Annotated in this window: 55 protein-coding genes, 1 tRNA gene and 1 pseudogene (1 of these 57 running past the window's edge); 23 read left to right on the top strand and 34 right to left on the bottom strand. The window is 66.2% G+C overall.

What is annotated here, in order from left to right; all coding sequences use genetic code 11:
* Together AWC08_RS29485 and AWC08_RS29480 are read right to left on the bottom strand one after the other, a co-directional pair.
* Positions 1–276 carry the 5' portion of an integrase gene (locus AWC08_RS29485; protein ID WP_142283883.1) on the bottom strand. The gene continues 114 nt to the left of window position 1, outside the view, so only the first 276 of its 390 coding nucleotides appear in the window; its start codon is at positions 274–276; its stop codon lies beyond the left edge, outside the window.
* On the bottom strand, positions 277–516 hold the full coding sequence (locus AWC08_RS29480) for a hypothetical protein (RefSeq protein ID WP_065135705.1): 240 nt from the start codon (positions 514–516) through the stop codon (positions 277–279).
* A gap of 78 nt (positions 517–594) precedes the next feature.
* Here AWC08_RS29480 and AWC08_RS29475 point away from each other — a divergent pair, with 78 nt between their 5' ends.
* A complete protein-coding gene (locus tag AWC08_RS29475; RefSeq protein WP_065135702.1) occupies positions 595–1776 on the top strand; it encodes a TDT family transporter in 1182 nt (393 codons plus the stop codon).
* 20 nt (positions 1777–1796) lie between these two features.
* The gene (locus AWC08_RS29470) at positions 1797–2489 is read left to right on the top strand and encodes a GAP family protein (protein ID WP_065135703.1); all 693 of its coding nucleotides are present in this window, start codon (positions 1797–1799) and stop codon (positions 2487–2489) included.
* Between the two features lie 18 nt (positions 2490–2507).
* Here the strand turns inward: AWC08_RS29470 and AWC08_RS29465 are convergent, their stop codons facing one another.
* On the bottom strand, positions 2508–5735 hold the full coding sequence (locus AWC08_RS29465) for a patatin-like protein (RefSeq protein WP_083271190.1): 3228 nt from the start codon (positions 5733–5735) through the stop codon (positions 2508–2510).
* A gap of 195 nt (positions 5736–5930) precedes the next feature.
* On the opposite strand from AWC08_RS29465, the gene AWC08_RS29460 reads away from it, so the two are divergent.
* The gene (locus AWC08_RS29460; RefSeq protein ID WP_065133310.1) at positions 5931–8135 is read left to right on the top strand and encodes a serine/threonine-protein kinase; all 2205 of its coding nucleotides are present in this window, start codon (positions 5931–5933) and stop codon (positions 8133–8135) included.
* A 12-nt stretch (positions 8136–8147) separates the two neighbouring features.
* Here the strand turns inward: AWC08_RS29460 and AWC08_RS29455 are convergent, their stop codons facing one another.
* Positions 8148–8552, bottom strand: coding sequence for a hypothetical protein (locus tag AWC08_RS29455; RefSeq protein ID WP_065133311.1), 405 nt, complete (start codon positions 8550–8552; stop codon positions 8148–8150).
* A 190-nt stretch (positions 8553–8742) separates the two neighbouring features.
* Between AWC08_RS29455 and AWC08_RS29450 the strand changes: the two genes are divergently transcribed.
* From AWC08_RS29450 to AWC08_RS29430, 6 genes are all read left to right on the top strand, one after another.
* Positions 8743–9180 carry a hypothetical protein gene (locus AWC08_RS29450; RefSeq protein ID WP_232007909.1) on the top strand — a complete coding sequence of 146 codons (438 nt, stop codon included), beginning with the start codon at positions 8743–8745 and terminating at the stop codon, positions 9178–9180.
* A 91-nt stretch (positions 9181–9271) separates the two neighbouring features.
* Positions 9272–9427, top strand: coding sequence for a hypothetical protein (locus AWC08_RS37215; protein WP_167544998.1), 156 nt, complete (start codon positions 9272–9274; stop codon positions 9425–9427).
* Positions 9428–9484: 57 nt separating this feature from the next.
* Positions 9485–10357: an alpha/beta fold hydrolase gene (locus tag AWC08_RS29445; RefSeq protein ID WP_174900798.1), complete on the top strand. Its 873-nt coding sequence runs from the start codon at positions 9485–9487 to the stop codon at positions 10355–10357.
* 74 nt (positions 10358–10431) lie between these two features.
* Positions 10432–11901 (top strand): WS/DGAT/MGAT family O-acyltransferase, encoded by a 1470-nt coding sequence (locus tag AWC08_RS29440; RefSeq protein WP_065133313.1) that lies wholly within the window; start codon positions 10432–10434, stop codon positions 11899–11901.
* Between the two features lie 2 nt (positions 11902–11903).
* Positions 11904–12683: an enoyl-CoA hydratase gene (locus AWC08_RS29435; RefSeq protein ID WP_232007910.1), complete on the top strand. Its 780-nt coding sequence runs from the start codon at positions 11904–11906 to the stop codon at positions 12681–12683.
* A 101-nt stretch (positions 12684–12784) separates the two neighbouring features.
* Entirely contained in the window at positions 12785–14509 is a 1725-nt protein-coding gene (locus AWC08_RS29430) for a PE domain-containing protein (RefSeq protein ID WP_069433979.1), read from the top strand.
* A gap of 5 nt (positions 14510–14514) precedes the next feature.
* Here the strand turns inward: AWC08_RS29430 and AWC08_RS29425 are convergent, their stop codons facing one another.
* The 4 genes from AWC08_RS29425 to AWC08_RS29410 all read right to left on the bottom strand — a co-directional run bounded on the left by AWC08_RS29425 (position 14515) and on the right by AWC08_RS29410 (position 19136).
* On the bottom strand, positions 14515–16482 hold the full coding sequence (locus tag AWC08_RS29425; RefSeq protein WP_065132391.1) for a serine/threonine-protein kinase: 1968 nt from the start codon (positions 16480–16482) through the stop codon (positions 14515–14517).
* A 144-nt stretch (positions 16483–16626) separates the two neighbouring features.
* Positions 16627–17568 carry an alpha/beta fold hydrolase gene (locus AWC08_RS29420; RefSeq protein ID WP_082986106.1) on the bottom strand — a complete coding sequence of 314 codons (942 nt, stop codon included), beginning with the start codon at positions 17566–17568 and terminating at the stop codon, positions 16627–16629.
* Positions 17569–17667: 99 nt separating this feature from the next.
* The gene (locus AWC08_RS29415) at positions 17668–18474 is read right to left on the bottom strand and encodes an SDR family NAD(P)-dependent oxidoreductase (protein WP_069433980.1); all 807 of its coding nucleotides are present in this window, start codon (positions 18472–18474) and stop codon (positions 17668–17670) included.
* Complete coding sequence (locus AWC08_RS29410) at positions 18471–19136, bottom strand: hypothetical protein (RefSeq protein ID WP_065132386.1); 666 nt, start codon at positions 19134–19136, stop codon at positions 18471–18473. Before AWC08_RS29410 ends, AWC08_RS29415 begins: the two co-directional genes overlap by 4 nt.
* Positions 19137–19240: 104 nt before the next feature.
* Here AWC08_RS29410 and AWC08_RS29405 point away from each other — a divergent pair, with 104 nt between their 5' ends.
* Both AWC08_RS29405 and AWC08_RS29400 read left to right on the top strand, forming a co-directional pair.
* The gene (locus AWC08_RS29405; RefSeq protein WP_065132393.1) at positions 19241–19921 is read left to right on the top strand and encodes a TetR/AcrR family transcriptional regulator; all 681 of its coding nucleotides are present in this window, start codon (positions 19241–19243) and stop codon (positions 19919–19921) included.
* 10 nt (positions 19922–19931) lie between these two features.
* Positions 19932–21176 carry an HNH endonuclease signature motif containing protein gene (locus AWC08_RS29400; RefSeq protein WP_065132385.1) on the top strand — a complete coding sequence of 415 codons (1245 nt, stop codon included), beginning with the start codon at positions 19932–19934 and terminating at the stop codon, positions 21174–21176.
* Positions 21177–21213: 37 nt separating this feature from the next.
* On the opposite strand, the gene AWC08_RS29395 is transcribed toward AWC08_RS29400, so the two are convergent.
* The 3 genes from AWC08_RS29395 to AWC08_RS29385 form a co-directional block, all read right to left on the bottom strand.
* Positions 21214–23124 carry a PE domain-containing protein gene (locus AWC08_RS29395; RefSeq protein WP_085088619.1) on the bottom strand — a complete coding sequence of 637 codons (1911 nt, stop codon included), beginning with the start codon at positions 23122–23124 and terminating at the stop codon, positions 21214–21216.
* Positions 23125–23274: 150 nt separating this feature from the next.
* Positions 23275–24528 carry a ferritin-like domain-containing protein gene (locus AWC08_RS29390; RefSeq protein WP_065134280.1) on the bottom strand — a complete coding sequence of 418 codons (1254 nt, stop codon included), beginning with the start codon at positions 24526–24528 and terminating at the stop codon, positions 23275–23277.
* A gap of 15 nt (positions 24529–24543) precedes the next feature.
* Positions 24544–25674, bottom strand: a complete 1131-nt coding sequence (locus AWC08_RS29385) for a ferredoxin--NADP reductase (protein WP_159460033.1) — start codon at positions 25672–25674, stop codon at positions 24544–24546.
* 155 nt (positions 25675–25829) lie between these two features.
* Here AWC08_RS29385 and AWC08_RS29380 point away from each other — a divergent pair, with 155 nt between their 5' ends.
* Entirely contained in the window at positions 25830–26459 is a 630-nt protein-coding gene (locus AWC08_RS29380; RefSeq protein WP_065134278.1) for a TetR/AcrR family transcriptional regulator, read from the top strand.
* Between the two features lie 180 nt (positions 26460–26639).
* Here the strand turns inward: AWC08_RS29380 and AWC08_RS35950 are convergent, their stop codons facing one another.
* Both AWC08_RS35950 and AWC08_RS35945 read right to left on the bottom strand, forming a co-directional pair.
* Entirely contained in the window at positions 26640–27017 is a 378-nt protein-coding gene (locus AWC08_RS35950) for a hypothetical protein (protein WP_142283882.1), read from the bottom strand.
* Complete coding sequence (locus AWC08_RS35945) at positions 27017–27616, bottom strand: hypothetical protein (RefSeq protein WP_142283881.1); 600 nt, start codon at positions 27614–27616, stop codon at positions 27017–27019. The genes AWC08_RS35950 and AWC08_RS35945 overlap by 1 nt, the downstream gene beginning before the upstream one ends.
* Before the next feature lie 99 nt (positions 27617–27715).
* Here AWC08_RS35945 and AWC08_RS29370 point away from each other — a divergent pair, with 99 nt between their 5' ends.
* On the top strand, positions 27716–28315 hold the full coding sequence (locus AWC08_RS29370) for a hypothetical protein (protein WP_069435165.1): 600 nt from the start codon (positions 27716–27718) through the stop codon (positions 28313–28315).
* A gap of 816 nt (positions 28316–29131) precedes the next feature.
* Here AWC08_RS29370 and AWC08_RS29365 read toward each other — a convergent pair.
* The 8 genes from AWC08_RS29365 to AWC08_RS29330 form a co-directional block, all read right to left on the bottom strand.
* A complete protein-coding gene (locus tag AWC08_RS29365) occupies positions 29132–29602 on the bottom strand; it encodes a maleylacetoacetate isomerase family protein (RefSeq protein WP_069435164.1) in 471 nt (156 codons plus the stop codon).
* Positions 29603–29671: 69 nt separating this feature from the next.
* Positions 29672–30520: a phage major capsid protein gene (locus tag AWC08_RS29360; protein ID WP_069435163.1), complete on the bottom strand. Its 849-nt coding sequence runs from the start codon at positions 30518–30520 to the stop codon at positions 29672–29674.
* Between the two features lie 128 nt (positions 30521–30648).
* Positions 30649–31227: a hypothetical protein gene (locus tag AWC08_RS29355; RefSeq protein ID WP_069435162.1), complete on the bottom strand. Its 579-nt coding sequence runs from the start codon at positions 31225–31227 to the stop codon at positions 30649–30651.
* On the bottom strand, positions 31224–31529 hold the full coding sequence (locus tag AWC08_RS29350; RefSeq protein ID WP_069435161.1) for a hypothetical protein: 306 nt from the start codon (positions 31527–31529) through the stop codon (positions 31224–31226). The genes AWC08_RS29355 and AWC08_RS29350 overlap by 4 nt, the downstream gene beginning before the upstream one ends.
* Complete coding sequence (locus AWC08_RS29345) at positions 31526–32113, bottom strand: hypothetical protein (RefSeq protein ID WP_069435160.1); 588 nt, start codon at positions 32111–32113, stop codon at positions 31526–31528. Before AWC08_RS29345 ends, AWC08_RS29350 begins: the two co-directional genes overlap by 4 nt.
* Complete coding sequence (locus AWC08_RS35940) at positions 32110–32496, bottom strand: hypothetical protein (protein ID WP_142283880.1); 387 nt, start codon at positions 32494–32496, stop codon at positions 32110–32112. Before AWC08_RS35940 ends, AWC08_RS29345 begins: the two co-directional genes overlap by 4 nt.
* A 444-nt stretch (positions 32497–32940) precedes the next feature.
* Positions 32941–34461 (bottom strand): AAA family ATPase, encoded by a 1521-nt coding sequence (locus AWC08_RS29335; protein WP_069435158.1) that lies wholly within the window; start codon positions 34459–34461, stop codon positions 32941–32943.
* Positions 34462–34572: 111 nt separating this feature from the next.
* Positions 34573–34839 (bottom strand): helix-turn-helix transcriptional regulator, encoded by a 267-nt coding sequence (locus AWC08_RS29330; protein ID WP_069435157.1) that lies wholly within the window; start codon positions 34837–34839, stop codon positions 34573–34575.
* Positions 34840–35508: 669 nt separating this feature from the next.
* Here AWC08_RS29330 and AWC08_RS29320 point away from each other — a divergent pair.
* Positions 35509–36624, top strand: a complete 1116-nt coding sequence (locus AWC08_RS29320; protein WP_069435155.1) for a tyrosine-type recombinase/integrase — start codon at positions 35509–35511, stop codon at positions 36622–36624.
* Positions 36625–36673: 49 nt separating this feature from the next.
* Here AWC08_RS29320 and AWC08_RS29315 read toward each other — a convergent pair.
* Both AWC08_RS29315 and AWC08_RS29310 read right to left on the bottom strand, forming a co-directional pair.
* A tRNA-Thr gene (locus AWC08_RS29315) sits at positions 36674–36745 on the bottom strand.
* Between the two features lie 27 nt (positions 36746–36772).
* Positions 36773–37495: a hypothetical protein gene (locus AWC08_RS29310; protein ID WP_065134277.1), complete on the bottom strand. Its 723-nt coding sequence runs from the start codon at positions 37493–37495 to the stop codon at positions 36773–36775.
* 154 nt (positions 37496–37649) lie between these two features.
* On the opposite strand from AWC08_RS29310, the gene phoP reads away from it, so the two are divergent.
* Positions 37650–38378, top strand: coding sequence for a two-component system response regulator PhoP (gene phoP, locus AWC08_RS29305; RefSeq protein WP_174900797.1), 729 nt, complete (start codon positions 37650–37652; stop codon positions 38376–38378).
* Position 38379: 1 nt separating this feature from the next.
* Entirely contained in the window at positions 38380–39825 is a 1446-nt protein-coding gene (locus AWC08_RS29300; protein ID WP_065134276.1) for a sensor histidine kinase, read from the top strand.
* Positions 39826–39891: 66 nt separating this feature from the next.
* Here AWC08_RS29300 and AWC08_RS29295 read toward each other — a convergent pair whose 3' ends face one another.
* Together AWC08_RS29295 and AWC08_RS29290 are read right to left on the bottom strand one after the other, a co-directional pair.
* Positions 39892–40296: an HIT family protein gene (locus AWC08_RS29295; RefSeq protein ID WP_065134275.1), complete on the bottom strand. Its 405-nt coding sequence runs from the start codon at positions 40294–40296 to the stop codon at positions 39892–39894.
* A 30-nt stretch (positions 40297–40326) separates the two neighbouring features.
* On the bottom strand, positions 40327–40635 hold the full coding sequence (locus AWC08_RS29290; protein WP_065134274.1) for a hypothetical protein: 309 nt from the start codon (positions 40633–40635) through the stop codon (positions 40327–40329).
* Between the two features lie 73 nt (positions 40636–40708).
* Between AWC08_RS29290 and AWC08_RS29285 the strand changes: the two genes are divergently transcribed.
* Together AWC08_RS29285 and AWC08_RS29280 are read left to right on the top strand one after the other, a co-directional pair.
* Positions 40709–41626, top strand: coding sequence for a C1 family peptidase (locus AWC08_RS29285; protein ID WP_142283879.1), 918 nt, complete (start codon positions 40709–40711; stop codon positions 41624–41626).
* Positions 41627–41727: 101 nt separating this feature from the next.
* Entirely contained in the window at positions 41728–43170 is a 1443-nt protein-coding gene (locus AWC08_RS29280) for a hypothetical protein (RefSeq protein WP_069435345.1), read from the top strand.
* Between the two features lie 84 nt (positions 43171–43254).
* Here the strand turns inward: AWC08_RS29280 and AWC08_RS29275 are convergent, their stop codons facing one another.
* The 9 genes from AWC08_RS29275 to AWC08_RS29235 form a co-directional block, all read right to left on the bottom strand.
* Positions 43255–43671: a ketosteroid isomerase family protein gene (locus AWC08_RS29275; RefSeq protein WP_065134271.1), complete on the bottom strand. Its 417-nt coding sequence runs from the start codon at positions 43669–43671 to the stop codon at positions 43255–43257.
* 15 nt (positions 43672–43686) lie between these two features.
* Positions 43687–45678, bottom strand: a complete 1992-nt coding sequence (locus tag AWC08_RS29270; protein ID WP_069435344.1) for an NAD(P)/FAD-dependent oxidoreductase — start codon at positions 45676–45678, stop codon at positions 43687–43689.
* 12 nt (positions 45679–45690) lie between these two features.
* Positions 45691–46818: an NDMA-dependent alcohol dehydrogenase gene (locus AWC08_RS29265; RefSeq protein WP_065134269.1), complete on the bottom strand. Its 1128-nt coding sequence runs from the start codon at positions 46816–46818 to the stop codon at positions 45691–45693.
* Positions 46819–46974: 156 nt separating this feature from the next.
* Positions 46975–47520, bottom strand: coding sequence for a nuclear transport factor 2-like protein (locus AWC08_RS29260; protein WP_065134268.1), 546 nt, complete (start codon positions 47518–47520; stop codon positions 46975–46977).
* A gap of 1 nt (position 47521) precedes the next feature.
* Positions 47522–47728 (bottom strand): ferredoxin, encoded by a 207-nt coding sequence (locus tag AWC08_RS29255; protein ID WP_065134267.1) that lies wholly within the window; start codon positions 47726–47728, stop codon positions 47522–47524.
* Positions 47729–47733: 5 nt separating this feature from the next.
* Positions 47734–49092, bottom strand: a complete 1359-nt coding sequence (locus tag AWC08_RS29250) for a cytochrome P450 (protein WP_065134266.1) — start codon at positions 49090–49092, stop codon at positions 47734–47736.
* Positions 49089–49913, bottom strand: a complete 825-nt coding sequence (locus AWC08_RS29245; protein ID WP_069433814.1) for an SDR family oxidoreductase — start codon at positions 49911–49913, stop codon at positions 49089–49091. Before AWC08_RS29245 ends, AWC08_RS29250 begins: the two co-directional genes overlap by 4 nt.
* Positions 49913–51130, bottom strand: coding sequence for a cytochrome P450 (locus tag AWC08_RS29240; RefSeq protein WP_065134264.1), 1218 nt, complete (start codon positions 51128–51130; stop codon positions 49913–49915). The genes AWC08_RS29245 and AWC08_RS29240 overlap by 1 nt, the downstream gene beginning before the upstream one ends.
* A complete protein-coding gene (locus tag AWC08_RS29235; RefSeq protein ID WP_065134263.1) occupies positions 51127–51753 on the bottom strand; it encodes a TetR/AcrR family transcriptional regulator in 627 nt (208 codons plus the stop codon). The genes AWC08_RS29240 and AWC08_RS29235 overlap by 4 nt, the downstream gene beginning before the upstream one ends.
* Before the next feature lie 218 nt (positions 51754–51971).
* On the opposite strand from AWC08_RS29235, the gene AWC08_RS29230 reads away from it, so the two are divergent.
* The 5 genes and pseudogenes from AWC08_RS29230 to AWC08_RS29215 all read left to right on the top strand — a co-directional run bounded on the left by AWC08_RS29230 (position 51972) and on the right by AWC08_RS29215 (position 55569).
* The gene (locus AWC08_RS29230; RefSeq protein ID WP_069433813.1) at positions 51972–53441 is read left to right on the top strand and encodes an aldehyde dehydrogenase; all 1470 of its coding nucleotides are present in this window, start codon (positions 51972–51974) and stop codon (positions 53439–53441) included.
* 11 nt (positions 53442–53452) lie between these two features.
* Complete coding sequence (locus AWC08_RS29225) at positions 53453–54202, top strand: SDR family oxidoreductase (RefSeq protein WP_069433812.1); 750 nt, start codon at positions 53453–53455, stop codon at positions 54200–54202.
* 1 nt (position 54203) lies between these two features.
* Positions 54204–54272, top strand: a pseudogene (locus AWC08_RS38755) (16S rRNA (guanine(966)-N(2))-methyltransferase RsmD); the annotation flags it as partial.
* A gap of 2 nt (positions 54273–54274) precedes the next feature.
* The gene (locus AWC08_RS29220) at positions 54275–55132 is read left to right on the top strand and encodes an NAD(P)-dependent oxidoreductase (protein ID WP_069433811.1); all 858 of its coding nucleotides are present in this window, start codon (positions 54275–54277) and stop codon (positions 55130–55132) included.
* Entirely contained in the window at positions 55132–55569 is a 438-nt protein-coding gene (locus AWC08_RS29215) for a carboxymuconolactone decarboxylase family protein (RefSeq protein ID WP_065132035.1), read from the top strand. The genes AWC08_RS29220 and AWC08_RS29215 overlap by 1 nt, the downstream gene beginning before the upstream one ends.
* The last annotated feature ends 20 nt before the right edge of the window (positions 55570–55589 follow it).

The raw sequence follows: 55589 nt of genomic DNA, 5'->3' as shown, positions 1-55589 counted from the left end.
GAAGCCGGGTGGATCCCAGATGACCGACTGCGGGTTGGCCGTCAGGTCGGGGGTGCACCCCGCCTGCTTGGCGACGTAGCCGTCGATGACCCGTCGCTCGGCGGTGGTTTGGTCGCCGCCGTCGGGAGCGGGATCCGCCGGGCACACCGAGCCGACTCCGCAAATGCTCTCCTGAGCGGTGACGAGCGCGATATCGGTCACCGGGACCGACGCGATGGCACCGCCGATCAACATCGCCGAGACGACCAATGCTGCTAGGCGCGCATGTCCTGCCATTCAGCGGACCCTCTCGATTTCCTCGCCGGACGTGTAATACAACGGGATATTCGAACCAGTAACACTTTCGATAAGGAATACGCCGAACGGCTCGACTTCGTAGAAATAGTGTACGTCGCCATTGGCGTCGACCGCGGTGGCGCAGGAGCGGCCCGGGGCCCCGCATCGTTGCTTGATCGGCATGGCCAGGGCAGCGATCACCACCAGTACGGAGATTCCGATGACCAGCGGCTTTGTCATCGAAGCGCGGAACCTCGCCATAGCTGCACCCCCGGGAGTGTAGGCGGTGACCGACCATCGGCAGTAGGTTGCTCAGCTATGGCCACCCCCAGTCCGGACGACGCGCCGCCGCTACCGAACGAGTCGCACACCCGCGTCGAGGTCCTGGGCAACATCGGGCCCAACTGGTTCGCCTCGGTGATGGGCACCGGCATCGTCGCCATCGCGGGTGCCACCCTGCCCGTGCACGTGCCCGGGCTGCGGGGGTTCACCTCGGGTGTCTGGGTGCTCGCGGCGGCCCTGCTGGCGATGCTGATCGTGTTGGTCGGCGGCCATTGGCTGCGTAACCCGACGGTGGCGCGCACCCACGCCCGCAACCCGCAGATGGCCCACTTTTACGGCGCGGCGCCGATGGCGTTGATGACCGTCGGCGCCGGCGCCGTGCTGGTGGGTAAGGACCTGATTGGCCAGCGCATCGCCGTCGATTTGGACTGGGTGCTGTGGACGGCGGGCACGGTCGGCGGGTTGTTCACCGCCGTCAGCATCCCGTTCCTGATGTTCACCCAACTGCGCGTCGAGCCCGACGCCGCATTCGGCGGCTGGTTGATGCCGGTGGTGCCGCCGATGGTGTCGGCCGCGACGGGCGCGCTGCTGCTGCCGCACATGCCGCCGGGCACCGGCCGCGAGACCATGCTGTACGGCTGTTATGCGATGTTCGGCCTGTCCCTGATCGCCTCGCTGAATATCATCGCGATGATCTGGAGCCGGCTGGTGCTCTACGGCACCTCCGGCTCGGCGCGGGTGCCGACGCTGTGGATCGTGCTGGGTCCGCTCGGTCAATCCATCACCGCCGCAGGGCTTCTTGCGACGGCGGCGGCAACCGGTGCCGTCGGTCACCAGCTGGCGGAGGCGATGGACGACTTCGCCGTCATCTTCGGCGTGCCGGTGTGGGGGTTCGCGGTGCTGTGGATAGCGCTGGCCACCTCGCTGACGGTGCGCACGCTGCGGCGCGGTATGCCTTTCGCCCTGACGTGGTGGAGCCTGACGTTTCCGGTGGGCACCTTCGTCACCGGCACCTCCCAGCTGGCCGCGCACACCCACCTTCCGGCGTTCAAGGTGGCGGCTGCCGTCGCCTATGTAGGACTGTTGCTGACCTGGGTCCTGGTCACCGTCCGCACCGCGCGTGGCAGCCTGCGCGGCAACCTGCTCACCCTGCCGCCGAGCTCGGCTCCGGTCAAAGCCCGCAAAGAAGACCCGATCGCGCGCGCACACCCGGTTTGACGGGTGATGGCGCGCGTTCAATGCGAAGATTGCTGCCCGTGACAGGAAATTGGGGCACGCTGCTTGCCACGCTCATTCCGCTGGCTCTGGTCATCGCGGTTTCTCCGCTGACGATCATCCCGGCAGTGCTGGTGTTGCACGCGCCGCGGCCACGGCCGACGAGCTTGGCCTTTCTCGGCGGTTGGATGCTGGGACTGACGGCGCTGACCGGCATCTTCGTCGCCGGATCGGGCCTTTTCGGCGGTTTGCACAAGTCCCCGCCGGGCTGGGCGTCCTGGTTGCGTGTGGTGCTGGGTTCGGCATTGATCGTGTTCGGTATCTATCGGTGGGCGACCCGCCACGGTCACGGCGAGGCGCCGCGGTGGATGCGGGCGTTCGACACCATCACCCCTCGGCGTGCCGGGATCACGGCGCTGGTGCTGACGGTGGTGCGGCTCGAGGTGTCACTCCTGTGTCTGGCGGGCGGCTTGGCGATCGGCACCAGTGGGCTGGGGGTCGGAGGCAAGTGGCTCTTCGCGGCGGTTTTCGTCGTTCTGTCCGGGTCGACGGTGGCCATCCCCATCCTTGGCTATGCCAGTGCCGGCGAGCGGCTGGATGAGCCGCTGAACCGCTTGAAGGAATGGATGCAGCAGAATCACGCGGCGATGCTGGCCGCCGTCCTGGTGCTGATCGGTGTGATGGTGGTCTACAACGGGATCAGCGCGCTGAAGTAACGCGGCGCTCTAGCGCAGTCACCGTCGGCCGGGTCTGGCGACCGCCGCCAGGGTGAAGGCCAGCCCGATCACGCCCACGGCGGCCAGCGGGTGCCACCACTGAGCACCCAGCCAGTAAGCGTGGGCACCTACCCAGCCGGGATGGGTCGCGTCGCCGAACAGCCTCTCGCGGACCGCTGGCGCAGCCAATGAAAGTGTCGCTCCCACAAGCGTTGTCGACAACAACGCGAACAGCGCCCGGCCGGAGAACTGCCAGGTGCCCAGGACCACCAGGTAGGCGCCGACGCCCGCCGCGGCGAGCCCCAGCCCCCCGAATGTGCCGGCCGACGCCATCGCGGCTGCCGTTCCGAGAACCAGCAGCACCGCGCCGGCGATCAACGTCCACTTAGCCACGCCGCGGGTCAGCGACACCACCCGGTATCCACCGAGCGTCAGCGTCCGCAGTGTGGCCAGCGGCGGCTTGACCACACCGGGCACTTGCCGGATCGAGCCGGCCGCCCCGGACGCGGTCGCCGCCGCCTTGGACACCGTATGGGCCATCAGCGGCGAACCCCGGTCACTGACGAAGGTCTCGCGGGCCACCGGATCCTCGTTCAGCAGAGCGTATTTCGCCGGGCCGGGCTCGGCGGCCAGGACCTTCTTGGCCCACTTTCGCGAGGTCGCCGGACTCCAGTCGGGCCGTTCGCCCGGCTCGGTGTCAATCACCGTGGCGGCCAGTTCATCCAGCTCTTCGTCGAGGACGTGCTGCTGCCACGCCTGCGCCAGCCACAGCGACGTCCGCGGCAAGCTACTCGGCACGGTCGCGGACGCGTCGTCGAGGAAGGCCAGTTCGGCCAGCAGCATGTCCTCGGTCAGCCGCTCCGATTCCGTACCGCCGACCGCAAGCCGATAGCCGGACTTCGGGAACGCCGGCGCGCCAAGCTCTTTGAGGCGATCGAGGAACCATCGCGCGCCGCTGCCGGCACGTTGCGCATCGTCGCCGGCGCGCTTTGATGGCGCCGCTCCTCCGCGCAACGCTTCACGTTGCGCATCGTCGCCGGCGCGCTTTGATGGCGCCGCTCCTCCTCGCAACGCTTCACGTTGCGCATCGTCGCCGGCGCGGTGGCTCACCATCCACCGCACCCGACGTGGGTCCAGCAGCGCGTGAACCAGCCAGCCGGCGCCGTCGAGCCGACCCCACATCCAGTCGTTGGCCCGCCACGACCGTTTGTAGAACGCTCCGAAATGGTGGAACTGCATACCAGTGAGCTTCTGCTGAGCGGTCTGCCAGTCCGGTGCGAGCAGGCTGCGCGAATCGGCGCTCACCTGCACGAGCTCCACCGATTGTTCGATGTCGGCCTCAGCGGGAAGCATCGCACGCTGCGTCGCGGCCAGGTCGAACAGCGCCACCGCGGTGGTCTGCGCATCAGTCGCCTTGTCCAGATACCGCAGATAGGTGTGCAGCCGGCCCTCCCCGTCCCCGGCGGCTGAGCCGTTGGACGCCAGCCTGGACAGCGTTGCGAAGCTGCCGAACAGAACTCGGCCGAGGTTGCTCCAGCTGTCGGCGGGCACCGTGATCTGCTGCAGATAGTCCGCGGCGATCAGGGCGGCCGCGCTCGTCAAGGACCCCTGCCGGACCGTGGCATTGGTGCATACGGCGCGCACCAGCACACCGAGATCGACCGGCGCCGGAGGCGGCCACGCCGCATGAATTCCGCGGGTGAGTTCGGCCAGTGCGGCGACATCGGCATCGGACCGGGCCTGCTCGTAGGCGGCCAGCACGACTGCCAGCGCGCAACTCTTGCCAAGGTCGTACGCAGGTTGCCCGAACCGGGCCAGGTCGCTGGTCCCTTGCGGCAGTGTCTGATGATTCGGCAGAGTCCAGCGGCTCACGATCGCCCCGGTGATCCGGCGCCGGCACGCCCGGTCGGAGTCACCGCCGACGGCGAGCTCGGGTTCCCAGTTGCGCGGAATGCTCTCGGCGAGATCACTGGGCGCTGCCGGCGCGGGCGGCCACGTACCCAGCTGGCGAAGAAACGCATCCGTCAGCATCTGTGCGAGCCGGGTGGCTTCCCGGGCCGCATAGTCGGCGAGCAGGCGAGCGGTGAGCAACCGCGAACCATGCGGCAGCGTCGCCGCCAGTTCGGCCAGTCGCAGCTTGGTGTCCGTGCGCGCTTCCATCCGGTCCTGATGGGCCCGGATCGCGCGCAGGTCGGCAGCGATCGACTGCGTCGTGATGGCGGCCAGGTCCTTGAGCAGTCCGTCGACCAGTCCCGGTGGCGCATTGACGTCGTCGGGAGCGGGCTCGGCCACCAGGTCCGGTGCCGGCCCGGCGGACGGCACGACGAACAGCAGCACCCGTCGCACCGGACGCCGGGCAGGCCGGTCGAAGATGCGCTTGAGCAGCACGTCGATCGGCCGGTTGTCGAGCAGGCCCCCGTCCGCGGCCCAGTGTGGCCGGGTGATGTTCGTGAACGGCGCCATCGCCGGCCGCGCCGGCACCTTCCCGGTGGCCGGAGTGCCCTGGGTGAAGGGCAGAAATGACGGTTCGAACGCGATAGGGAAGGAGGCGGAGCTGCGCGCGGCCAGCGCCAGGGCCGAAACGGTGCCAGGCCTGGCCAGGTCGTCCTCGGTAAAGGTGAACAGCCCGCGCCGGTCGACGTCCTGGACGAGGGTCCCGAAGGAGTCGGTGAACCGGCTGGCCTCGCCGGTCAGCAGCGTCGTCGTCACATACAGCGTGGTGGACGGGGCGCGCGCGCCGTGGGGAAACTCCGCCGGCGGAAAGGGTCCGGTAGCCAACTTGGGGATCTGCGTAGCCAGTGCGGCGAACATCCGCTCGTCGCCGTACAGCAGCGACGGGGTGTACTTGTCGCGCGGGTCGCGCAGTAGGTCGGTCAGGGCTCCCAGGTCGAGCCAGAGCTCACGCAACCCGCCCAGGTCCGCCCCCGACACTCGGGACGACGCCAGCAGCGCCGCGTTGATGCCGCCCGCGCTGGTCCCGGACAGGATGTCGACGTCGACAATCACGTCGAGCAGATCGATGAGGCCCGCGTAGAGCCGCAGCGACGCGGCTGCCTCATCGCCGAGGCTGCTGTCGGCGGGGAACGGGCCGCCCTCCCGGCGCCACTGCGACGCCTGCGCGAGCAGGTTGATTTCGCGGGCCACCCCGGCCATCCAGACGGCCAGGCTCACCCCTCCGGTCATGGTGGTCGCAAGGCGCAGTTCCTGCGTCAGTTCGGTGACCGGTGACGGTGTAGCGAATGTCATGTGCGCACCCCCTGGACCTACATCGGGAGTTCCCGGCTCCCCGTTTCAGTCTGCGCTTGTCCAGCCGTGCCGCGCCTGGCTATCCCGGCGTCAATCGTTTCGTGATTAGCTAGGCAATACTGCCGTGCATCCCCGCTGGTGCGGCTTTAATGTTTTTGCTGAGTATCCACCGAGACTTTCGCTGAGGGGGGCGGAGTGCAAGGTACGACATTCGGCCGCTACCAGTTCATCGAGTTGCTGGGTCGCGGCGGTATGGGTGAAGTGTGGCGTGCCTACGACACCGAGACCCAGCGTGTCGTTGCGGTGAAAGTGCTGCCCGCCAACCTTGCTAACGACCCGACGTTCGAGCAGCGTTTCCGCCGGGAGGCGCTGGCGGCGGCCGGGCTCAACGACCCCCATGTGGTGCCGATCCATCATTTCGGCGAAATCGAAGGCCGCTTGTATGTCGACATGCGACTGGTCGTCGGTCGCGACTTGCAGGCCATCATCGCCGAGGGCCCGCTCGACCCCGAACGCGCGGTCAACATCATCGAGCAGATCGCCTCGGCGTTGCGCGCCGCCCATCGGATCGGCTTGGTGCATCGCGACGTCAAGCCGTCCAACATCCTGGTCACCGAAGACGATTTCGCATATCTGATCGACTTCGGCATCGCCCGCGCCGCCGGCGATTCGCATATGACCGGCACCGGCAACGTCATCGGCACCTGGGCCTACATGGCGCCGGAACGCGTCACCACCGGCCAGACCGACCCGAGCGGCGACACCTACGCCCTCGGTTGCGTGCTGCACGAGTGCCTGACCGGCAGCCAGCCCTTCCCCGGCAACAGCCTCGAGCAGCAGATCGGCGGACACCTCAGCCTGCCGCCGCCGCGCCCGTCGGCCATCCGGCGCGGCATACCTGAAGAGCTCGACAATGTCGTGGCCACCGCGATGGCGAAGACTCCGCAGCAGCGCTATCCCACGGTGACCGACATGGCCGCGGCCGCCCGGGAAGCCGTCACCGGGACCCGGCCGATTCCGTTGCGCCGGCCCGAACCCGTGCAGCAGCGAACTCAGCTGGCGCCGCCGCCCAAGCACCCGCCGCCGGGTCCGCCGCCGCCGAGGCAGCCTCCACAGCGGCGCGGTGGCCCCGGCTATGTCGACCCGTCGCAGCGTCGGCCGCCGCCCGAACCGCAACGGCGCCCTGCGCCGGAGCCGACTCCGTACCGCCAGCCGTCGGACCCGAAGCTGTACCGGCCGCCCGTGGAGCCCAGCCCGCAGCGGCCCGCCACCGACCCGACCCAGCGTCGGCCCAACCTCGATCCCCATCAGCCGCGCCACCCCAACGAAGAGCCGACCCAGTTCCGGGTGAGCGGGGAGCCCGCACCACCGGCCGCCCCGCCGTCGGCGTCGGAAACACCGCCCGCCAAACCGGGCAATAAACGCCGCACCCCGTTGATCCTCGCGGGCGCGGGGGTGTTGCTGGTGGTCATCGCCGTCGTCGCCGGCATCGCGCTGAGCGGCGGAAACAAGAGCGGCGACAAGCCGGCGACCGATCATTCGGGCACCGGCGAGAGCTTCGCCGCCCCGAGCAACGGTGGTCCTTTCACCGGCACGTATACCGCCGACTTCGGCCCGAAGCTCTCGCTTGCCGGCAAAGAAGTGGCGAATTCCGAGCCGCCGGCCAAGGAGACCTGGGTGTTGCGGTCGGCCTGTACCGGCAACAACAACAGCGGATGCGTGGCGACCGCGCAGCGTACCGACGGGCCGTACAACCACACCCCGAAGCTGGTGTTCGACGACGTACGCGGACGCTGGATAGCGGTGGCACTCGAGGGCGGCAACTGCAACGACAAGCCGATCGAGAAGTGGAACTACGTCTGGCTGCAACCGCACGCGGACGGAACCATGGTCGGTGAATGGATCACCGATTCCCTGGATTGCTACAGCAAGCGGTCAGTGACATTCACCCGGGTCGGAGACGGCGACCTGGCCGACCTGCCCGACCCCGCCGAGCAGTCCGCCCGCGAGATCTCCCCGGCACAGGCGCTGCACGGCTTCTACCACTTGGTCACCACCTACACCGGGCCCAACGCGCCCAAGCCGCAGGAAGCGGACTACAACGTCGACACCATCTGTCTGCGCACCGGCGATCGTTGTCTGAGCCGGTTCGTCCGCAACGGCAGCAGCGGCACCCAACTGTTGTTGTTCGCCAACAACGTGTGGACGCGGGACGACGAGTATGACGCGTCTTGTCCGGCGGGCGGGACGTCGCACGTCAGGATCAAGGGCACCTTCCCGCTTCCGGAGCCGCAGCAGGACCCGATCATGGTGCTGACGGGCAGTGGCACCAAGGACGAGTCGGGAAGCGCCTGCAAAGGTGGACCCTACGACATGAAGTTCAACCGCACCGGCGGGTGATACCCGGTCGTCTCAGGACACGATGTTGGCCTGGACCAGGTTCTCAACCGCGTCCGCGCAGCCCCGGATGAAGTCGGGACCGGTGAGTTCCGGTGTGTCCACGACGGACTGGGCTTCATTGGCGCACACGGCAGCTATGCGGCCCGAAATGTCGATGTCTTCCAGAGCAAATCCCTCGGCGCGCATGCGGCTGGCGAGGATCTCGTAGTCGGTGAACGTCTGGTGGTAGCCGAGCTGATAGGCCGGGCTCGAGTTGCCGGCGCCGTCGGCGCGGGCGGTTTCAGCGGGGTCGGCATTCGCGCTGCTGGCCGCCATGACCGCTGCTCCTACCGAAGCGACCGCCAGGATCGTCAGCCGCCTGACGATGGGGCGCTTCGAAGACGACTGGGTGCGGCCGTCGCCGGAACGGTTCTGCATGGTGCCTCCCGCTGTGTGGTCCAGTAGTGGTCTGTCGTGCCGAAATCAAATCCTTGCTAGCAATATATAACATCTAGTTCCAAAAATGAAACAGTATGAGCAAAAAAAGTTAGAAGATCCGATCCGCGGTGCACATAGATCGCTGTAGGGCCCTTTGACTGCTTTCTGGCCGGGAGGTAGCGTTTTTGAGATGCCCAGGACGAACAAGGCCGGCAAGGACCTTCGCCGCGTCCTGGAGTGGTTGCTGAACCGGGATGTCCCCGACGGCGAAATCGGCGCGGCCCTCGACCTCGCAAAAGCCACCTACTCGCGGCGCAAAGAAGCCGCCGATTTTCCCAGCTACGCCGAGTTGATCGCGGTGGGCGAGGCCTTCGGCCTGTCTGCCCGGGTTCTGCAAATCGCCTTCGGCTGGCGCGGTGAGGACGAGCTGGTCCTGCTCGACACCGACGAGATACGGCAGTTCATGGACCAGGCCGGCGCGGCTTTGTTCGCCAACGAACGCGTCCGTCGCTACATCGAGTCACGCACGGACGGCGGCGACTACCCCCTGGCCAGCGTGGTGCTGAAGATGGGCGAGCCGCACGTGAAGTCGGACCCGGTTGTTTTGGACGACGGGCGCGACGGGTAGGCATCCGTAAGGCCCCGGCAGTGTCATGACGAGGCGCGCGGGAACGTCGAGGCCGTCATGGACACGCCACTACCAAGAACGGAGGCCGAGGATGCGCGCTGAAGAGGGCGACGAAAGCGTCAAGGACTATGCCATCGAGGGTGAGCAGACGCTGAACAGAATCAACGATTCACGGCGGTCCACGGGCAATCCGTTGGCCCGCATCGGCCGGCGCCTGCTGAAGCTGTTGCCCGGTTCGCGCGGCTGATCCGCGACCACCCCGGCGGCGACGCCGTCAGTCGGGCGGGCCTTAGGATCGCCACTGATGGCCATCGAACCCGAGCCGTTCGCCACCGAGGGGGCGGGTGGCGTCCGCATCGTCGCCGATCGCCACGGTGATCCGGCGGCGCGCGCGGTGGTTTTCCTGCACGGTGGTGGGCAGACCCGGCGGTCCTGGGGCCGGGCGGCCGCCGCCGTCGCCCGGCGCGGATATCAAGCGGTTACGGTCGATCTGCGTGGTCACGGCGAATCGGACTGGTCCAGCGACGGCGACTATCGGGTCACCAGCTTTGCCGCCGACGTCGTCGAAGTGCTGCGCGGCCTGCCACCCCAACCGGTGTTGGTGGGCGCCTCGCTGGGCGGGTTCACCTCGATGCTGCTGGCCGGCGAGATCGCGCCGGAACTCGCCAGCGCCGTCGTGCTCGTCGACATCGTGCCGAACATGGAGCAGTCCGGGGCGAACAGGATCCACGCCTTCATGTCGGACCGGGTCGAATCCGGGTTCGGGTCGTTGGAAGAGGTCGCTGATGCCATCGCCGAATACAACCCGCACCGCCCTCGCCCTACCGACCTCGAGGGGCTGACCACCAATCTGCGCCGGCGCGGTGATCGCTGGTACTGGCACTGGGATCCGCAATTCATCAGCGGCACAGCGGCTTTCCCGCCGTTCGAGGTCACCGACGCCGACCGCATGCATACCGCCGTCGCGGCAATCCTGCGAAATGGGTTGCCCATGTTGCTGATTCGGGGCCAGATGAGTGACCTGGTCAGCCAGGAACGTGCCGAGGAGTTCCTGGCCCGCTTTCCGCAGGTCGAGTTCGCCGACGTCCGGGGTGCCGGGCACATGGTCGCCGGTGACCGCAACGACATCTTCGCCGGAGCCGTGCTCGAGTTCCTGTCCCGTCATATCGGTGACTGAAATCGGTGGGTCCATAAAGCTGAGTTTGGGCTACGGTCACATCACGCCGTGAATCGCCAGACAAGGAGTAGTCCGTGAGCAAGACCGCCCGGCGGCTGGGTCCGCAAGACATGTTATTCCTCTACGGCGAGACCTCCAGCACGATGATGCACGTCGGTGGGCTGATGCCGTTCACCCCGCCTCCTGACGCACCGCGCGACTTCCTGCGCCAGCTCGTCGACGAGAGCAAGGCCAACGACGTCGTCGAGCCGTGGAATCTCAAGCTCAGCCATCCCGACCTGCTGCTCAGTCCGATTCAGTCGTGGGTGTATGACGACAAGTTCGACCTGGACTATCACGTCCGGCGCTCGGCGCTGGCCAGTCCCGGTGACGAGCGTGAACTCGGAATCCTGGTGTCGCGCTTGCACAGTAATGCGTTGGACCTGCGCCGCCCGCCGTGGGAGATGCACTTCATCGAGGGCCTGGAGGGCGGACGCTTCGCGATCTACGTCAAGATGCACCACGCGCTGATCGACGGCTACACCGGGCAGAAGATGCTGGCCCGCAGCCTGTCGACCGACCCGCACGACACCACGCACCCGCTGTTCTTTAACATCCCGACACCCGGCCGGGTCTCGGCGGTGAAGGCGGATGCCGGCGGCGGTATCGCGGGCGGGCTGCTCAACAGCCTCGGCGGTGCGGTGGGCAACCTGGGTGGTGTCATCAGCGGGGTGGGCAGTGTGCTCGGTTCCGTCGCGGGTGCGGGGCGGTCCACCTTCGACCTCACCAAGGCGCTGGTCAACACTCAGCTGCGCAGCGACAACGAGTACCGCAACCTGATCGGCTCGGTGCAGGCTCCGCACAGCATCCTGAACACCCGAATCAGCCGCAACCGCCGCTTCGCAACCCAGCAGTACGAACTTGATCGACTGAAAAAGATTGGCTCAGTTAATGATTCGACCGTCAATGATGTCGCGCTGGCCATCTGTGGCGGCAGCCTGCGGCGATTCCTCGACGAGCTGGGGGAGTTGCCCGGAAAGTCGCTGATCGCGATGCTGCCGGTCAACGTCCGCCCCAAGGACGACGAGGGCGGCGGCAATGCCGTCGCCGCGATCCTGGGTTCGCTGGGCACCAATATCGCCGACCCGCTGGAGCGGTTGGCGGCGGTCACCGCGACGACCCGCATGGCCAAGGCCGAACTGTCGAAGATGAACAAGGATGCCATCCTCGCCTACACCGCGGCGTTGATGGCGCCGTTCACCATGCAGGTGGCGAGCGCGCTGAGCGGGGTGAAAACGCCACTGCCGCACGCTTTCAATCTCTGCATCAGCAACGTGCCCGGCCCGCAGGACGTGCTCTATCTGCGGGGCAGCCGGATGGAGGCGTCGTACCCGGTCTCACTCGTGGCGCACAGCCAGGCGCTCAACATCACGCTGCAGAGTTACGCGAGCACGCTGAACTTCGGGTTCATCGGTTGCCGCGACACGCTGCCGCACCTGCAGCGGCTGGCCGTCTACACCGGCGAGGCACTCGACGAGTTGGAGGACGCCAGCTCCGGCGGATGACTATGACGGAAAGCAGCTTCGTCCGGCTCGGTCACCAGGCTGGCGTGTCGACCATCGAGCTGATCAATTCCAAACCGTTGAATATCATTGGCAGCCCCGCTATTTCGGAGCTTACCGAGGTGTTGCACACGGCCGGACAGGACAGCGAGCTGCGCGTCGTCGTGTTGCGCGGCTCGGGTGAGAAGGCGTTCATCGGCGGGGCCGACATCAACGAGATGGTCAACCTCGACCAAGCCAGCGGTGAAGGGTTCATCCGGCGGTTGTCGGGCCTGTGTGAGGCGATCCGCGAATGCCCCGTTCCGGTCATCGCCCGTCTCGCCGGCTGGTGTCTGGGCGGTGGACTGGAAGTCGCGATGTCCTGCGATCTGCGGATCGCCGAGTCCGGCGCCAAGTTCGGGATGCCGGAGGTCGCCGTCGGCATCCCCTCGGTGATCCATGCGGCGCTGATGCCGGCGCTGATCGGGGCCGGGCACTCGGCGTGGATGCTGCTCACCGGCGAAACGATCGACGCCGGTACGGCTCTCAGCTGGGGTCTCGTGCACGAGGTGGTCGCGCCCGACGAGCTCGATGCCCGCGTTGCGCAGCTCACGACGAGGCTGAGTGGGTTCGGGCCGGCTGCGGTCCGGCAACAGAAGCGGCTGCTCAACAAGTGGTTCGAGATGTCGGTCCACGCGGCGGTCGAAGACAGCGTGCAAGAGTTCGGAAGGGCGTTTCTGACCGGCGAGCCGCAGCGACATATGCAGTCGTTCCTTGACCGCAAGGGCCGAAAACCGCAGGCGTAACCGCGCACTCATCGTCTGTTCACGCAATTTCCCGATACGCGCTCTTTTTGCCGCGCGGTTCGCGATGATGACCCTAAGCGCGATACCAACGAGGGTGGGCGATGTCATATGTGACCACGGCGCCGGGCTTGTTGACGACGGCGGCGACAGACCTGGCACAGATCGGTGCGGCCCTGCGGGCCGGAAACCTCGGGGCAGTCCTCCCGACTACCCAGCTGGCGGTCGCAGCCGCCGACGACGTGTCGGCGGCCGTGGCGGCGCTGTTCGGCACCCATGGTTTGCAGTACCAGGCGGCGGCCGCTGCGGCGGCTTCGTATTACGAGCAGTTTCTGCAGCACCTCAGCGTTGCCGCGGCGTCGTACACGGGTGCCGAGGCCGCCGCCGCCCAGACCCTCGGTGGTCTGGATTCGGTTGTCGCACAAAGCTTTCAAAGCTTCGTCTACGGTCCGATCCACACCGCCGGCGACGCCTGGATCGCCAGCCCGGTGGGGCAGACGCTGGACCCGATCATCAACGCGCCCACGACGCTGCTGCTGGGTCGCGGGCTCATCGGCCATGGGGCAGCAGGCACGGCGGCCCGCCCCACCGGCGGGGCCGGCGGCATCCTGTTCGGCGACGGTGGCACGGGTTATTCGCCGACTGCCGGCGTGACACCGGGCGGGGCCGGTGGGAACGCCGGCCTGATCGGCAACGGCGGCGCCGGTGGTGCCGGCTTCGGTGGCGCGATCGGCGGCACGGGCGGCGTCGGCGGCTGGCTGATGGGCAACGGCGGTCTGGGTGGGGCCGGTGGCACCGGAGGTGCGGGCGGGCAGGCGCTGTTCTTCGGCAACGGCGGCGACGCGGGCGGCGGCGGGTTCGCCGGTCGTGGCGGGTTGTTCGTCGGCGCATCCGGCGCGGGCGCGCTTCCTGCTGCCGGTCCCAACACGCTCATCCAGATCGACTTCGTGCGCCACGCGCAGTCGATTGCCAACGCGCAGGGCTGGATCGACACCGCGGTCCCGGGCGTGGCGCTCACCCCGGAGGGTGTGCAACAGGCTCAGGCGATCGCCGCTGTTCTGGCTCCGCCGAATCAGTACGCCGGCATCTTCGCCTCCGAGCTGCTTCGGACCCAGCAGACCGCCAGTTACCTCACCGCGCCGGGGAACCCCGTCATACTTCCCGGTCTCAACGAGATCAATGCCGGGCTCCTGGAGGGCTTACCCCAGGTGCCCTTCGGCTTGCCTTATCTCGTCGGCCCGGCGGCGTGGGTGCTGGGGTTCCCCCTGGTCCCGATGTTGGCGCCGGGTTCCACCGACGTCAACGGCATCGTGTTCAACAACGCCTTCAACCAGTCGATGCAGACGATGTACAACACCGCGATGGCCAACCCGGTCGTCTCCCCGGCTACCGGCCACATCACCGAGGTGGCGTACTCGAGCGCCTTCACGATCGAGGCCGGCACCCTGATGAACGTCAACAACCCCAACCCCTTGCTGCTGCTCACCCATCAGCTCAACAACACCAGCGTCGTCGTCGTGCAGGGTGACCCCGAGGGCGGCTGGAACCTGGTCAGCTGGGACGGTGTTCCCGTGGGACCGGCGAACCTGCCGACCAAGCTGTTCGTCGACTTCCGGAACCTGATCGTGCCGCCGCAGGTCGCGGTGTGGAACGCGTTCGCAGGTCTGCTCTCCGGTGATCCGACGACGTTCGCGATCGCCGTGCGCGACGGTCTCGAAGGGGTGGGCACCGCGACGGCGAACTTCCCCATGGCGGTGGCCGAGGACTTCATCGATTTCCTGACCCACCCCAGCCTCAGTGGTCTGACCGGCCTGCCCGTTCCGGTCTAGCCGGCTCAATCCCGGATGCGGGTGAAGACCTGATCGTATGGGCCACCCTTGCACGCACTGCCCGAGACGTCTTCCATGCCGTGGCCGGAGAGCGACGTGACGGGGTCCGGAGCGGGCTTGGGCAACGGGAACACGCCGGTCATCCGGACGTGACTGGTGCCGCCGGCCGGGCAGGGGACGTCCTCCTCGGAGTTCTCCGTCCAGGCGTTGTTTGCAAAGATGAAGAGCTGGTGGTCGCTGAAATCGGTCAGCACGAAACGGCTCAGGCACCGGTCCCCGGCGCGCAGGCAGAACGTGTCCACACTGAAGTCCTGGTCGCCCAACTTGGGTTGGCCGGTCGCTGTTGTCACTCGCGAGCGATAGAAGCCGCGTAGTCCCAGTGCCGGGGACGCGACCCGGGCCGGCAGGGTCGCCGGGTCGGGCAGACCGGCGACGTCGGCGTCACCGGTGCGGGTGAAGGTCACGCTGCGTTTGCTGTAGCACTTGACGGAGTCGTCGATCCACTCACCGGCCAAGCTGCCGTCCGGACGCGGCAGAAGGTAGATCCAATGCCACTCTTCGATGTCTTCGTTGCCGCATCTCTCGGTGTCGAGAGCCACCGCGATCCAGCGTCCGTTGATGTCGTCGAACACCAAATTCGCCGGGTGTTTGAAGGACCCGGCATTTCTGGCCGCCGTAGCCACGCACCCCTTCGCGCCGCACACCGACCGCAGCTTCCACGTTTCCTGCCCGGGTGGCTCCGTGCCGGGTTCTGGCTTGCCGGACAGGCCGATGCTGGGGCCGAAACTGACGTTGTAGGTGCCCGTTATCGGTCCGGAATTGGCGAGCGGTGTAGTCGCGGGGCCGGTCTTGTCGTCTGGGATCAACGCGAAGACAGCGACCAGGGCGATCACGGCGATCGCCGCGACAATGCCGCTTGCCACGATTGCGCGGCGACGTTTTCGGTTCGGCGGTGGGGACGATGTCGTCGCTGGCGACCGGGGCGGGCTGCCGGGCGGTGGACTGGGGCTGACCGGCACATCGGAACCGGCCGGCGGCACATACTGCCGGTACTGGGTCGCATCGGTGTTGGAAACCGGCGCTGCGGGATAGTAGTTCCGCGGCACGCTGGCCTGCACCGGCGCCGGGGTGTGGTGTTGGGCGGGCGCCTTGCCCGGTTGGTTGATCGCCGCACGGGCCGCTGCGGCCATCTCGATGGGGGTCGAGTAACGCTGGTCGGGATTCTTGGCCATCCCGATCGCGATCACGCCGTCGAGTTGGATAGGCAGGCCTCTGCGGAAAGCTGAGGGCCGTGGCGTCGGCAATCCGAGATGGCCGCCGATCTGTTGTTCAATACTGGTTCCCGGGTAAGGCTGGCTGCCGGTCAAGCACTCGTGCAGAACGCAGGCGAGCGAATAGGTATCGCTGCGCGGGTCCGTCTGCCCTTGGTTAAGCCGTTCGGGAGCCATATAGGCCCAGGTCCCGATCACGCTGCCGGTATGGGTCATGCGTGCTTCCCCTGCGGCGCTGGCGATGCCGAAGTCGATCAGGTAAGCGAAGTCGTTGGCGGTGACCAGGATGTTGGACGGCTTGACGTCACGGTGGACCAGCCCGATCTGGTGCGCGCTGTGCAGTGCCGAGGCGATCTGTTCGATGATGGTCACCGCGCGTCCCGGATCCATGACGCCCTCTGCGATGATGCTCTGCAGATCACGGCCGTTGATCAGGCGCATGTCCACGTAGAGGCGGCCGTCGATTTCGCCAAAATGGTGAATCGGGATGACATGGGGGTCGTTGAGCCCGGCCGCGGCCAACGCCTCCCGTCGAAACCGCTGCACGAAAGTCGGGTCGTTGGCGAGGTTCGCCGACAGCACCTTGACGGCGACCACGCGTTGGGTCTCTGTGTCGAAGGCCCGCCAGACCTCACCCATGCCACCGCGGCCAATCAGCTCGATCAGCCGATAACGACCGAACGGCGTGCCTTCGTCGTCCACAACACTCCCTGAACCGAACGTCACGATCTTGCCAACAGATTGAAGCCGCAAAGTGAAGCCACTGCGCCGTAGCCGAGGGAACTCAGAGAATAATCATATGTTGCACACACGACTGGCTGCCGCCGAGGGGTGGGCGGAAGGTGCTCAGCCGCAGAGGGATTCGTCCGGCGCAGGCACCGCCTGCAGATGCCGGCGCGCGCGTCGCCGGCTGGCCCGCGGCGCGGCCGACCACTGCGTCAGCGACACGGCAGCCTCGGCGGGCTGCTCGCCGGACCCGAGGAAGTCGTCGATCAGCCCGGCCACCGTCTGGCTGCACTCGGTGTGCGGATGATGCGCGACGCCCGGGATGATGTGCAGCCGGCTGTGCGGCATGGCTTCGTGGGCGGCGTAGGCGTGCTCGACCGGGATCACCGGGTCCTGATCGCCGGTGATGATCAGCACCGGCCGGTCGGCATTGGCGTGCAAACGGTTCAGCGCGCAGACCGCCTGTCCGCGGCCGTCGACGACGGCGCGCAGCGTGCGCAGAAACGCCTGTCGGTTCTCCCGGTTGGCCAATGCGGTGTGGGCTTCCCAGTGGTGGCTGAGGTCTGACCGATTGCCGAGCGCCGCAAGGGCCATCCGTGCTTTGATCACAGGCTTGGCAGAGGCCAACTGCAGCAGGACACCCGAACCGGGCAGCGAGACCAGGCGCAATGTCCGGTTCACCTCGTTGCCCAGCCCGCCACTGCTGATCAGGATCAGCCGTTCGCAGTAGTCGCGGTGCTGGTGGGCGAACTGCATCGCGATGCCGCCGCCCAACGAGTGTCCGACGATCGTGACCCGCGGAATGCCAAGTGCGTCAAGGAAATCGCGCAACCACACCGCGAAGGCGCCCAGCGAGTAGTCACCCCGTGGCTTTGCGGTCTGACCGTGACCCAACAGGTCCGGTGCGATGACGCGGTACTTCTTGGCCAGGGCGGGGATCAGCTCGCGCCAGTTGTTGGAGTTGCCGCCCATCCCGTGGATCAGCAGCAACACCTCGCCGGTCCCTTCGTCGCGGTATGCGACACGGTCGCCGTGCAGATCGATGGTTCGAAGAGTGGTCATGTTGGCCTGCTTGTTCACTTCGGTGTGGACGGATTGTTCCTGGTGAAGTGAGTCTGTGGCGCAGGCCTTGTGCCTTTCTTGCTTCCTTCTAAAAGCTTTCTAACCGATGCGGTCGAGGTAGCCGCGGCGTCGCTGCTCGTCGAAGTGCCCGGGCGGTTCGTTTCGGGTCGCGAGCCGTTTGAGCCGTTGCATCAGAGGTTCTGGCGTCAGTTCTTCAATGGCTCCGAACGGCGCCAGCCACCACGGCACGGTGATCTCCCGCCCCGGCCGTCGCGCGCTGTCGACGATCGCCGCGGCGATCTGTTCAGGTTGCCGGGTAGGCAGCAGTTCCAGCGACACCCCCGCGGTCAGCTCCGTGTGCACGGCCGTCGGCATCAGCGTGGTGATGGTGACGGCGCTGTCGGCGATCTCGGCCCGCACCGCTCGCGAAAGTGCCGCTACCGCGTACTTGGTCGCGCAGTAGACCGAGATTCCTGGCGTGGTGACCTTCGCCGCCATCGACGCCACGTTGACAATGTGACCGTGGTTGCGCTCGAGCATGCCGGGCAGGAACTCGTGCATCCCGTTGATGACGCCCACCAGGTTCACCGCCACCTCCCGGTGGTACGCCGAAAGCTGTTGCTCGACAAAGGGGCCCATGTACTGAATGCCGGCGTTGTTCACCAGCATCGTGACCGGGCCGTCGGTGGATGCGGCGCGAGAGAACGCGGCGACGCTGGATTCGTCGGTCACGTCCAGATGCGCTGCTTTGGCGCCGATTTCGCTTGCGGTGCGCGCGCACTGATCGGCATCCACATCACCGATCCACACTGTGGCTCCCCGGGCGGCGAGCGCGGCGGCGGTCGCGCGTCCGATGCCTCGCGCGCCCCCGGTGACGCAGACGACGGCGCCGTTGAGCTTGATCATCGCGTCGCGCCTTCGTCGGCGAATTCCCGCAGCGCGAAGTAGGCGACAAGGCGAACTTCGCCGCTGCGCATCGTCAGCAACGCCCGCCCCAGGTACAGGCCGGGCAGCAGTTCCACGATCTCGTCGCGGGTCCGCTTGATCGGGAAGGTTCGCACGCTCGGATTGCGGTATTCGGCGGGGCTGTAGTCGAGTGCGCGCACGGTGTTGAACGGCGAGATGGCGGCCGTCTCGATGCGGTGATTGAACCCGAAGCCCACCATCTCCGACCCTGCGCGGCGCAGACCGCGGTAGAGCGGGGCGATCACCGGCATGGCGAACTTCGCCACTGGGGCCAGGCGATTGAAGCCGGTGTCTGCATCGAAAGTCTTGCCGCGCCAGGTCGGATCGATCTTCAGCAGCGGGTTGGCCAGATGCGCCTCCGGGATTCCGAACAGGTTGCCGACGATCAGGCCTTCCAGCGCGCCGCGTGGCCCGTCCGGGGCCTCACCGCGGGCGAACAGCGCGGCCAACTGGTCCCGCTTACCGCTTTTTCCTAGCTCGCGCAGGTAATCCCAGCCCTGGCGGCGCGCCAACGCGGGCGCGGTGACCGCCAGCTGTCGAAGGTCGCTGAGTACCGATGTAGTTAGTTCCCGCGTCTTTGAGTTTGTCGCCGCTTTGGTCATGGGCCTTCCAATCGCCGTAATTCAGGTACGAAATAGTGCCAGATATCTGGTACGGAAACGTGCCAGAGTTTGTGGCTGTTGTCAACGGCTGCGAGGATTTGACGATGTCCGAGTCAGCGCAGCGTGCCTACGGCGGGCAGTCCGCGCAGCAGCGCCGCCGGCAGCGTCGCAGGCGTCTGGTGGACGCGGCGATGGACGCGATGGCGCGCAACGAATGGCGCAGCGTCACGGTCGACAAACTGTGCGCCGCAGCCGGTTTGAACAAACGGTATTTCTACGAAAGCTTCGGCGACCTCGATGCGTTGTCTGCTGCGGTGGTCGATGACATCGCCGACGAGGTGCGCGCGGCGACTTTGGCCGCCGTGGACGCCGTGATCGAGCAGCCGTTGGAGGCGCAGGCGCTGGCTGCCGTGGCCGCCGCGGTGCGCATCCTGGTGGACGATCCCCGCCGGGCGCGGGTCCTGCTCGGTGGGGTCGCGGCCTCGCCCGAATTGCAGGCGCACCGCACCACGGTGATGCACCGGCTCACCGACCTGTTGATCGACCACGGTCGCGCGGTGCACGACGTCGAGCTGGAGGCGGATCCGTTGGCCAAGGTGGCGCCGTCGTTCATCGTCGGCGGGACGGCCGAGGCCATCCTTTCCTTCGTCAACGGTGACGTGGACCTGTCGGTCGACGAGCTGATCGGTCAGCTCGCCACGCTCTGGCTGATCACCGGCAACGGCGCAGTGCAGGTGGCGCGGGCACGAACTCACACCGAATCAAAATGTCAGACCCCCCTGTGATGATGGGGTTATGTCTTCGTCCGCTTCATCGGGCTCTGCGGTGCTGATGCCGAAGGAGCGGTTGGCGGAGCTGTTCGAGGAGTTGGGGGAGTTGGCCGGTCAGCGTAATGCGATCGATGGGCGCATTGTGGAGATCGTCGCGGAGATCGATCGTGACGGGTTGTGTGGGATGACCGGTGCCCGGTCGGTGGCGGCGTTGGTGGCGTGGAAGTTGGGGGTGTCTTCGGCCAATGCGCACACGATCACCGCGGTCGCGGAACGGGTGGAGGAGTTTCCGCGCTGCACCCGGGGTTTGCGGGAGGGGCAGCTGTCGCTGGATCAGGTGGGGGTGATCGCCGCCCGCGCGGGGCAGGGCTCCGACGAGCATTATGAGCGGTTTGCGCGGGTGGCCACGGTCAACCAGTTGCGCACGGCGCTCAAGCTCGAACCCCGCCCGGCGCCCGGGCCGCGGCCGCGGCCGCCGGCCTCGGTCACCAAAACCAGCGGCGAGGAGTCCACGACGTGGCGGATTACCCTGCCGCATTCGCAGGCCGCAGGTTTTGAGGCGGCGCTGTCGGCGCATCGGGAGGCGCTGATCGCGGAGTGGAAACGCGATCGTGGTGATAGTGCCGCCGAGACCGCGCCGCCGTTTCCGAACACGGTGCAGGCGTTTCTGCGGCTGGTGGAGACGGGCTGGGATGTCGAGGCGGCCGCGCGCCCGCACGGCGCGCACACCACGGTCGTCGTGCACCTCGACGTGGACAAGCCAGCCGCCGCACTGCATCTCGGCCCGCTGCTGAGCGAAGCCGAGCGCCAGTACCTGACCTGTGATGCCACCTGGGAAGTGTGGTTCGAACGCGACGGCGACGTCATAGGCGCCGGCCGCACGACCCGCCAGATCAGCCGACGGTTGCGGCGCGCCTTGGAGCACCGTCACCCGAGCTGCGTCGTGCCCGGCTGTGGCGCCACCCGAGGCCTGCACGCCCACCACATCCGGCACTGGGAACACGGCGGCCCGACCGAGCTGCTCAATCTTGTGTTGGTTTGCCCGTACCACCACCGACTGCACCACCGCGGCGAAATCACCATCAGCGGCGACGCCACCCACCTCGTCGTCACCGACGAATCCGGGCAAACCCTCAGTGCTGGATCACTGGCCCGGCCACCGACCCAGCCCCCGCCCGACGTTCCGCCCCGCAGAGGGCCCCTCGGCGAACGCGCCGACTGGTGGTGGTACGACCCCTTCCAACCAAAAGCACCACCCACCACCAACTGACTTCGGCTGCGCGGGGCCGCAGGCGCCGTGGCGATCCCTAGGAATAGAAGGGGTTGAGAATCGGCGGGATGATCTGGTTTCCGGTTACGCCGGTCAACCGGCACCAGATCTGGGCCGGGATGTTCAGGGACTGATAGATCCCGGCGCCAACCCATGAGACCGGCAGCTGCAAGAACTCGGGCACCGCATCGACGATGTTCTGAATCGGGCCGTACACCAGATAGGGTATCGTGGCCGCGACCGTGCGCGAGTCCAGAGCGTAATTGGTCACGGGATCGGGGTAACCCTGCGCCGCAAAGGTGGCACTGAGCACCCTGAACAGATTGTTGTCCGGATCGACGTAGGTGCTGTCGAATACGGGGGCGGTCAGCGGCGCGCCCTGCATATACGAGGGCGGCATCAGGTTGAATTGCTGCAGAATCGTCGGCGTCGTACTGACGGTCTGCCACGAGTTGTTGATCCAACCGTCGCGCACATCGTTGCCGGCCTGATCGAAAATCAGGAAAGTCGCTGTCTCACGCGGGGATTGGAAGCCGTGGCCGCGGCCGAACTGGTCGGGCCCGATCTCGCCGTGGTCAGTGACCACCAGCGTCGACCATTGCTCGCCAGGGTGCGCGGCCTCCCAGTCTGCTACCGCTCCCAGCAGACCCGAACCGCCCATGTTGGTGGGAAGTTGCTTGCCGAGGTTGTAGTCCAGGTTCCGCAAGGCCGCTGCGTACTGCGGCGAGTCACCGCCGTATTGATGGGCGTTGTTGTCGACACCCGCGAACGACGCGAAGATCAGATTGCCCTGGCTGGACGGGGCGGCCAAGATCGCGGCCTGCGTCTTGATGCCGACCAGGTTTTGTGTGGCGATCCAATCCGTGTCGCCCGGGACCTGCGGGACGAATTCGATGTGGTCGGCGGGGAATGCACCGGCGCCGGCGATTCGAGTGTTGATCCCGCTGGTGCTGCCTTCCCCGTTGGCGATGACCGTCGTGTTGATCTGGTCGCCCCAGGTCGCCTCGAGTTGGTTGTAGACGGTCGGCCAGGTGTCGTAGGTCCAGGGGGTGAACACGTTGTTGCTCACACCGGCCGTCTCCATCCAGACACCGGTCTGAATGGTCGTCCATGAGGGATTGGAGATGGTGGTGTGTCCGACGATCGTCGAGGCGGAGGTGACGCTTTGTTGCATGAAGGCGTGGAAGTTGGGGGTGCCGGCAGGGTCGGCCAGGATTCCGGCCAAGTTGGTGCCGTCCGTGCCGATCAACAGGAAATTCACGTCAGGTGCTGTGGTGAGCAGATCAAGGGCTTGCTGTTGAGACACTTGCAACACGGCCGGATGCTCCCCGACGCTGCCGGTGGCTCCCGGGGCGCCGAAGAGCGACAGTGCCCTCCCGCCGATCCCACCGCTCCCGGCGGCGATGGGCCCGAGGCCAATCCCTCCGACACCGCCGGCCCCGCCATTGCCCAGCACCCAGCCACCCGCGCCGCCGGTGCCCCACAGAATCCCGCCCGCTCCGCCGGCCTGCCCGGTGCCGGGCGCGCCGTTGGCCCCGTCGCCGATCAGGGGGCGCCCCAGCATAAAGTTCGTCGGCGCGTTGACCACGTCCAGGATGTCGTCGGTCACGGCCCGCAACGGGCCGGCCGCCTCCGCGGCTCCGATCGGGCCCCGCACTGACGCCGTGATCGCGGCCTCGGTGTCGGTGTAGGAAGTCTGCGCAAAGCTCAGCAGCTGCGCGAACCGAGTCTGCGTTTGCGCCACCCAGTCACTCGTCGAGATATATGCCAGCCCGTGATCACCGAAGAACCGCGCGATCGCCGCCGACACTTCATCTTCAGCCGCAGCCAACAACTCAGTCGTCGGTGGTGCCGCGGCGATGTTGGCTCGCGTGACCGCCGTCCCGATGCTCGTCACGTCTGCGACCGCGGCCGCGATCTGTTCGGCACCTGCGACGACGAATGACATCCGGCTTCCCCTGCCTTGCGACTGACGACAGGAGCATCTTGCCAGCGGGACCAGCCTAAGAACAGCTCATCGGGTTCCGGGTGGGGTCAGCGCCCTGGCCAACCCCTGTTGCAAACGCGAGGACTGAGCAAGTGGGCCACGCCCGGGTGGCTAGCTCGGTGATCCGGCCGCCACCTCCGCGAGTTCGCTTGGCAGCTCATCGTGCTCGTAGCCGGTGTCGGCGGTCAGATCGTCCTCGGTGAGCTGGGTGGCGTTTCTGCCGCCGAGATACCTTGTCAGTCCGGACTTTTCGTAGTGGCCCTTGATCCGGTCGCTCATCAGTCCGATGTATTCGAGGTTGGGGATGAGCCGCTCGAACATGATGTTGCGGAACTTGACCATGCTGGGCGAATCCATCATCTGTTCGTCCCACACCTTCAGCGGCACCTTGTGTGAGAACCACTCTTCATACACTTCGTGCATCAGGAAGCGGTTGCGCATCAGCAGTGCTACCTCGTACACCCAGTCTTCGCGCTCCCGGCGCTCTTTCTCCGAGATGTTCTGGGTGATGTGATCGCGCAGGGCCAGCACGCCGTAGTGCACGTGGCGGGCTTCGTCCTGAATCACCATCTTGAGCAACTCTTTGAGCAGCGGCTCACGCGTTTGCTGGTAGATCGTGGTGAACGCGCCGAGCGCCAGTCCCTCGATCATGATCTGCATCCCGAGGAACTTGAAATCCCATCGGCCGTCGGTCATGAGCTCGTCGATGAGGACGAACAGGTTGTCGTTGACGGTGTAGATCTTTTCGAGCTTGGTGTCGAGGTAGCGCAGGAAGACCTCAAGGTGCCGGCCCTCGTCCATGACCTGGGTCGCTCCGTACAGCTTGGCGTCCGTCCAGTGCACGCACTCCGTCACCTGCGCCGAAGCGAACAGCGCCCCCTGCTCACCATGCATGAACTGGCTCAGCAGCCACGCCGCGATGTCCCAAGTCAGCTGGCGCTCTTCGAGCGCCGTCAGTCGGATACCGAACCCCTCGATCTCGTCGAACGGCACGAAGCTGCGCGGAAGGATCTGCGTGGCGGGGTTGTCCGGGGTGACGTCGAGCTCCCACGGCAGATCACCTTCACCGTCCCACTGCTTGGACACCGCACGGCGGTACAGGTCATACATCTCGCTGAAGTCGCTCTGGTAGTTGAGCCGGAAGTGGGCGCTGTGGTGGGCGGGCATGTCCACGTGATCTCCGTGCCTGCCCCGTCCCAGTATCAGCCCGCGTACCGCCGAGGGGGCCATGGACGCGGCGACCTTGGGGTTCTGCACCGACAACATCAGCCCCACGCTGTCGAGGGTCTTGTGAATCCTGTTCTGCGCCTTGATCGGTAGGCCGCGCAGCATCGACTCAACGGACGTTTTCACTACGGTGGTCATCGCGAACCTCCTGGTTTACGCGTCGAGGACGACGCTGTCTTGGGCGTAGGCCGAGCAGCCGAGGATGTAGCCGTCGGAACGTTCGTGGTCGCTCAGGCAGTTCGGTTCGTCGACCGCCACCGCGCCGCTGATCACTTTGAGCTTGCAGGCGGCGCAACCGCCGACGGTGCAACTGAAGTTCAGGGCCAGTCCGCTGCGCAGGCCCGCCTCCAGGATTGTTTCGCCCGGCTGCTGGGTGATGGTGCGACCTGACACGCGGAACTCCACGTCGTGCGGTTCGGTCGGCAACGTGCGGCGGTGCTGCGGTGCCGCATAGAACCGTTCCCGATGGATCCGCTCCGGGTCGAGCCCCGTGCCCATCAGCGCGTCGGTGGTCGCGTCCATCAATTCCGTTGGGCCGCACAGGAACACGTGAGTGCCCCGACCAGTCGCCAGCAACTCGGCGGCGCGCTGGCCGGTGAGCCGGCCCGTCTCGCCTGGCCATCCCGGGTCCGGCTGGGTCAGCACATGCACGACCCGCAACGACGGGTGTGCCTCGGCCAAGGCCGACAGTCGGCGCCCGAAGATGATGCCGCCCTGGTGGCGTGAGGCATAGATCAGCGAGATCTCGCGCTCCGGCCAGCGCCGCAGCGCGGTCTCGATCATGCTGATCACCGGGGTGATGCCACTGCCCGCCGCCAGGAACGCCAACGGCGATGAATCCTCGTCGGGAAGAACGAAGTCGCCCGACGGCCCGAGCACCGTGTACTCGTATCCCGCAACGACATTGCGGTGCACGAAACCCGAGGCGACACCGCCGTCGATGGCCTTGACGGTGCACGCCAGTCGATCGCCCTCGGCGGCACAGATCGAATATGCGCGTTTGACGGTCACGCCGTCGATGTCGAAGCAGTGGGTCAGGTACTGCCCAGCGCGAAACGCGAGCGGCCGGCCGTCGAGGACCTCCAGGACCAGCGTCACCGCCTCATCGGTCTCCTTGACAACCTCGACGACGCGGACGGGGCGGCGCGCCGACGCCGTCCGGGACGGCCCCCAGCGCCGCGACGGGCCGTCGGTGCGCGGCAAGGTGGGGGAGTCGGGCTTCCTGCTTCGCAAGCCGGCAACCCGCGCGGCGAGCGACCGCGGTGTGGTGGGAAGGCTCAGCATCGGGTTCCCCTGCCGCAAAGTAGGAACTGGACGGTTCCAAGTATGTTGACAGGTGTCATATCCGGTCCGTAGGGCCGAAAGTCCCCAACGCAACGGGCCAATGGCCACCCGGTTGCCGAAGCATCCTGAGCGCCAGGCTGTGTCAAGATTGCCTCGTGACCCGCGTCGTGCGGCCATTTCGCGGAGTCAGCGCAGACGAACGACGCGACCTGCGCCGCAGTCAGTTGCTCGAGGCGTGCCTGGAAATCGCCGGCACTGCCGGATTGGCTGCCGCCACCGTCGAAGCGGTGAGCCGGCAGGCCGGTCTGTCGAAACGGTACTTCTACGAAAGCTTCCGGGCCCGTGACGAACTTTTCGTCGCTCTGGCGCAGAGCCTGCTCGCCGAGATCACCGGCGGCGTGCTCGATTCGATGGCCGACTCGGGCTCGGAGTTGATCGACCGCGCGCGCATGGGCATCGGCCGGGTCATCACGGTGCTGACCGATGACCCACGCAAGGCGCGGGTGTTCACCGAACTCGTGGGCAGCGAGATGCTCAACGACACCGTCGGCGGGGCCGAGCATGAACTCGCCGAACTGCTCACTGCGCTGCTGCTGGCCGGAACCCAGAGCGACGAGCGGCAATATCATCGCCTGCGGCTGGCCACCCTGGTGATCGTGGCCGGCACCACCAAGGCCGTCACCAGCTGGCTCGACGGAAAGCTGACGGTCTCCAGGGACGACTTGATCGACGAGATTGCGCAGATGTCGGTCGCCGCGGCGCGCACCGTGCGCAGCGATCTGTGAGCATCGGAGCCCCCTGTCAGGATTGAACTGTATTTGAGGCCCAATTCAGGGGGTTGAAAACCGCTCTAGCTGCATATTGTCGTTAGTCGACGTTAGTGAAAGTTAGTGTAACTGTGGGCAAAATGTGGGCAGAAAGAGGGCAACGGCCGGAGCCGCACGCATCGCGTACCTCGACGGCGGTCATTCGTCAGGATCAGTTAATTCGGCTGCCGTCTCGGCCGTGGCGGTCAGCGAACCAGGTTTTCCCGGCGGGGAAGGTAGAGGCTCCGCCTTCCCAGGCCCTGTTTCGTCCTTCTCTATCCAGGCTTTCTCAAGCGCATTCGCGACTGTGTCCAATACTTGCCAACTGCTTAGGCCAGGTGGCACTTTAAGGAAATATCGACGTTCTTCCTCCGGCACCACAACCACGACGCGGATAGCTGTCTCAGACTCGGAGTCAGGCAGATTTTTCCGGAGACGGCGAGCATTCCGATAAGTGATGAACGCGGTAAGCATGCCCAGCACGGCAAGGGCTGCACCAGCAATCGACAGCCATGTTGCGAAGTCAAGAGTGTTCATCAACTTGCCACCAATCCGATGATTGCGCCGCAAGGAACGAGTGTGAGCAGAAAAAACCACTCGGACGCGTCCCGCACTGTGTGTGGGTCCGCCTGTGTCATGTAGCCCGCTGTGTTGGCGAACAGGCCCAAGACTGCACCGAAGCCCGCCAAGATCGCAGCCAATTTAAACCCGGTGGCCTTAGTGCTGAAATCTTGCGCCAAGAACGCTGCGACTAACTCGCCTAGTGCGCCGCCAGCGATTACGGCTCCCACAATGAACAGTTCGCCGCGCCCAAGCACCTCTGTGAGATCGAGACCGTGGGCCGACATGCCACTCTTGATGGAGTTTGCGATCACAGGCCCGAGTCCAAAGACTACGCCGAAGGTGGCCCATAGTGACATGCGAATAGCAATGATGCCCTTGCGAGACTTAAGTTTTGGGAGCTGCTGCGTCTGGACGCCGGTTGCTGCGGACGTCAGGTCGCCAGTGGACGTTCGGTTTCCTGTGTCGACTGCGTAATGCCGAAGCCTCGCCTCGAATGCATCGAACGCGCTCTGTACTGGCTGAGACCGGCCAGGATTTTGAGCCGGTTCTTGTGCACTCGGCTCACGTTGCATGGATTGAAAGTCTAGGCGGAAAGCCGAACGGCTGGATAGATTCCCCCCGGGCTGGCGTGGCTACCCTGGCTAGCCCAGCGTCGCCGTTATCGTGCCGGTGTGGTCGATTGGTCGGCTCTCGTCACGGGCGGCAGCGTTGCGGCGCTGATCACGTTCGGACTCAACACATGGCTGACCCGACCGCGCGCCGATCTGCGGATGGCACTGTTTGGCGAGACGCTCGAAGTGGCCGACCAGATGTACCGGGCAGAGAAGGACGGCGAAGCGGGCCGGGTCCGCCAGCACTGGGACCGGCGCGGAGTCGTGCGCCTGACCAATTTCGGCGACGGCACCGCCCACGACGTGCGAGTGTCTGGCAGCGATTGCCGACCGCGCGTATGGCTTGCCGATATGGGCATCGCGCAGCTGAATACGCGAATCGACGACGACGGCAAGACTCATCAGGAACCCATCCCGCCGATAGTCGGGTGGCCGATGTGGAGCGACAAACTCGCCGCGTTGAAGCCCGGTGAATCGGTCGACGTGATCGTGATGAGCAGTCCTGACGAGTCGCGGCCGAAGCCAGTGCTTGAGGCGTCGTGGGCGGGACCGCTGTCGAACCGGCGCTTCAGCCGTCGCCGCACGCGCAGGTACGACCTTGCGACAGCGCGTGCAATTGAGGTCGGCTGGCCGGGAAAACGGGACATCGCTGGTGACTGAATGCGACCCGGCCGCCAGCGTGAGCCAATGGGCGCTGGCGGGGCCGGGCCGCCTCCGGCGGTTCCGAGCTGCGGCGAAGCCCGGCCGCCGTCCGAGCGCAAAGCCCGTGTGCAACAACGCGCCGCTACCCGGTGCGCGCCGACGCCGCATCGGCACGCGCGGCGCTGGCAAGCATATCGGAAGTTTGCTGCCGGGGTCGCGCCAACCACAGCGAACAGGCACGACCGACCAACGCCGGGAGTTGCCGGTGTCATCGGCACTGGTCACAGTGGGCGGTGTGCGCGAAAGTTGTTATGCAGCAATGCATTCAGTGCGCACGAAAGTCGTTGGTGCGCAGGGGGTCTCGCACGCAGCCGCATCGCGAAAGCCACACTGCTGCAACGCAGTTCGCCATCTCAAAGCTGGGAATTGAGCCTACCGGCAGCGCGACGCAAGCGGCCCGGCGTTGCCAGCAAAGGGGAGGGCTGCCCCCCAGGGGTAGTCAGCAAGTTTGCTGTAGCCATACCCGCAGGTCAGCGCAATCTCCACGACGCGCAGCTAAGTCCGCTGACCGTTGCCAGGATACGATAGCTAACTATGCCGAGCATCGCTAACGACGCTGGGACGCACTGCACCGCAATGACTTTCGCATGTGGCGAGTGCTGGTAATCGACTGTCTAGCAACCACATTCGAGCACTTATGCCGATGCATTGCATGATGGCGTAACCGTTGGCGCACAACGCATTTCAGGTTCGGCCCAACGTCCGGCGGTTGAGGTTGTGACACCAGGCCCGACCAGGTGACGGATAGGTGGGGCGACCCGCCGGACGTGGGGTCTACGCGGGACGCATCTCCCACCAGCGCCCCGGCGGTACCGGCGGGCATGATCGTTCGGGCTGCATCGACACGTGCACGATGCGATCTGCGCTACCAATGCCGTCCAAGATCATTTTGTCCTGACGGGTCAGCCAGACACCGCCACCCATCACGTCCTGCCTGACGTGCTTGGTATGACTCATCGAGCCCATCGCGCTGGCGTAGCTGTCGAACCGGGGATCGGCGTCCGGCGTGACCACAGCGCGGGCCACGGCCCGGCGGCACACGATCCGCGCGGGCTCCGGCACCGGATTGGGGTCGGTCGGATTGGCAGGTGGATCGGGATAGCTGCGTTCTAGATATCCCTCGATCAACACCGATGCGTCCTCGATCAGGCCGGGCACCTTGGCCAGCTCCGCGCTCGGCAGGCTCACACCGGCAAGGGTTGGGTGCAGCAGGACGAACGCGGTCGTCACCATCTTGAGCGTCATAGCGGCCTCTCAATGCGCCGTGGGCAGCCCGGTGACCGACGGGTGGCCAGCCGGGCCGCCTGGCGCGTTCTAGCTCGACTCAGACAGGACGATCTTGACGATGCTGGCGGGGTGCGGGAAGCCCCACGAGACGCGCATGGTGGCGCGCACCGCGATCCGGTCGGACGTGAAAAACGCCGACGAGTCGGCAACAACCTCGACGTCCTCGCGCAAAATGATGTATGAGAACTGTTGCGACACAGCCCATATCACGTCGTTGCCGACCGCCGGGCTGATCACCAGCGGCACGCCCTGGATGAGTCGTCGGGTCGGTTGCGTCGGGTCAGGCTGTAGTAGCGGCAGGTTGGAACCTGCGGCGCTGTACTGCTTGAGCTGAGCCAGCGCCAGCGACACGGTCGGCGAAGCGACAAACGACGTGATCGTGCCGCCGACGTTCTCGCTCTCGGCCAGTGCCTCGGCGAACACGTCGAGATCGCTGATTGGTCCGGTCGCGTCGACCTCGGTCACACCGGACAGCGCGCGCAGGCCCGCAGGACCGTTCGCCGTGGTGTTGCCGAAGTAGGCCGCGTCGACCTTTTTGGCGATGTCACGGGCCAGGCCGTCGCCAATCGTCTGGGTAGCCTCGGGGCTACTGTCGTTCGCCAGCTCGCGAGAGCAAACGCTCAGTCCCGCAACCTTTTTGGGCTCTACAATCACCTCGTCGACGTCCTGGTCGGTGATAGGGATTTCGGCGCCTTCCGCGACGAATGACGCGGAGGGGTCAGCGGCGACGATGGGTAGCCGGTATTCCTTGCTCGCGGTCTGTACGAAAGTGCTGACTTGGAACGCCACCGATGCGCGGGCCACCGGCCGGACGATCAGATCGCCAACGTCTTCAGGCCGCAGAATGCCGCCCGAATTGACAGTGGTCAGGGTCATGATTGTTACCTCTCAGAGGGCACGAATTGATCAGGGAATGTGTGTGAGCCGGTGACCGCTGGCCGATTCCGGTGTGCCCTCTGGGCCGATTGCGGCGAGTGCGCAGCACTGCCGCCAAGGAAGCCAGTTTACCTGTGTCCCCTGGCCGCGTCGCTAATCAACGTGTTCCATCCCGGCTCCGGACCGGGGCCGACGCCCTGCCCTTGCCCCGGCGTGGGGTGAGGCATGGGCGGCTTCGGGTGCACGTTGAACGCTGACGCCGTGTCCCGAATGCACGCGGCCACCTTGGCGGCATCGACCAGGCCGCTGTCGTTGACCAGGCTGGCCAGCTCGACGCCGGACGACTCGATCAGGTTGCGCAGCTTCGGATCGAACCCGGCCGCGACGGCGGCAGCTTCCACGATGGCCCACTGCTGCACGCCGAGCGCCGCTGTGGCGGCCACCAGTGAGTCTTGGCTCTCTCGGAGCTGGCGACGGTAGGAAGCGGCCTGACGGGCCGCTCGGCCCTTCTCCGGCCCGTCGTCGCTGTCGTCCTGGCCGTCAGCGTCGTCGCTGTCGGCCGCGTCGTCGCGGTCATCACCGTTGGCCGGCGGATTAGCCTCGGGCTGCGCTGCGACCTCGGGTGCGGCGGCGTCCGGCTGCGCTGCCTGATCGGCGGCCGAGCTGTCGGCCGGTGCAGCGTCGGCGGGTGCTGCGGGTGTGGTCATGGTGCGTCCTCCAGTAGTTGTGCTTGAGCTTCGAGCTGTGGCCAGCGCCGCCGACGAACGGACGCGGTAAGCCTGTCCACGTGCGTGAGCAAATCGTCGGGTAAGTCAAAACCTGAGTGCGCCAGCAAAGTTCGCTCGGCGTCGGTTGCCGCGCGGTCGAAGCACTGGCCGGGGCTGCGGCTCTCTAGCTGATTGTCGTGCGCCAGCGTGGCGTCCTCTGCCTGTTGCAGCTCGTCGGGCAGTGCCGTGAAGCACAGCCAGCCGCGATAGGGGTCGGGTATCTGCGCGCCGATGCCGGTCACTGTTGGCCCCCGTACTGCTTGCGCAGCTGCGCGAGACCGTCTGCCGTCCACACGCCCGCGAGCAGACGTGTGCCGCACGACGCTGAGCCGAACACGGGTGTCTGGTCGATACCGCCCGTGCGGCCGATGAACTGTTGCACGCCGTGTTCGTCGTCGGCTGCGATCAGTTCCGCGAGCGTGATCATGTCGAGGTCGGCCAGCATGATCTGATCGGCGGTCCCGCCGTCGTCCCAGTCGGTCCCCATCAGCGTCGAGTGCTGCAACCGGACGCGGTAGTTCTGGCGGGCACGTTCGCGCAGCAGCGCGGCGATGGCGGGCGGATTCGGGTCATGCCGGATCGGTCGCGACAGGAAATATGCCGCCAGCGCGGCGACGTGCAATATGTCCGCGCTGCGCAAGATGTTGGCGACGGCGGCCGGATCGTTGCGCCGCCAGGCGTCGACCATCTCCACTACGGCCAGCGCGACCGCGCGGTCCTCGGCGCTGATCAGGCCGCCGTAGCGGTCGGGCCAGAACATCGTTGGCAACGGGTGCTGCCAGTGGTAGCCCTCTATCAGCGGAATCGGTTTGCGTGCGTTGGTCATTGGTGTGTTCCTCTCGGTCGTGGCTGCGGGTGGTTGAGCACATACTTAGCGGCCTGGCCGAGCTGACCCTTGCGGACCGTTGGCGCGATCCGCTCGGCTGGCGCAGCCCCGGGCAGCCGTGGCGCGACCCGCTCGGCTGGCGAGGTCGCAGGTTCGGCCGGACGTGACCAGACGGTCTGCCGACCGGCGTCGGTGCGGCGCTGCTCGCTGACGACGCCGAGCGCCGCCCGCTGCCTCTCGACATTCCGCCAGGCGATCCCGGCCGCCTCCGCTGCGGCTCTCAGATCGGCGCTAGGGCGCGCCGGACCGCCAGGCGTCAGTTCGTCACGCAGGAACACTCGTGCTCGCGCAGCGGCGTTTTGAGCCGGTTTATGTGCGGTCATATCGTCGATTCCTCTCGGTTGGCGGTTGAGCGGGCCAGGGGCGGGCAGTCGCGGCGACCCAACGAACTGAGCACTTTCCCGATGGGTGAGCCAGGTCGTCTGTGAGCACCTCGTTGCTCGTTAGCTCCTATACGAGCTAACGAGCTAACGAGCTGGTTCTCACCAGTTCGTTGACGAGCTGGCAACGAGCTGCAACGAGCCGACGAGCTGGGGAGATTCATTCCGCTGTGCCCCCCGATGTCGGGCGGCATGATTCGTGCCGCTGCTGGCCCGATGAGACGGGCCAGCCGCACTCGGTGCACGGGTGGGCGAGGCTGTGCATCTTCGCCCCGTGTGGCCCGTCTGTGACCGTTACGAGCCCATGTCTGAGCGCCAGCGCGAGACCGTCACGGACTGCCTTTTGGGTGTGCTCGTCGGCCAGCGCGGCTTCGATTGCCTTCTTGCTCATCGCCTCGGCACCGGCCAGCAGCTTGATGGTCGCTGTCTTGGCGGCCTCGGTCTTGGCGTCCCCGCGCGAGCCGAGCACATACGACAGCCGCCGGGTGGCCGGATCGAACGTCGCCGACCCTCTGCCACGTCCACGTCTCGTCCGTGTGCGGTGAAGAACCGCGCCGAGTCCGGTTGGTCGGTCTCGCGGACCAGCCGCCAGATGGCGTCTGGCCAGTCCTGCAACCGGGAGTCGCCGCGCGCGCGTTCGTTGGCGTGCCCCATGTGCTGCACGATCAGCGCGTTGCCGATCCCGGCCTCTGCCAGCAGTGCGTCGAAGGCGACCAGGAACCGTCCGGCGTCGTGGTTCTCATCGAGACCGAGGGCGTCGAGCACCGGGCGCAGGCAGTCCAGTATCAGGTAGTCGCACCGGATGCTGGCCAGCCTGGCGGCCCACTGTGCCCGGCTGCGGTCGTCGGGCAGATTGAGCGCACTTACCTTGCCGCGCAACGCAACAACGTCAGCAACAGCCCTCGTATTGGTGATTCTCTGATCGGCCAGCCATCGACGTAGTGTGGTCTCACTCATTTCGGTGTCGATGAGCACGACGTTGCGGGCGCGGGTGGCCACGGTGAACCGGCCTAGGAACGGCTCGCCATCGGCCAGGGATCGCAGCAAGTTGCCGACGACGGTCGTCTTCCCTGCCTTGTATTGAGCGCTGAGCAGGACGCGGCCGTCCTCTGGTGCCAGCTCGTTGATGCGGTAGACGACCGGGGTGTCAGGTTCGCCGAGCAGCTGGGTCAGCCCTTTGACGGCTGGCGGGATCGCCTGCGGGCGTTCCTCATCATCGAGGCGGCGCTTGGCTTCTCGGACCACCCGCAACGCGCGCATACGGTCAGTGATGACACCCTCAAGCGCTTCGCCTTCTGCGGCCGGGTCGCTGCTGCGTGAGTCGTCACGCGGTGGCGTCCAGCGGTTGCCCACCAGCTCGTGAAGAAACTCGGTCTCGGTCAGTGAATGAACTTTAGGCTCTATGTCTTTCGGCTCCGGAACGTCAGCCGGGCCGAATCGGTCCGCCGCCTGGAACGCCGAGCTGATTGTGCCGTGGGTATCGTGCTCGCCGTCGTCAAAATTGAGATGGTTGCTGTCACACGCCGCGACCAGCTCTCGACGCAGCATCTCGCGGATGGCAGGGTCAGAGGGCAGCACTCTGGCGCAGCGCAGCGCTACCTTATTCAGCTTGTCGTTGCGCGCACCCGATCCCTCTACTACCAACTCGGCCATCGTTTTGTCGACAACGGCCTTCACATACTTCGGATTAGCACCCGGTGCGACGGTGGGCGATGTGCGGCCGTTGCGGTGCGGGAGACGCTTGCGCACAGCAGATTTGAGCGCTCGCCAGGATTTCGCGTTGAAGTCGTCGGGCGGGTCGGACAGCCCTATGTTATCCGGAAAGCACAGCTCGGCGAACGCTTCGGCCACGATGTCGGCGGGCCAGTCGTCGGTCCAGTCGGGTGGCCTGGCAGGGAGCTGCTGCACCGCTGAGGCTGCATCGCCGCCGGGCGGTGGGTTCGTTAGCATTGGCGTTGTCCTCGGGATCGGACGTTGCGACCCGCACAGCTCCATGCCTGTGCGGGTCGCGTTCGGTTTCTAGGTCTGGGTGCGTAGGTTCGCGTCGCACCACGCCTGCACGTCCGACCACCTGTAGCGAACGCTGCGGCGTCCGAACTTGATGAACGGCGGACCATCGCCGTGGAATCGCCATTGCGCTAGCTGATTGACCGATGTGCCGACCAGGGGCGCGAGTTCCTCGGCTTTGAGCAAGCGCTCAAGTTGGCCCGTCCCGTCGAGCGCGACCCGCGCGTCGGCCTGGTGAGCGCGGCCGCAAGACAGCACGTCAGCGGTAGTTTTGCTCATAGTCGGACTCCTAAAAAGTTGCCAAACAGCAAACACGCTGGCAGACAGTGCCTTTGCTGGTTTCTGTCAGTCGATGCGGACATGCCGTTAGATTAGCCAGGCGGGCTGACAGTACTGGGAGAAAATTGCATGTTGGTATATCTGTAACGCGGTTGATTGCCGCCTACATGTTGGGCTATCTGTAACGGTCTGCGGTAGCGTTACAGATATGCCAACAACGCTTCGGTGCCCGGTGTGCGATATCGAGAGCACCCCGACCGTGCGCAAGCCCGCCGTGCGCTGCGCCTGCATCCACTACCGCAAGCGCACTGCGCGGCGGATCGAGGACGCCGTTATCTGCGCCCAGTGCGCGCGCACAGCCAAGACCGCAGGGCAGTGGCAGCAGAGGACGTCGACCGGGCGCGTAGTGCTCACACACCCTGACGGCCCCCTCGACGTCGGCCGCTGCGAAGCGTGCGGCCTCTGCGTTGCGCTGCGCGCCGACCCACGCCGGGAACGGTTCGTCTGTTCCAACGCGTGCCGCCAGCAGACCTACTACCGGGCGGCCGAGAAGACCAAAGCGACTTGCGACGAGTGCGGGTCGACATTCACTGCGCGACGGGGTGCGCGCTACTGCTCGTCACCATGCCGTCAGCGGGCGTACCGGGCGCGGAACAGAGAGGTCTGACAATGGCGAAAATTGAGACATACCAAACGAAGTCAGGCAAGCGTTGGCGAGTGCGCTACCGCACGCCGGACCGCCGACAGACCGACAAGCGCGGTTTTACGACCAAGCGAGACGCCGAGCGGTTCGCCAGCACCGTCGAGGTGACCAAGCTGCGCGGCGAGTACGTCGCGCCATCGCTGGGCCGCATCACGGTCGGGGAGCTGGGACCGGGCTGGCTGGCCCGTCAGAAAGGCCACATGAAGCCCAGCGGGTACCGCTCCTATGAATCGGCCTGGCGCGTGCACGTCAAGCCGCGCTGGGCGCACGTGCGGGTATCCGAGATCGTCTACTCCGACGTGCAAGCATGGGTGTCCGAGCTGGCCACCAAACGCGGCGCGGTCATCGTGCAGACCGCTCACTCGGTGCTGGCCCGCATCCTTGACGACGCGGTACGCGACCGGATGATCACCGCCAACGCGGCGCGCGGGGTCAAGCTGCCCCCGAAGCCGAAGCGCCGCAACGTCTACCTGACCGCAGATCAGCTGCGACAGCTGGCCGACGAATCGGGCCGCTACCGCTCGCTTGTGCTGCTGCTCGGCACGGCCGGGCTGCGCTGGGGTGAGGCAGCGGCGCTGCGGGTCGCAGATGTCGACTTTCTGCGCCGCCGGATCGAGCTGCATCGCAACGCGGTCACCATCGGCCGCCAGACGTTCGTGGGCTCCCTGAAGTCAGGCAAAGCGCGCACTGTGGCCCTGGCGGCATTCGTCGTTACCGAGCTGGCGCGGACCTGTGAAGGCAAAGAGCGCGACGAGCTGATCTGGCCAGCTCGTGACGGCGGGTACCTCGCGCCGCCGTCGTCGCACGATTCCTGGCTCTCCGGTGCGGTCGCGCGCTGCCGCAAGGCTGACAAGGCGTTCCCGGCCGTCACCGCGCACGCGCTGCGCCATACGGCGGCCTCGCTGGCAATCTCATCGGGTGCCAATCCGAAGGTGGTCCAGCGAATGCTCGGGCACGAATCTGCGGCCATGACGCTGGACGTCTACGCCGAACTTTTCGATGACGACTTGAGTGCAGCTGCCGAAAAGTTAGATGAAATTGTGGGCAAAATGTGGGCAAAACCGGCTCAGCGGTCGCCGTAGCAACGTCGAGAACCATTGTCTAGCAGCGCAAATAGTCGCCCAGCTATTGAGCCCCCTGTCAGGATTGAACTGACGACCGCTCGCTTACAAGGCGAGTGCTCTACCACTGAGCTAAGGAGGCCGGTAAAACCGGTGCCAGCCTAACTGGTCACGGCTCGCCCTCGACGATGCGTTGGGAGCGCACCGGCCGCGACGACGAACGTGGCCGCCGCCCCGGCAACGGGATGCGGTCGGCGATACTGCTCAGCGGATTGACCACCATGGTCAGCGAGATGACCGCGTCCTGCAGGGTGGCGATCGCCGGTTCCAGCGCCTCCATCCCGGGTGCCAGTCGTGCCAGGGTGTCGGCCACGTCGGCCAGCTGCTCCAGCGGGCCGTTCTTGGCCGTCAAGGTGTCGATCAGGCCGCCCTCGGAGAGCAGTTTGTCGGCCAGGCCGTCCTCGGCCAGCACCCGCTCCACCATTCCGTCGGCGCCCAGCAGCTGGTCAGCCAGGCCGCCGGGCTGCAGGGCGCGCTGCAGGCCGCCGCCCTCGGCCGTCAGCCGGTCGATCAGCCCGCCCTCCGAGGTAAGCAGATCCACCACCCCGCCCGGGCGCAACATCCGGTCCATCGGACCATTGGGAGCGATAGCGCGTCCCAGCGGCATGTCGTCGTCGAGCAGGCGCGCCAGCCGGTTGGCCCGCGCCAGCGTGTCGTCGATGCCCAGCATGTTGGCCATCGCGTTCGATCCACTCGGGCCGCCGGTATCGCCGAGCGCCTGCTTGGCCAGGCCCACCCCCGCGCCGGCAATATTCAGGCTCGCTTCCGCGGCGGCCAACCCGGCCCGCGCGGGAGCGGTCGCAACACCCATGAGGGCTTTGACGAGGTTCATTCTCCGAGTCTATTCGCGGCAGATGCACGCCCGACACCGCGCGGTTCCCGGGCCACACCGCGACGCCTGGCAGACTGCTAGCAGATTACTTGCACCGTCCTCTCAGGAAGTTTTCAATGAATCTGAAGCTAATACTCAAGTTCGGGAGACTGACGTGACACTGGGACACCCCGGCGCGGAGAACACCAAACCGGAGGCTCGCATCCTCGTCGTCGACGACGAGGTCAACATCGTCGAGCTGCTCTCGGTCAGCCTGAAATTCCAGGGATTTGAGGTCATCACCGCGACCAACGGCGCCCAGGCCCTCGACCGCGCCCGCGAATCCAGGCCGGACGCGGTGATCCTCGACGTGATGATGCCGGGAATGGACGGATTCGGTGTGCTGCGCCGCTTGCGCGCCGACGGCATCGACGCCCCGGCCCTGTTCCTGACCGCCCGCGACTCCTTGCAGGACAAGATCGCCGGTCTCACCCTCGGTGGCGACGACTATGTGACCAAGCCCTTCAGCCTCGAAGAGGTGGTCGCCCGGCTGCGGGTCATTCTGCGCCGCGCCGGCAAGGGCGTCAGCAACGAACCCCGCAACGCCCGACTGACGTTCGCCGACATCGAACTCGACGAGGAGACGCACGAAGTGTGGAAGGCCGGCCAGCCGGTCTCCCTGTCGCCCACCGAGTTCACGCTGTTGCGCTACTTCGTGATCAACGCCGGCACCGTACTGAGCAAGCCGAAGATCCTCGACCACGTCTGGCGCTACGACTTCGGTGGCGACGTCAACGTCGTGGAGTCCTATGTATCGTACCTGCGCCGCAAGATCGACACCGGGGAGAAGCGCCTGCTGCATACCCTGCGAGGGGTGGGCTACGTGCTGCGCGAACCACGCTGAGATGACCGGCCGGTACCGCCGCGGCGTGCCCCTGCGGGTGAGCCTGGTGGCAGCAACCCTGGTGCTGGTCTTGTGCGGTCTGCTGGGTTCGGGGGTGGCGGTCACGTCGATCCTGCGGCACAGCCTGGTCAGCCGCATCGACTCGACCTTGATGGACGCCAGCCGCACCTGGGCACAGGCGCCGTGGAAGCACACCACGTCGAACGGTCAGGGCTTCGATCCGGCCCGGCCGCCGTCGAAGTTCTACGTGCGGGCGATCAGCCCGGACGGCCACCCCATGACGGCCATCAATGACCGCAACGCCGAGCCGGCGCTGCCTGCCAACAACGACGTCGGTCCCAACCCGACGACGCTCCCGTCAGTCAGCGACTCCGACATCAAGTGGCGCGCGGTGACGGTCCGCGGGCCGCAGGGTGGGATCACGACGGTGGCCATCGACCTGTCCGATGTCGACCACACGGTCCGGTCGCTGGTCTGGCTGCAGGCCGGGATCGGCACCGCGGTGCTGGTGGTGGTCGGCATCGCCAGCTTCGTGGTGGTGTATCGCAGTCTGCGGCCACTGGCCGAAGTCGAGCAGACCGCGGCCGCGATCGCCGCGGGCCAGCTGGACCGCCGCGTCACCGAACGTGACCCGCGCACCGAAGTGGGCCGACTTTCCTTGGCGCTCAACGGAATGCTGTCGCAGATCCAGCAGGCGGTGGCCGCCTCGGAGTCGTCGGCCGAAACCGCTCGCAATTCAGAGGAGCGGATGCGGCGGTTCATCACCGACGCCAGCCACGAACTGCGGACCCCATTGACGACCATCCGCGGGTTCGCCGAGTTGTACCGCCAGGGCGCCGCTCGGGACGTCTCGATGCTGCTGTCGCGGATTGAAAGCGAAGCCAGCCGGATGGGGTTGCTGGTCGACGACCTGCTGCTGCTGGCGCGTTTGGATGTGCAGCGGCCGCTGGAACATAACCGAGTGGACCTGCTGGCGCTGGCCAGCGACGCCGTGCACGACGGGCGCGCCATCGACCCCAAACGCACCATCACCATGGAGGTGTTCGACGGGCCCGGTACCCCGGAGGTGTTGGGCGACGAGGCGCGACTGCGTCAGGTGCTGGGCAACCTGATCGCCAACGCGATCCAGCACACGCCGGTCACCGCTGACGTCACCATCCGGGTCGGCACCGACGGCGACGACGCGGTACTCGAGATCGCCGACAAGGGGCCGGGCATGAGCCAGGAGGACGCCGACCGTATCTTCGAGCGCTTCTATCGCACCGACTCGTCGCGGGCGCGAGCCAGCGGCGGCACCGGGCTCGGATTGTCGATCGTCGACTCGCTGGTCAAGGCGCATGGCGGCAGCGTCACGGTGACCACCGCGCCCGGGCAGGGGTGTTGCTTCCGGGTCGCGCTGCCCCGGGTCAGCGACGTGCCCGCCCCGGTTGGCGACCGGGTGCATTGATCCTGCGCTGAAGGCGACGACACGCCGCGCAAACCCGCCGTGGACGCAGTCTCAGCGCAAGGCTGCTTACGCCAACTCCGCGAGCGCCGCCTTGATCTTGGCCTGCGCCTCGTCCAGCGACTCCGGGGACGGGTTCCGGTCGACGTGGGCGAAGCCGAAGTCGCTGAGGTTGCGCGCGGGAAAGACGTGCACGTGCAGGTGCGGCACCTCTAGGCCCGCGATGATCACGCCGGCGCGGTCGGCGGAGAAGGCCTTCGTCACGGCCTTACCGATCAGCTGGCTCACCTCCATGACGCGGGCGAATGCCGCGGCGTCGACGTCCTGCCACTGGTCGATCTCCGCGCGCGGCACCACCAGGGTGTGGCCTTGCGTCATCGGCTCGATCGTCAGGAACGCGACGACGTCGTCGTCCTCGTACACGAAGCGGCCGGGCAGTTCACGGTTGATGATCTTGGTGAAAATCGACGCCATTGCCTCAGCATAGGTTTGACCCGACCGGCCTCAGGTCGCCGCCATGGCTTCGTCGATACGTCGCTCGGCATCTTCGCGGCTGATATGCAGGGCTTCAGCGAGGACGTCAGGAAGCTCGCCGCCCAACTCTTCGGGGCTGGCGCGGGTCAGCGACTTGATCATGTTGCGCTGAAGCATCGACAGCGTTTCGCTCACCCGATGCTCGGTTTCCAGATAGCGCCACAGTTCTTCTTCGGTCATCGTTGCGGGATCCAGCTGATGGAGCCGGTCGACCTTGTCGAAGAAGTCGTCGATGACCGACAGGACGAGATCACGATCGGATACTTGGTCGGTGGTCATGTTGCCGAACGTATCCGCGGCCACCGACATCAAAAGCCGCCAACACAATCGCCAACAAAATAAGGTCATCGGCATGCAGCTCCGGATCGGGCGACGCCAGATGCTCGCGCTCGCGGCGGCCGGTGCGCTGGGCGCGGCGCTGCCGGCGTGCGGCACCGACGACGAAGAGCCCTACGAGCTGACTTCCTACGGATACGATTCCGACGTCTCGGAGCCTGGAGCCCCCGAGACGCCCAAGCCCCTGGGCCGGCTGCCCGCGGCGGCGTCGGTGAAGACGGAGTGGTTGCCACCGGTGGGTAGGCAGACCATGCCGAACTGCTTCGTGTGGGCCACGGTATACGGCCTGGCGACGTTCCACGCCGCCCGCAAAAGCGCCACTGCGCCAAGCACTCCCGCTCGCCGGGCCGGTCCTGACTACGCCTACATCCGATACCAGCTGGCCAATAAGCTCACCGAGAACACGTGCAAGGGCGGCCAAATGGTCAAGTGCCTGAACTGGTTACAGGACAACGGCGGCACACCGTCGCTGGCCGTGGCGCCCAACATCGGCCGGCGCAAGTCCGCCACATCGTGTGAGGCCAACTGGGCCGACTACGGCTCGCGCACCATCGACCCGGATCCGATGTTCGCCATCCCAGGGCACAAACTGATCCGGATCACCGGCCCGGATGGCTTGAACAACTTACGAACCGTTATCGCGAAAGGTCTGCCGGTCGCCTTCGGCGTCAACCTTTACAGCGACTTCCCGCGCTACCGCGGCACACCCTCGCCGTACGTCGGCAACGGACAGTGGATGATCAACGCATCCGGCAAGAAGGTCGGGCACGTCATGGTCATCACCGGCTACGACGACAACAAGAGCGCCGGCGCGGTGCGAATCCAGAACAGCTTCGGAAAGCGCTGGGGCGAGCAGGGTTTCATGTGGATGGCCTATGAAACCCTGGCGAAGATGGCGCAGGGCACCGGGGTGTTCATACCGGACCCAGCGTGACGCCGCGAGCCGGTGCGGCCGAATCGTTAACGCACCGTAGCCGTGTCGTTCTCAATGCCCGCCAGAATCCCTTGTGACTCAATTCACGGGAGGCGACCTTGGTGCGTTTTCCCAAAGCGCTGCTGGCCATTCCAGTCGCGGTGCTGACCGCATGCGCGGTGTCCCTGATCCCTGCACTGACGCCGGCCCGCGCGGCCGACGCGTTCGGTCCTTTGGGTCCGCCCAACCCGTACATGGCTCCCAACGGCCTGGCCTCGATGCACAACGACGCCGGATCGGCCGACGCCGGACCGCTCCCGGGCCCCGGCGCGCGCCTGGTGCCGATCTTCGCGTTCCCGCTGCTGGCCGCCTGTCCGACGATCACCCAGGGCACCGATGGTCTGGTGCTGGCGCTGTGTACCACGATCACCCAACAGGCTCCGGTACTGCATCTGATCGACCCCGGCGGCATCCTGCCGCAGGTTATCCCGTTGGCCAGCTTGGACATCACCAAAGGCGGCCTGCTCGGCGGCGTCTACGCCTACCTGGACAACAACAACCAGATGGTGCTGATCGACGGCGCCAACCACCTGCTGCGCATCGCGCATGCCAAGGACGAGCGGGGTCGCTGGCAGTTGATCGTCACCCAGTCCACCGACCTGTCCAGCGTCATACCCCCCGGTGACAGCTCGGTGGGCGTGGTCCCGGACTATCAGGGCAACGTCTGGTTCGCCACCGCCGGTGGTGTGGTCGGGGTCGCGAAAGCAGCTGGGGGCGTCGCCAGTTTGCAGTTGCCCGCCGGACAGCAGGTGGCAAACAGTATTTCGGCGTCGCCGCTGAACCGCGTCGCGGTGGCGACCACCTTCGCCATCTACGAGATCAACCTCAACGGCGGCGGCAACCCGCAGGTGATGTGGAGCCAGAACTACGACCGCGGCCCGGCCCGCAAGCCCGGCCAGCTGAGTTGGGGAACCGGCTCCACCCCAACATATTTCGGACCCACCGGTGCTGACTACGTGACGATCGTCGACAACGCCGAGCCGCAGGTGCATGCGATGGTGTACCAGTCCGGCACCGGCAATGTCGTCTGCCAGCAGACCGTGCTGACCCTGGGCGGACCGGGCAGCGAAAACTCGCCGATCGGTGCCGGCAACTCGATGTTCATCGCCAGCACCTACGGCTATCCCTATCCGGCGGTGCCTCCAGGTGCCGGCCCGGCGGTGCCGCCGACGGCGCCGTTCGTCGGTGGAATGACCCGGGTGGACATGAACAATCCGGGCCCGGGCTGTCATACGGTGTGGGAGAGCAAGGTTCGCAGCGCCGCGCTGCCGCACCTGTCGACCGGAGACGGGCTGATCTACACGATCACCCGGATCGGGCTCGACCAGACCACTCCGGCCGACATCTTCGCCTACTCGGTGATCGATCCGAACACCGGGAATTTGATGCACCAGCAGCCGAAGTCGGCCACTCTGCTCAGCGACCCGATTCAGACGGCGTGCATGGTCCTGATGGGCGGCAAGATCATGCAGGGAAATATCACCGGCATCGGCCGCATCGGCTAGTTCCTCGGCCGAGCAGACGCCAAAGCCCCCGAAAACCCGGGGTTTTCGGGGACTTTGCGTCTGCTCGCGGGGTTACTCCCGGGGTTACTCCTGCGTGAACTTCATCATGTCGAGGTTCCAGTAGCCGCGCATGCTGTTGATCAGCCCCTCGTCGTTGACGCGATAGGTGAACACGCCGCGCACCTCACTGCTGAAGCCACCCTCAAACTTGCTGTTGAGCACCAGAATATGGGCGATCTCGTTGGGTGAACTGGATGGAAACGTCTCTTCGCAGGTGATCGTCAACTGGTTCGCGGCGATGTTGGTGTCGTAGAACGTGGCGACGCCCTCTTTGCCCTTTACGCCGGTGCCGTCCGGGTTGGTCACGGACTTGCCGATCGGGTCCTCGACCACCACGTCGTCGGCCATCAACGCCAGCCAACCTTCGCGGTCATGGGCCTGCACGCAGCGCCACGACGATTGCGAGGCCGTCAGCGCCGGGGATTGGGCGGTTTGGGTCATTGCGTTTCTCCTTCTCTAGATTGCACACGCGGCGCGGGCGCCGTCTTCGGTGGCTTTGCGGATCAGTCCCAGGCCGGTGCAGTCACCGGCGGCATGAACAGGCGTGTCGGGCAGCGCGTCGACCAGCGCGTCGAACAGTCCGGTGTCCGGCTCGATGGTGCCGGCGATGACGACGGTGTCGGCGGCCAGTTCGCGGCTCACACTGCCGGCAGGAGTGAATATCACTGCGCCGGAGGTGATTCGCTCGACCTCGGCGCGCACGTGCACGGTGACGCCCAACCGGTCCAGGCGATCGGTGTGTTCGGTCTTGCGCTTGTTGCCGATCTCGGGTGCGATGTCTTTGCCGCCCTCGACGATCGAGACCAATCGCCCGCGCGTCGCCAGGAATTCGGCTAGTTCGAGCGCCACCAGATCACCACCGATGACGGTGACCCGGCGGCCGAACGGCATCCACGCGCGGCTGGCAATCCGCACCGCGCCGGGACGCAGAAAGCGCCGGCCCTCGACCATGCCCCGCAAACCGGGTCCGGTGTGCACGTGCGGAAGGTGCGCGCCCGGGATCGGCGGCACGGCGACCCGGCCACCGGTGGCCACAACTACTGCCTCGGGTGCTGCGGCAACGATGTCCCGAACCGAAACAGATTCCCCCAGAACCACTTCGGCGCCGCTGAACGCGATCTCGTGGCGCAGATACCGAAGGAACGGCTGGTTCTCGGGATGCAGCATGCTCGCCCAGCGCAGCGCGCCGCCCAGTTGCCGGCCGCGCTCGAAGAGCGTCACCCGGTGCCCGCGGCCGGCGGCCACCCGAGCGGCTTCCAGCCCGGCCGGGCCGCCGCCGATCACCACCACCCGTTTGGCGCGCGCGACAGCGGGTGCCGCCAGGGCGCGTTCCTTGCCGGTGCGCGGGTTCACCGCACAGTCGACCGAGAAGCGTTGTTCCATTGCGTCGATGCAGTTTTCACAGGAGATGCACTGACGAACCCGCTTAGCCTGCCCGGATCCAAGCTTGCGCGGCAGCTCGGGGTCCGCGAGCAACGGGCGGCCCATGGCGATGAAATCGGCGCGTCCGTCGGCCAGGATGCGTTCGGCCCGCACCGGGTCGTGGATGCGGCCGACGGCGATCACCGGCACGTCCACCACCTGCTTGACCGCGTGTGCGGCGCCCACGTTCACCTCGGCGCCGTCGTCGGCGCTATTGACCATCCCGGTGACCAGGCGGTCGATCACCCCGCCGCTGACGTGGAACGCGTCGACACCGGCGGCGACGAGTTCGGGCGCCATCCGGGCGGTTTCGTAGATGGGCCGGCCGCCGGCGACGCGCTCGTACCCAGAGATGCGCAAGGTGATCGGCAGTGCGTTGCCGATCTCGGAACGGATCGCCGCCAGCGCGTCCAGGACCACCCGCATCCGGCCCCGCGCGGTGTGGCCGCTGTAGGAGTCGGTGCGCCGGTTACGTTGTGGTGCAAGGAAAGAACCCAGCAGCATGTAGCCGTGTGCGGCGTGCAGCTCGATTCCGTCGTAGCCGGCCTCGACGGCGCGGCGCGCGGCCGCCTTGAACAGGTCGAGCACCTTGGTGAGCTGAGCGCCGGTGATCTCCACCGACGGGCGTCCGGTCAGATACGACGGAATCACCGACGGCCCCAGCGACGTCGCGCCGAACATCTCCGGCCCCAGTCCGTCCGGCCCGGCGTGCACGATCTGTGGCTGGATCTTGGCGCCGTGCGCGTGCACCTCGTCCACCAGCGCCCGGTGTGACTCGACGGCCGCGTCGGTGCCCAGGTGCAATCCACCCGGTGTTTCGGGATGCTGCGGGTCGACTCCGGTGGCGCCCAGCGTGATCAGACCGACGCCGCCCCTGGCGCGGGCGACGAAGTAGTCACGGGTGCGCGCTGAAGGCAGGCCGTCGGGGGTGCCGTACATGGTCTCCATCGGAGACATGACCACCCGGTTGCGCACCGTCATGGCGCCGATTCGCCCCGGCGCCAACAGGTGCGGAAAGCCGGTCACTCAGGACCAGGGTTACCGATCAGCGTCCGTGTAGCGGATGACGCCGCGAATGTTCTTGCCTTCCAGCATGTCCTGGTAGCCCTCGTTGATCTGCTCGAGGCGGTACTGGGTGGTGACCATGTCGTCGAGGTTCAGCTTGCCGGCCTTGTACATCGACAGCAGCTGCGGAATGTCGTACTGCGGATTGCCGCCACCGAAGATGGTGCCCTGCAGGTTCTTCTGCATCAGTGTGAGCATCGCGAGGTTCAGGTTGACGTTGGTGTCGAGCAGGCTGCCGATGGCGGTCAGCACGCAGGTGCCGCCCTTCTGGGTGATGTTGAGGTAGTTGTCGACATCGGCGCCGTGCAGCTCGCCGACGGTGACGACCACCTTGTGGGCCATCAGCCCGTAGGTGACCTCCATGATGCCCATCAGCGCGGCATTGATGTCCGGGTAGACGTGGGTGGCGCCGAACTTCAGGGCCTGGTCGCGCTTCCACTCCACCGGGTCGATCGCGAAGATGAAGCGCGCGCCCGCGTTGACCGCGCCCTGCAGGGCGGCCATGCCGACCCCGCCGACGCCGACGATCGCGACGTCCTGACCCGGCCGGATGTCGGCGGTGCGGACCGCCGAACCGTAGCCGGTGGTGACGCCACAGCCGACCAGGGCGGCCACCTCGAACGGGACGGACGGGTCGATCTTCACCACCGAGCTGCGGTGCACGACCATGTACGGCGAGAACGTTCCGAGCAGGGTCATCGGGAAGACGTTCTGGCCGCGGGCCTGGATGCGGAAGGTGCCGTCGCTCACGGCGGCGCCGGCGAGCAGTCCCGCGCCGAGGTCACACAGGTTGCGCATGCCGGACTGACAGGTCGGACACTGCCCGCAGGACGGGATGAAGGACAGCACCACGTGGTCACCCGGAGCGATGTCCTCGACGCCGGGGCCGACTTCGGTCACGATGCCGGCGCCCTCGTGGCCGCCCAGCACCGGGAAGCCCGCCATCGGGATGCCGCCGGTCACCAGGTGGTGATCCGAGTGGCACATGCCGGCCGCTTCCATCTGGATCTTGACTTCGTCTTTGGCGGGGTCGCCAATTTCGATTTCCTCGATGGACCAGGGCTGGTTGAATTCCCAGATCAGTGCGCCTTTTGTCTTCACGGTGGACCTGACCCCATTTCGCCTTTGAATTGAGAGTGCCTGGCCCCATCATGCCCGGCACGGTGGTGATGAGTGCCACAGAGCACTCCTGAGGGTCAGCATAGCGCGTTTAACAAATCAAATGCTTGGTTGGGTGCCGCTGACCGGGATAACGACCTACCAGAGGGGTGCCGGCGCCTTGCCCAGCGGGTAGTAGCCGGGGAGCTTCTCGCCGGCCAGGCTGCGCTCGATGCGCTTCTGCATCCCCGGGGACAGCTTTCCGGCTTTCATCAGGTCCAGGTACAGCGCTTGGACGTGGCCGAAGTCGAAGAAGTCGCGTTGCCACTCGATCTTGGCGTCGGCGTTGAGCCGGAACCAGCTGCCGCCGATGCCGTAGATCTCGGAGCGGCCACCGTCGGAGTCGATGGCCACCTGCTTCCAGAACCCGACGATCTCGCCCTGCTTGTCGTCGATGAGCACCTTCTGGTACGGGTACTGCCAGTTCTCCAGCCCCTCCATTTCCAGGCCCAGCGCGATGTCACGGATCTCGTCGATCCCGACGCACATCACGTCCTCTTTGGGCCCGATGTTCCAGCCATAGGTCGCGTCATCGGCGTAGAAGTCCGCCAGGCCTTTCCAGTCGCCTTCCCGCTCGGCCACCCGGTTGGCCTCCAGCCAGCGTTCGACCCAGTCCTCCAGTACCTCACGTGGGTGGGACGCCATATCAGCCTTCTTTCTCTCTGATGAACAGTGCTTGCGTGGGGCATGATTCGACGGCCCGCTCCACCTCGTCCCGGGCCTCTTCGGGTGGCTCGGGGTCGATGATCTCGACCTTGCCGCGCTTTGGCACCCGGAAGAAGTTCGGGGCCTCCAATTCACACATGGCGTGGCCCTGGCACAGGTCCAGGTCCGCTTCAATCCGAAATCCCATCGCAGTTACCCCTGAGCACGCTTGCGGTAGCGCACCTTGGCCGGCCGGGCGAGTTGCACCACCATCTTTGAGTGGTCGTTGTGGTAGCTGTCGGCGGGCTGGGCCATCTCAAACTCGTACTCGCGCAACAACACCGAGAAGATGGCCTTGATCTGCATCTGGGCGAACGCGGCGCCGACGCAGCGGTGCCGGCCCGCGCCGAACGGAATCCAGGTCCAGCGGTTGACCAGGTCCTCCTGCCGGGGCTTCTCGTAGCGGTCCGGATCGAAGGAGTCGGGGTTGGGAAAGTCCTCCGGGATCCGGTTGGAGATCGCCGGCGATGCGGCGACGAAGTCGCCCTTGTGAATCGGGTATCCCTCCACCTCGAACTCGCCCTGCGCCACTCGCATCAGGATGATCAACGGCGGGTGCAGCCGCAGCGTCTCCTTCAGGACATTCTCCAGCTTCGGAATCTGGCGCAGCGCATGAAAACTCACCTCCTGGCCGTCGGCGTAGAGCTCGTCGAGTTCCTTGACGACGTCGGCGTATGCATCCGGGTGCCGCATCAGTTCGATCAGCGTCCACGCCGAGGTGCCCGAACTGGTGTGGTGGCCGGCGAACATCAGCGAGATGAACATGCCGGTGACCTCGTCGGCGGAGAAGCGCAGGTTGCCGTCCTCGTCCTTGATGGACACTAGAACGTCGAGCATGTCGCGGTCGGTTTTGTCCTTGGGCGGATTGGCAATCCGCTGGTCCATGATTTCCTGGACCAACGCCACGAGGCCGACGCGGGCCTCGTCGCGGATGCGGAAGCTTTCGATCGGCAGGTACGGGTCGACGTAGCACAGCGGGTCGGTGCCCCGCTCCAGCTGGTGATAGAAGTGCGCGAAGCGGGAGTCCAGCTGGTTGCGGAACTTCAGCCCGATCAGGCAGGCGGTCGAGGTGTAGATGGTCAACTCGGCGAAGAAGTCGAGCAGGTCGATCTCGCCCTCATCACCCCAGTCGGCCACCATCTTTCGCACTTCGCCCTCGATGGTGACGGCGTGGCCTTTCATGTGCTCGCCACGCAAAGCCGAGTTGTGCAGCATTTCCTTACGGCGCTCGGGGCTGGCGTCGAAGACCACGCCCTTGCCGAAGATGGGCGTCATGAACGGGTACGCCTCGGCCTGGTCCAGATCCTCGTCGGCCGAACGGAAGAAGAACTCGTTGGCCCCGGCGCCGGTGAGCAGGATGACGTGCTTGCCGGCCAGCTGGAACCAGCCGACGTCGCCGCATTCGTCGCGCACCCGCTGCATCAGCCCGATCGGGTCGGTGCGGAACTCCTCGAGGTGGCCGTGTTCTTCCTCGCCGCCGGACACACGCGGCACGCTCAGTTGGGTAGTCATGAATTCAGCGCTTCCTCATCAACTTTCAGTTGCTGACGTTCTTTGGTGGTGGCCAGCGGCGCTTCGGGCTGCAGTTCCATGTTGACCACGAACCCGCCCCGGGGTGTCTCGGCGACGAAGGTGATCGCGCGGGCGAGGTCGGAGGCCCGCAGGAAGTAGTCGTGGCGGGCCTGGCCCCATTTGGCCCAGTCCTCCAGCGCTGGGCCGATCAACTCGGCCGGCAGGCTCCAGCCCATCCCCGTCTTGGTCGGGCCGGGATGCACGATCGATGCCCGCACGCCGGTGCCTTCGAGCTCCATCTGCAGGTTGGTGACCATGGCGATCAGGCCGGCCTTGGCCGCCCCGTAGGCGCCCATGTGCGGGCGCTGCCGCAGCGCGACGTCGGAACCGACGAAGATCAGGTCGCCGCGCTGACGCTCGAGCATGCCGGGAAGGACGGCGGTGGCAAGCCGGTTGGCCCCGATCAGGTGGATCTGCAGCTGGGACTCGAACGCCTCGCTGTCGATCTCGTGCAGCTTGCCGAAGTAGGTGTCACCGGCGCCGGCGACCAGCACCTCGATGTCACCGAGCTGCTCGGCAGCCTGTCGCACAAAGTTCTTGACCGAGTCGGCATCGGTGACGTCCAGTGGCAGCGCGACCGCCTCGCCGCCGTCCGCGCGGATCTTGTCCACGAGTTCCTGACACTTCTCCACCCGTCGCGCACCGAGAGCCACCGGAAAACCGCGGGCCGCAAGCTCGGTCGCGGTCGCGGCGCCGATACCCGAGGACGCGCCCGCGACGATGGCGGGCCGGCGCGCGGGATGCGGCTCGAAGCGGGGCATCAGGAGACCTCCACGGTGACAGGTAGATGAGCGAACCCGCGGACATTGCTGGAGTGGACGCGGACGGCGTTGGCCTCGTCCACCTCGTATCCGCGGATTCGCTTGAATAACTCGGTCAGCGCCACCCGTGCCTCCATCCGGGCCAGGTGCGCCCCCAGACAGAAGTGCGCGCCACTGCCGAAACTCAAGAGTTTCGAGCCGATGTCACGGCCGATCAGAAATTCGTCGGGGTCGTCGAACACCCGCTCGTCGCGGTGGGCCGACCCTGGCAGCAGCAATAGCACGTCCCCTTCGGGAATCGTGGTGCCGTACAGCTCGAGTGGACCCGACACCGTGCGCGCCAGGATTTGGCTGGAGGTGTCGTAACGGAGCGTCTCCTCGACCCACAGCGGTATCCGGGACAGGTCGGCGTAGACCGGGGTCAGCTGGCCGGGATTCTTGTGCCCCCAAAACGCGGCGTTGGCAAGGAGTTTGGTGGTCGTCTCATTGCCCGCGATCACCATCAGGAACATGAACCCGAGGACTTCCTCGTCGGTGAGCCGGTCGCCGTCGATCTCGGCCTCCAACAGCGCCGAGGTCAGGTCGTCGGTCAGCTTCTTGCGGCGCTCGGCGATCATGCCCTGGTAGTAGACGATCAGGTTGATCGACGCTTCGATCGCGGATGCCGGCACGTCGGTGACACCGTCTTCCCGATGCATCACGCCGTCGGCCCAAGCCCGGATCTGGTCGCGGTCGGCAACCGGGACGCCCATCAGTTCCGAGATGACGTCCATCGGCAGCTTGCCGGCGAATTCGGCAACATAATCGACCGTTCCGGCGCCGGCCTTCTCCAGCATGACGTCGAGGTGCTGAACCGCGAGTTCGGTGACCCGGGGCTCGAGTTCGCGAATCCGGCGCGGGGTGAAGCCTTTCGACACCAGCGTGCGCAGCCGCAAATGTGCCGGATCGTCCATGGCCAGAAACGACATGGTTTTCGACGCGTGTGGTCCACGCGATACCGGGTCCAACGACACCCCGTCGCGATTGGACAGCGTGGTGCTGTTGCGGAATCCCTGGTGCACATCACTGTGCCGCGACACCGCCCAGAATCCGAGGGCTTCGTTGTGGTAGAGCGGGGCCTCGTCACGAAGCCGCCGGTAGTACGGATACGGGTCCTCGTGGAAGTCGTAATCGTAAGGGTCGAGCACTAATTCAGAGTCCCCGACGTGAATCGTCATGCGTCACCGCCTTTTTCGGCCCCGGCCAGAATGAGGCTCACCACCTCGGCCAACCGGTCGGCAATCTCGTGATAGGTGAATTCGCCGCTACCGGCCTGCACCAGGGCGCCGTAAAAGGCCATTTGCAGAGCGGACACGGTGCGGGGTTCGGCGCCCGGGCCGATAGCCGAGGCGATGCGACGGTGGATCTCCGCGCCGATCCGGTCCCGGACGGCGCGCACGGCGGGATCGGTGCCGCCACCCATCAGGGCGGCCGTGCACGCCGCGCCCACTTCGGGTTCGTCGGCGACGACCAGAGCCAGGTGCCGCAACGCCTGGTCTACCCGGGTGTGCATGGCGACATTGACGTCGGTGAAGTAAGGCACCTGCCGCACCAGATCGAGGTATACCTCGGCGATCAGGTGGTTCTTCGAGGAGAAGTACGTGTAGGCGGTCGCCGGCGCCACCTTGGCCTTGGCTGCGACCAGGCGCACGGTCAGGTCCGCGTAGGTGTTCTCCCGCATGGTTTCCATCCCTGCGGCGAGCACTTTGCGGAAGGTTTCCTCCTGGCGGCGGTTCCGCGGGGTTCCGCCGGCCGGTTGCCGAGCCTGGCCGGCTACTGAAACCGCAGCATCGCTGGACACATGTCCAAACTAGAGGATGGTCGCGGCGGGAAGCAAGCCCGGCTCGTGAATGGGCACGTCAGAAGTGTTTATTGGCGGAGCGCTCCGCTATCGGCGGGATCGGCCCTTGCACCTCCGCCGCGTGCGGCGCTATGGTTCGGAGTAACGATATCGGACAGTTGTCCATTCAGATTGGTCGTCAGCTTGGGACGGCTGAACGCACCGGGTGGGAGTGGTAGATGGCCCTGTTGGCCGACGGCGCGAGTGCGCTGTTCATCGACGGCAAATTCTCGAGAGGCGCTGCGGGCACCTTCCCGACTGCCAATCCGGCCACCGAGGAGGTGCTCGGTGTCGCGGCGGACGCTGATGCGAACGACATGGGCCGCGCCATCGAAGCGGCGCGCCGCGCGTTCGACGACACCGACTGGTCGCGCGACACCGAGCTGCGGGTGCGGTGCATCCGGCAGCTGCGCGAAGCGATGCAGAAGCACACCGAAGAGCTACGCGAGCTCACCATCGCGGAGGTGGGTGCGCCGCGGATGCTCACCTCGATGGCCCAGCTGGAGGGTCCGGTCAACGACCTGGCGTTCGCGGCGGAGACCGCCGAAAGCTATGTCTGGAACCAGGATCTGGGCCAGGCGGCGCCGATGGGCATTCCTACCCGGCGCACCATCGCCCGCGAGGCGGTCGGTGTCGTCGGAGCCATCACGCCGTGGAACTTCCCGCACCAGATCAATCTGGCCAAGTTGGGTCCGGCCCTGGCGGCGGGCAACACCATCGTGCTCAAACCCGCGCCCGACACTCCCTGGTGCGCTGCGGTGCTGGGCGAGCTCATTGCCGAGCACACGGATTTTCCGCCCGGCGTGGTCAACATCGTCACGTCCAGCGATCACAGCGTCGGCGCCCTGCTCGCCAAAGACCCTCGGGTGGACATGATTTCGTTCACCGGATCCACCGCCACCGGCCGCAGCGTGATGAGCGACTCGGCCGCCACCATCAAGAAGGTCTTTCTGGAACTGGGTGGGAAGTCGGCGTTCGTCGTGCTCGACGACGCGGATCTGGCCGGTGCATGCGCGATGGCGGGGTTCACCGCGTCCATGCACGCCGGGCAGGGCTGCGCCATCACCACCCGGTTGGTGGTGCCCCGGGCGCATTACGACGACGCTGTTGCGGCCGCGGCGGGGACCATGTCCGGTATCAAGCCGGGTGATCCCAACGACCCCGGAACGGTTTGCGGCCCTGTGATTTCGGCGCGGCAGCGCGACCGCGTGCAGGGTTACCTCGACTCGGCGATCGCCGAGGGCGGGACTTTCGCATGCGGCGGCGGCCGGCCGGCTGGGCGCGATGTCGGCTATTTCATCGAACCGACCGTGATCGCCGGTCTGGGTAACGATGCCCGCGTGGCGCGGGAAGAGATTTTCGGGCCGGTCCTGACGGTGATTGCCCATGACGGCGACGAAGACGCGCTGCGCATCGCCAACGACTCGCCATATGGCCTGTCCGGCACCGTCTTCAGTGCGGACCCCGACCGGGCCGCCCGGTTCGCCTCGCGGATGCGGGTAGGCACCGTCAACGTCAATGGCGGCGTGTGGTATTCGGCGGACGCGCCGTTCGGCGGGTACAAGCAGTCGGGCAACGGGCGTGAGATGGGCCTGGCCGGGTTCGAAGAATACCTGGAAATCAAAACCATTGCCACAGCAGTGAATTAGAGGAGCGCAGCGTGCGATTCGAGAACAAGGTAGCCATCGTCACCGGGTCCGGTGGTGGCATCGGCCAGGCGTACGTCGAGGCGCTGGCCCGGGAGGGTGCGGCGGTGGTGGTGGCCGACATCAACGCCGAGGCGGCCGAGGGGGTGGCCAAGCAGATCGTCGCCGACGGCGGAACCGCGATCAGCGTTCCGGTGGACGTGTCGGACCCGGCGTCGGCCAAGGCCATGGCCGACCGGACGCTGGCCGAATTCGGCGGTATCGACTACCTGGTCAACAACGCCGCAATCTTCGGCGGGATGAAGCTAGACTTCCTGCTCACCGTGGACCCCGACTACTACCAGCGATTCATGAGCGTGAACCTCGACGGCGCCCTGTGGTGCACCCGGGCGGTCTACAAGAAGATGACCAAGCGCGGCGGCGGGGCGATCGTCAACCAGTCGTCCACCGCGGCCTGGCTGTACGCCAACTTCTACGGCCTGGCCAAGGTCGGCATCAACGGCCTCACCCAACAACTCTCGCGGGAACTGGGCGGGCAGAACATCCGGATCAATGCCATCGCGCCGGGTCCCATCGACACCGAGGCCAACCGCACCACCACGCCCAAGGAGATCGTCGACGACATCGTCAAGGGGCTTCCGTTGTCGCGCATGGGAACTCCCGATGACCTGGTGGGCATGTGTCTGTTCCTGCTCAGCGATGAGGCGCGCTGGATCACCGGTCAGATTTTCAACGTCGATGGCGGACAGATCATCCGGTCATGAGCGCGCCGACGACGATGCAGTGGGGGTACCGCCCGCTTGCGGGGGACGTAGCGATGAGGAGGAGTGGCGCCAGTGTCTGACGCACTCAAGTTGGGATACATCGGTCTCGGCAACATGGGCACCCCGATGGCCAAGAAGATGTCCGAATGGCCTGGCGGCCTGACGGTTTACGACGTTCGGGCCGAGGCGATGGCGCCATTCGCTGACCGGGCCGCCCGTCTCGCCGAGAGCGTGGCCGACGTCGCGGACGCCGACATCATCAGCGTGACTGTGCTGAACGACGAGCAAGTGCGCGACGTGGTGCACGAGCTGGCCACAGCCGCCAAGCCCGGCACCATTATCGCGATCCACTCGACGATCAGCGACACCACCGCCGAAGAGTTGGCACGCGAACTTCAGACTCGGGACATTCATGTCATCGATGCGCCGGTCAGTGGTGGCGGTCGCGCCGCGCGTTTCGGTCAACTCGCGACCATGGTCGGGGCGAGTGATGAGGTTTTCGCCCGGGTGAAGGAGCCGTTCGAGCATTGGGCGGACCTTGTGGTGCATGCCGGGCCGCCTGGCGCAGGCACGCGGATGAAGTTGGCTCGCAACATGCTCACCTTCACTACGTATGCGGCAGTGGGAGAGGCGTGGAAGCTGGCTGAAGCCGCCGGGTTGAACCTGCAGGACCTCGGCAACGTCGTGCGTCACACGGACAAATTGACCGGCGGTGCCGGCTCGATCATGTTCCGCGACGATACGAAAGACCTTGAGCCGGGCCATTTCCTCTACGACGGGTTTACCCACACCCGCGGTCTGGGTGAAAAAGACCTGAGCCTGGCGCTGGCTCTGGCCGAATCGGTCTCGGTCGATCTGCCGCTGGCTAAGCTGGCCCTCGAACGGCTGGCGCCGGGCCTGGGAGTGCCGCATACAGAGAAGGACGCGTGATGGACGAGCTGCGCCGCAAGGGCCTGGAGAAGATGAACGAGGTCTACGGCTGGGAGATGCCCAATATCGAGGGTGACCCCTACTTCGACCTGACCGTCGACCACCTGTTCGGTTCGATCTGGACCCGGCCGGGATTGTCGATGCGGGACAAGCGCATCATGACGCTGACCGCGGTCACCGCCATCGGAAACCGCGACCTGGCCGAGATCCAGATCAACGCCGCACTGCTCAACGAAGAACTCAGCGAGACGGAGCTGAAGGAGATGGCCGTCTTCCTCACCCATTACCTCGGCTTCCCGCTGGGGTCGGCACTCAACGGCGCGGTCGACACCGTCGTGGCCCGGCGCCGGAAGGCTGCGGCCAAGGGTGCGGAGGAAGACAAAAAAGCCAACGTCGAGCGCGCGCTCAAGATGAACGCCGGGCAGGCCGACGTTTAGTGCCGTGCGGCCTCTTGTGC

The organism is Mycobacterium gordonae, assembly GCF_002101675.1.
Classification (GTDB): Bacteria; Actinomycetota; Actinomycetes; order Mycobacteriales; family Mycobacteriaceae; genus Mycobacterium; species Mycobacterium gordonae.
This window is presented reverse-complemented; position numbering and strand designations above follow the sequence as displayed.

Bases quoted from the DNA above. Each gene is read 5' to 3' on its own strand.
- AWC08_RS29300 (WP_065134276.1), top strand. From the start codon at position 38,380: ATGACCGGCCGGTACCGCCGCGGCGTGCCCCTGCGGGTGAGCCTGGTG.
- AWC08_RS29215 (WP_065132035.1), top strand. From the start codon at position 55,132: ATGGACGAGCTGCGCCGCAAGGGCCTGGAGAAGATGAACGAGGTCTAC.
- AWC08_RS29255 (WP_065134267.1), bottom strand. From the start codon at position 47,728: ATGGGATTTCGGATTGAAGCGGACCTGGACCTGTGCCAGGGCCACGCC.
- AWC08_RS35940 (WP_142283880.1), bottom strand. From the start codon at position 32,496: ATGACCGCACATAAACCGGCTCAAAACGCCGCTGCGCGAGCACGAGTG.
- AWC08_RS29445 (WP_174900798.1), top strand. From the start codon at position 9,485: ATGGCCATCGAACCCGAGCCGTTCGCCACCGAGGGGGCGGGTGGCGTC.
- AWC08_RS29465 (WP_083271190.1), bottom strand. From the start codon at position 5,735: ATGACATTCGCTACACCGTCACCGGTCACCGAACTGACGCAGGAACTG.
- AWC08_RS29385 (WP_159460033.1), bottom strand. From the start codon at position 25,674: ATGCTGAGCCTTCCCACCACACCGCGGTCGCTCGCCGCGCGGGTTGCC.
- AWC08_RS29330 (WP_069435157.1), bottom strand. From the start codon at position 34,839: ATGAGCAAAACTACCGCTGACGTGCTGTCTTGCGGCCGCGCTCACCAG.
- AWC08_RS29390 (WP_065134280.1), bottom strand. From the start codon at position 24,528: ATGACCACCGTAGTGAAAACGTCCGTTGAGTCGATGCTGCGCGGCCTA.
- AWC08_RS29355 (WP_069435162.1), bottom strand. From the start codon at position 31,227: ATGACCACACCCGCAGCACCCGCCGACGCTGCACCGGCCGACAGCTCG.
- AWC08_RS29475 (WP_065135702.1), top strand. From the start codon at position 595: ATGGCCACCCCCAGTCCGGACGACGCGCCGCCGCTACCGAACGAGTCG.
- AWC08_RS29470 (WP_065135703.1), top strand. From the start codon at position 1,797: ATGCGAAGATTGCTGCCCGTGACAGGAAATTGGGGCACGCTGCTTGCC.
- AWC08_RS29410 (WP_065132386.1), bottom strand. From the start codon at position 19,136: ATGACCAAAGCGGCGACAAACTCAAAGACGCGGGAACTAACTACATCG.
- AWC08_RS29290 (WP_065134274.1), bottom strand. From the start codon at position 40,635: ATGACCACCGACCAAGTATCCGATCGTGATCTCGTCCTGTCGGTCATC.
- AWC08_RS29430 (WP_069433979.1), top strand. From the start codon at position 12,785: ATGTCATATGTGACCACGGCGCCGGGCTTGTTGACGACGGCGGCGACA.
- AWC08_RS29365 (WP_069435164.1), bottom strand. From the start codon at position 29,602: ATGACGCTCAAGATGGTGACGACCGCGTTCGTCCTGCTGCACCCAACC.
- AWC08_RS29240 (WP_065134264.1), bottom strand. From the start codon at position 51,130: ATGACGATTCACGTCGGGGACTCTGAATTAGTGCTCGACCCTTACGAT.
- AWC08_RS29310 (WP_065134277.1), bottom strand. From the start codon at position 37,495: ATGAACCTCGTCAAAGCCCTCATGGGTGTTGCGACCGCTCCCGCGCGG.
- AWC08_RS29415 (WP_069433980.1), bottom strand. From the start codon at position 18,474: ATGATCAAGCTCAACGGCGCCGTCGTCTGCGTCACCGGGGGCGCGCGA.
- AWC08_RS29450 (WP_232007909.1), top strand. From the start codon at position 8,743: ATGCCCAGGACGAACAAGGCCGGCAAGGACCTTCGCCGCGTCCTGGAG.
- AWC08_RS29245 (WP_069433814.1), bottom strand. From the start codon at position 49,913: ATGCCCCGCTTCGAGCCGCATCCCGCGCGCCGGCCCGCCATCGTCGCG.
- AWC08_RS35950 (WP_142283882.1), bottom strand. From the start codon at position 27,017: ATGAACACTCTTGACTTCGCAACATGGCTGTCGATTGCTGGTGCAGCC.
- AWC08_RS29420 (WP_082986106.1), bottom strand. From the start codon at position 17,568: ATGACCACTCTTCGAACCATCGATCTGCACGGCGACCGTGTCGCATAC.
- AWC08_RS29345 (WP_069435160.1), bottom strand. From the start codon at position 32,113: ATGACCAACGCACGCAAACCGATTCCGCTGATAGAGGGCTACCACTGG.
- AWC08_RS29435 (WP_232007910.1), top strand. From the start codon at position 11,904: ATGACGGAAAGCAGCTTCGTCCGGCTCGGTCACCAGGCTGGCGTGTCG.
- AWC08_RS29360 (WP_069435163.1), bottom strand. From the start codon at position 30,520: ATGACCCTGACCACTGTCAATTCGGGCGGCATTCTGCGGCCTGAAGAC.
- AWC08_RS29230 (WP_069433813.1), top strand. From the start codon at position 51,972: ATGGCCCTGTTGGCCGACGGCGCGAGTGCGCTGTTCATCGACGGCAAA.
- AWC08_RS29395 (WP_085088619.1), bottom strand. From the start codon at position 23,124: ATGTCATTCGTCGTCGCAGGTGCCGAACAGATCGCGGCCGCGGTCGCA.
- AWC08_RS29250 (WP_065134266.1), bottom strand. From the start codon at position 49,092: ATGACTACCCAACTGAGCGTGCCGCGTGTGTCCGGCGGCGAGGAAGAA.
- AWC08_RS29480 (WP_065135705.1), bottom strand. From the start codon at position 516: ATGACAAAGCCGCTGGTCATCGGAATCTCCGTACTGGTGGTGATCGCT.
- AWC08_RS29400 (WP_065132385.1), top strand. From the start codon at position 19,932: ATGTCTTCGTCCGCTTCATCGGGCTCTGCGGTGCTGATGCCGAAGGAG.
- AWC08_RS29320 (WP_069435155.1), top strand. From the start codon at position 35,509: ATGGCGAAAATTGAGACATACCAAACGAAGTCAGGCAAGCGTTGGCGA.
- AWC08_RS29405 (WP_065132393.1), top strand. From the start codon at position 19,241: ATGTCCGAGTCAGCGCAGCGTGCCTACGGCGGGCAGTCCGCGCAGCAG.
- AWC08_RS29295 (WP_065134275.1), bottom strand. From the start codon at position 40,296: ATGGCGTCGATTTTCACCAAGATCATCAACCGTGAACTGCCCGGCCGC.
- AWC08_RS29455 (WP_065133311.1), bottom strand. From the start codon at position 8,552: ATGCAGAACCGTTCCGGCGACGGCCGCACCCAGTCGTCTTCGAAGCGC.
- AWC08_RS35945 (WP_142283881.1), bottom strand. From the start codon at position 27,616: ATGCAACGTGAGCCGAGTGCACAAGAACCGGCTCAAAATCCTGGCCGG.
- AWC08_RS29260 (WP_065134268.1), bottom strand. From the start codon at position 47,520: ATGGCGTCCCACCCACGTGAGGTACTGGAGGACTGGGTCGAACGCTGG.
- AWC08_RS29285 (WP_142283879.1), top strand. From the start codon at position 40,709: ATGCAGCTCCGGATCGGGCGACGCCAGATGCTCGCGCTCGCGGCGGCC.
- AWC08_RS37215 (WP_167544998.1), top strand. From the start codon at position 9,272: ATGCGCGCTGAAGAGGGCGACGAAAGCGTCAAGGACTATGCCATCGAG.
- AWC08_RS29275 (WP_065134271.1), bottom strand. From the start codon at position 43,671: ATGACCCAAACCGCCCAATCCCCGGCGCTGACGGCCTCGCAATCGTCG.